This is a genomic window from uncultured Roseobacter sp. (assembly GCF_947496515.1).
In the GTDB taxonomy this organism is placed as follows: Bacteria; Pseudomonadota; Alphaproteobacteria; order Rhodobacterales; family Rhodobacteraceae; genus Roseobacter.
On the sequence record NZ_CANMDB010000002.1, the window covers coordinates 1 to 57,671 of the forward strand.

The window sequence follows — 57,671 nt, forward strand, 5'->3', positions numbered from 1 at the left end:
TTTGGTCGCTTGTTTGCCATGGTATTCCTCCGTTTTCCTAAACATAGCGGAGGACCACTCCAGTGGGGGAGGATCAACAGCGCAAGAATGGTCGCAGACCATCGCTGTGAACCTAACCGCCCAGTTACCGGCAGCAAGATGCACAAAGTCGCTGGCCTGATCAAACATGCGGTTTCCATTCTGTTTGAGGATATTCGCGATGCTCGGGGTGATGCGGTAAAGTCCACAGGTGCAAGAAACCTGTGTTGCTGGGAACCAACTATGTTGCACGAGAAGATTGTTACTCCGGACAAATTGAAAAGAAGTTGCCCTGCGAAACGGAGCTGTCGATTCAACCCGAAGAAGATCAGTCGCCTAAACATGACATCAACTATTGCGAGCTTTCCAAAGGAAACTCGGAATTGGCTACGCGAAAGCGAATTGGCGGCGCTATCATGCAAGCTGCAACTGAGAACTGCGTCGGCGCGGTCACCTTGGATCGCAATGAGCTACCGATGCTGGAATTGGGGAACCATTACCCGACTTACCTATCGCAGCTACAACTACTGCGCACATCGCGGCATGTGTCGATTTCATCGTCAGTCGATAGACGGCCCACAACGCCAACACTCACTGAATAGAATACTGAGCCGCTGCTACGGTGATTCAGCAAACGCACAAGCTCGATGTTCGCTTTGACGGGATGCGATGGAACAGGTCCGGGAGGACATGCATCACAAAGCGATGGATAGGTTCGAAGGCTGGCAGCCGCATCGCCTTCATCCCCTCTCGGGACGCAATGCCCTACCGGGCAGTGGATCCCTGCGCTTGGCCCTGTGATCCTTCCAACGGAACGCTATTGTGTCGGCAGCAGCTTGGACTAGGCGATGGTTGGAGACGGCGACGCGGTGGGTGCAGCGCGACAGGTAGATCAACAAGGCCGCTGGCCCGTTGAAGGGTGGCTTGGCATAGCCGCCCCGGTCCATCTTGCGTGGCGGGGCTGGTCATTCGGCGAAGGCGCTGGCGTCTGCCAATCCCGCAAGATCTTCGAAGAACCTCGGCGCCCCGGAACGGAGCAGGGCCAACGGCCCGTCCAGAAACAGTCGCCGGACCAACCGCGACAACACGCAGCCATTCGGAAAGCCCCCCGGTTTGCACGCAACCCACCTTGTGCCGTCCTCGGGCCGGCCGCCACCCGGAACAATAATATGGATGCGCCCCCTCTGAACCAGGGACGATCTAGTCGCGCCAGAACTCGAACAAACGCACCTCTGGTGTAACTTGTGGAGCAAACTGGTCATGCCGATGCCCGGGCGTCTCTCCACCGAAATGGGCTTACCGCTCTCTTGGCCAAGCATGGTTAAGGGATCGAAAGATCGCCCAACCAACAGATTGTACGGTGCGTGATAATGACACGCGCGCATCCAACTCCAGCCATTCCGATGACCGTGCTAAACCGGCGCTCGGTTGCGGTCGTCTTGCAGCAGCCAGAGCCGCTCATCAGCGTACCTCGGCCTGATATCCGCTTTGCGACAAGATGAACGTAATCGAAGCGGGTACTCAATTGCCGCTTGCCGCGAGAACCTCGACAATGTCTTGTGCAAGGCATCCAACACGCGGCACTGACTACCTTGCGCAAGGCAGTCTTTCGCCAAGGAGCCGGTCATACGGTCCGTTTCATCCAACAATGCGAGAGCGCAGATTGCCTTCGCGGTTCGCTTTTCTCTGGATGGAAACAGGCTCAACGCAAAGCGATGGTCTGTTATAACGTCCTCGGCTGCGTGACAATGCGGCCCCACATACGCCCGGAACCCGCGATGCGGCTCAGGCGGTGACATCCTCACTGACAACGTCAGCGAAGGACTTAAAGAACTTTGCCGCGAGTTTTTTGGCCGTGCTCTGGATCAGCCGACTGCCCAACTGCGCGAGCTTGCCACCGACATCCGCCTTTGCCTCATAGCGCAAAATCGTCGTGTCGGGGCCATCGGCTGTCAGTGTGACGTCCGCACCGCCCTTGGCGTGGCCCGCCGCACCGCCGTTGCCTTGACCAGTCAGGGAAAAGGCGTCCGGTGCCCCTTCGGTATCGAGTTGCACGTCGCCACTGAACCGGGCCTTCACAGGGCCGATTTTCAGGACCACCTTGGCTTCCAGTTCCGTATCCGAGTGCTTGATAAGGTCTTCGCAGCCGGGGATGCATTTCTGAAGCACGTCCGGGTCGTTCAGGGCCGCGTAAACCCGCTCCTTGGAGGCATTGATGGTGATTTCGTCGGCGAGTTCCATGTGATGTCCTTTTCAGCAACAGGAGAATTTGAGTGTGGCCAGATGATCGGCTTGGTCGGGCGTCAGGACCCATTTGCAACGTATGCTGGTGAAGAGCCTCCTTAGCGCTTTCATAGGACCTCCTTTAAATCTGCGGTGACGAAGGCGTTGTAGGCCTCCGGTGTGTCGACGTCCGCGTAAAATCCCGGCGAGGGCAGGCTGTGAAACTGGACCTGTTCTGGGTGGTCGCGGATGAAGGTCTTGCATCCGGGCGATACGGGATTTGCCAGCAGATGCGCGTGCAAGGCGCGGGTCACTACAATCGGATTACCCCTTTGGTTGCAGCGGACAGGGATCGAGATGCGCGCCGGGTCCGTATCGGTCTGCGCCGCCAACAAAAGGCGCAGGTCGTCGGGCGTGAGTGCGGGTTGATCGCCCAGCCCGATCAGCATCTGTTCGCAGCTCTCCGCTGCGCGCAATCCGCATGTCACAGACGTCTGCTGCCCATCGGCAAAGTCCGGGTTGTGGACGATCCGCGTATCGAGACCGTCAAGCGCCGCGGTGATCGCGGGTGCCTCGAAACCCGTCACGACCAGAACCCGGCCAGAGGTCACAGCGCGATAGGTTTTCACCACATGCCGGATCATCGGCATACCGCGGACCGGCAGGAGCAGCTTGTTCCGCTGTCCCATACGGCGGGACAGACCCGCCGCCAGAATGATCGCGCCAACCTTACGCACCGGTTTGCTTTGCTGCCGCGCGGCGTACCTGAACGAGCTGGGCCAGGATCGACAGCGCGATTTCTTCTGGGGTGACGGCCCCCAAATCGAGGCCCGCGGGCGCGTGAACGCCCTCTATCGCGGTGCTGTCGGTCCCACCGGCTGCCAGTTTTTCGGCGAGCGCTGCGTATTTCTTGCGACTGCCAACAAAGCCAACGTAACGGGTCGGACGCGCCAGTGCCGCCTTCAAGGCCTCATGATCTCCCTGGCCTTGCGTGGCAACGACGACGTAGAGCGGTTGCAAGGGCTTGGCGTCGGTCAGGCTGGCGCTGATCAACCAGTGAAATTCGGGCGCGAGGCTGCTCAGGGCCTGCGCGACGGGCGACGCCCCGATCACCGCAAGCTGCGGCAGTGGCAGGCAAGGCTCGATAAAGATATCGACGGTCCCGCGTGAGGGGCAGCCATTACGGGCAAAGCGGGTGCCGTCCACCTCATCCCCCACGCTCACACCTTTTTCGGCGAGCAGGTCCTCGGGTGCGACCGATACAAGCTGGGGCGTGCCATCCCGCAAGGCTTGCTGCGCCGCCCGCTTGACCGCGCCCCGCGTGCAGCCGCCGCCAAGCCAGCCCTGCAGGATCGTGCCATCCGCGCTCAACAATGCCTTGGCGCCGGGCTTGGCCGCGGTGGATCCCGCTGTGCGCACGATGGTGGCAAAGGCAAAGGGTTCGTCCCTGGCCCGCAAGGCCTGTGCCGCCTCGGCCAGATCGGTTGAGAGGATTTCGGCTGGGGTCATAGCGCCGTCAACTCCTGCTCCAAGGCGGCAAGGTCGCCGAGCGTATTGGCTGCTTTGAACAGATCGAGATGCGGCAGCGCCGCTGCCATTCCGGCGGCGACCGGGGCATAATCCACCCAGCCCTTCAGGGGGTTGAGCCAGATCACCTTGCAGCCGCGTTTGCGCAGCTTTGCCAGCGCTTCGCCGATCATTTGCGGTGCTTGCGTATCATAGCCGTCCGACAGGATCAGGACCACGCTGCGCCCATCGACGAAACGCTTGGCGTAGGTATCGGCAAAACGCATCAGGGACGGTCCGATCATCGAGCCGCCGCCAAAGCCATCGGCCATGAGCGACATCCGACCAATCGCGCGCATTGCATCCTTGTCGCGCAGCGCCTCGGTGATCCGCACGAGCCGGATGTGGAACAGGTAGGCATCCGCAGTATCATCCGACCGCATTAATCCGGCCAGAAAGGCCAGAAATATCCGCGCGTAGACTGACATCGACCCCGAGACATCGCATAATGCGACGATCTTGCGGGCGCGGTCGGGGCGTTTCCTGCGCAAGAGCCGCACAGGCTCTCCTCCCGTCGACAGGCTGCGCCGAATGGTTTTGCGAAAATGCAGCCTGTCTCCCTTGCGCGCCGCGATCCGGCGACGAGATCTGCGGTCACGCAAAGCAGCCCCCATCCGGCGCGCAACGACTTCCGCTTCGGCAATCTCTTCGGGACGCACCAGATCGCGCAGATCGCGGCGGTTCAGGTTGCGCTGAGCGGTGGCGATCAGCTTGCTGGTCGTATCGCTGTCGGCCTCTCCGCTCTCGGTCTCAGGCGCTGTGGCAGCACCCGCAGCGCCCGCGTCCTGACCTTGAGCGTCGCGCGAAGAATGGACGGTATCGCTGCCCGGTGCTGCGGTGGTCGGGGCGACCTTTTGCCGGACGCGGCCCATGTCCATCCAGTAGCTATCGAAGAGATCGTCGAAGCGCTCGGCCTCTTCCTGGCATCCGGTACAGACCGCCCGCAACGCGCGGCGACACGCATCGGGGTGAATGGCGCTCACGTGGGTAAGTGCGGCCATGGCGACATCAACCTCCGCCACACCCAGTCTCAGGCCGTTGGCACGCAGATGCGCGACAAAGCCTGCCACGCGGGCCGCCGGACCCGGATCGCGTGCCGCAAATTTCGTCACACGGCTCATGCCGCCCTGCCAGCAAGACGACCGGTTACCTCCGGCGTGATCTGGGCGTGATCGCTTTGCGTTTTTAAGAGCGTGCTCAGGGTTGATTGCAGCACCGCAGGGTCATCTGTCAGATCGGCAATGCCCAGCCCCATGAGGGCCGCCGCAAAATCCAGCGTCTCTGCGATGCCGGGCGTCTTTTCCAGCTCCTCCTCACGCAGTCTTTGCACAAAGCCTACGATCTGCGCCGCCAGCCGCGCCTCAACCTCGGGGCAGCGCGCCTTGAGGATCGCCAGTTCGGTCGCCTGATCGGGATAGGCCACATAGGTATAGAGGCAGCGCCGCCGCAAAGCGTCCGACAGGTCGCGCGTGCCATTGGAGGTCAGGATAACGATGGGCTGCGTCGTGGCCGCGATCGTGCCTAGCTCGGGGATGGAGACCTGATAGTCGGACAGAATTTCGAGCAGATAGGCCTCAAATTCCTGATCGGCGCGGTCGATCTCATCGATCAGCAGCACCGGTGCCACGTCCTGGGTGATCGCGGCCAGCAGAGGACGCTCCAACAGGAAATCGCGCGAAAAGATGCGATCCTCCACCGCTTTGCCCGTCTCGCCATCCTCGGCGGCCGCACGGATCGTGAGCAACTGGCGCTGGTAGTTCCATTCATAGATCGCTTGCGACGCGTCCAGACCTTCGTAGCACTGCAACCGGATAAGGCGCGTCCCCTGCACCTGCGCCAAGGTCCGGGCGATCTCTGTTTTGCCAACGCCGGCGGCCCCTTCCAGCAGCAGTGGTCGGCCCAGCGACAGGGACAGGTGCAGCGCGACGGCAAGGTCGTCGGATGCGACATAGCCCTCACCGGCCAGAGCTGTCTTGAGATCAGTCCAGGTCATCATACGCTCCGTTGGCGGGCTACCTCAGCCCGCCGGTCCTTCAACCGTGCAGGCCCAGTGCGTTGGCGGTCTTCCAGATCCGCCAGTGGTCGTGGGGCATGTTGGTGTGGGTGTTGCCAAACGGCCGGAAGGCATCCTGCACCGCGTTGGAAAAGCACGGCACCCCGCCCACATGGGGGCTTTCGCCCACACCCTTCGCGCCAATCGGGTGATGCGGGCTCGGCGTGACGGTGAAATCCGTCTCGTAGTTGGGCACTTCCCAGGCCGTGGGCAGGAAGAAATCCATCAGCGTGCCCGTCTTGCAGTTGCCCATGTCGTCATAGGCAATCTCCTGACCCAGAGCGACGGCCAGCGCCTCGGTGAGGCCACCATGTACCTGCCCTTCGATGATCATCGGATTGATCCGGGTGCCGCAGTCATCGAGCGCATAAAAGCGGCGGATCTCCGGCACGCCGGTATCCACGTCGATGTCCATCACGCAGACATAGGCACCAAAGGGATAGGTCATGTTGGGCGGGTCGTAGTAGCTGACCGCCTCCAGCCCCGGTTCAATCCCCGGGATTGCCTGATTATAGGCGGCAAAGGCAATGTCCTTCATGGTCTTGAACCGCTCAGGCGCACCCTTGACGACAAAACGGTCCACGTCGAACTCGACGTCGTCATCGTGGACCTCCAGCAGATAGGCCGCGATCATCTGTGCCTTGGCCCGGATCTTGCGGCCCGCCATTGCGGTCGCAGCCCCGGCCACGGGTGTGGAGCGTGATCCGTAGGTGCCCAGACCGTAGGGGGCGGTATCGGTATCACCTTCCTCGATCGTGATGCTGTCGGCGGGCAGGCCGATTTCACTGGCCAGGATCTGGGCAAAGGTGGTCGCATGCCCCTGTCCCTGACTGATAGTGCCCAGCCGAGCGATGGCCGATCCTGTGGGGTGAATGCGGATCTCGCAGCTGTCGAACATGCCAAGGCCGAGGATGTCACAGTTCTTGACTGGTCCGGCGCCCACGATCTCGGTGAAGAAACTCAGACCGATGCCCATCAGCTTGCGGGTTTTGCCCGCCTTGAAGTCCGCGACACGCTGGGCCTGTTCGGCCCGCAAGCCGTCGTAGTCAACGGCTTTCAGCGCCTTGTCCCAGGCGGTGTGATAATCGCCGCTGTCATACTCCCAGCCAAGCGCCGCAGTATAGGGGAACTGCTCCTTGCGGATGAAGTTGATCCGGCGCAGTTCTGCTGCGTCCATGTCAAGCTTGATCGCCAGCACCTCGATCATGCGTTCGATGAAATACACAGCTTCCGTCACCCGGAAGGAACAGCGATAGCTGACGCCGCCGGGGGCCTTGTTGGTATAGACGCCGTCGACCTCCAGATAGGCCGTCGGGATGTCGTAGGACCCGGTGCAGATGTTCATGAACCCGGCGGGGAATTTCGTGGGATCCGCGCAGGCATCGAACCCGCCGTGGTCCGCCGTCACGTGACACTGCAAACCGGTGATCTTGCCTTCCTTGGTGGCGGAGATCTTGCCGGTCATATGGTAGTCGCGCGCAAACGCGGTGGTCATCAGATTGTCCATCCGGTCTTCGATCCATTTGACGGGCTTGCCCGTGACGATGGAGGCCACGACCGAGCAGACGTACCCGGGATAGGCCCCCACCTTGTTGCCGAAGCCGCCGCCGATGTCGGGGCTGATGACGCGGATGTTGTGTTCCTCCAGACCGGAAATCAGCGACACGATCGTGCGGATCGCGTGCGGCGCCTGGAATGTGCCCCACAGCGTCAGCTTGCCGTTGACCTTGTCCATCGAGGCCACGCAGCCGCAGGTCTCCAGCGGGCAGGGGTGCGTGCGGTGGTAATACATGGATTCCTCGGCCACGACCTCTGCGTTGGCGATGACCTCTGCGGTGGGTGCCTTGTCACCGGCCTCCCATGTAAAGATATGGTTGGCATGTTTGCGGGGACCGTGGGCACCGTCCGGCAACGTGCCGTCTTCGGCCACCAGATCCTCCCGCAGGACCACATCTGATGTCAGCGCCTCGAACGGATCCACCAGCACCGGCAGATCTTCGTAGTCGACCTCAACCAGTTCGATCCCGTCCGCGGCGGCAAAGCGGTCCTCGGCCACGACAAAGGCAACCTCCTGCCCTTGAAACAAGACCTTGCCATCGGCCAGTACCATCTGTTTGTCGCCTGCCAGCGTCGGCATCCAGTGCAGGCCAAGCGGCTCAAGATCGGCGGCTGTCAGCACCGCCAGAACGCCGGGCACCTCAAGCGCTGCGGCGGTGTCGATGCTCTTGATCCGCGCATGTGCGTAGGGGGAGCGGACAAAGTCACCGAACAGCATGCCGTCCAGCTTCAGATCATCGACGTAGTTGCCCTTGCCCTGGGTAAAGCGCGCATCCTCGACACGCTTGCGCGAGCAGCCCATGCCCTTGAGGTTATCGACGCGCTCTTCGCGGGTGACTTCATCTTTCATTCTGCGGCCTCCTTGGCGGCGGACATTTCGGTGGCTGCGGCCTGAATGGATTTCACGATGTTCTGATACCCCGTGCAGCGGCAGATGTTGCCTGCCATGCCAAACCGGATTTCCTCTTCGGTGGGGGTGGGGTTCTCCTCAAGCAGCTTGGCCGCACGGGTGATCATGCCCGGCGTGCAATAGCCGCATTGCAGCCCGTGGTGCTCCTTGAACGCTGTTTGCAGCGGATGCAGATCGTCCGGGCCACCAATCCCTTCGATGGTCGTGATGTCCTTTCCATCCGCCTGGGCGACGAACATGGTGCAGGCCTTGACCGACTTGCCGTCGATGGTGACGGTGCAGGCCCCGCAGTGGGAGGTTTCGCAGCCGATGTGCGGGCCTGTGATGTTCAGCCGCTCGCGCAGGGTATAGATCAACAGTTCGCGGGGTTCGGCGAGGAACTCCTCCTGCTTGCCGTTCACCGTCAGGGCGTATTGCTGTTTCTTCGACACTTGAAATCCTCCTTATGCCCGGGACCAGGCACGCGTAACCGCGCGCCGCAGAATCACGCCAGCCACATGTTTTTTGAAAGCGACGGGTCCGCGGTTGTCCTCGCTCGGATCGATGTCGTTCAGCATGGCGGCGACCGCGGCATTCAAGGCGGCCTCATCCAGCGTCGACCCCACGAGCGCCGCGCCAGCGGCCTCGGAAAACACTGGCGTGTCGCTCAGGTTTGTCATCGCGATGGAGGCGCTTGCACAGGCCCCAGCCTCCTTGACGATCTGAACCGCTGCGGCCGCTGTCGCATAATCCCCGATCTTGCGCTTTTGCTTTTCATAGGCGTGACCGCCTTTCGGCGTCGGAAGCGTGACAGCGGTGAGCACCTCATCATCCTCGCGGGCGGTCATATAGGCCGCCTCGTAGAAATCACGGGCCGGAATGCTGCGCTCACCCTCCGGGCCGACGACGACAAAGGTTGCGTCGAGGCATTGCATCAGCCCCGGCATGTCATTGCCCGGATCACCGTTCGCCACATTGCCGCCGACAGTACCCATATACCGGACCTGCGGGTCCGCGATCTGCAGAGAAGCCTCGCGCAGGATGGGCGCGGCCACAGCCAGCGCTGCGTGATCGATGATAGCGGCCTGGGTCACCATGGCGCCGATGCGAATGGTGTCGGTTCCGACCTCGATGCCGGTCATCCCGCCAACATCCTGCAGGTCGATCAGGTGCGGCACCTCCGCCATGCGCAGCTTCATCATGGGGATCAGGCTGTGCCCGCCTGCCATGACACGCGCGTCATCGCCATGCTCTTCGAGCAGAGACAACACACCAGCCATGTCCTTGGGTCGGTAATACTCAAATGCCGCTGGAATCATCGGCTTTTCCTCCCTGAAAGCGATTATTCTTGCTTGGCCAAGAGATTGCCCTGAGCGGTGTCCGGTGGCTTCAGAAAATCAATGAAACACCGGTCTTTTGCACCAAATGCGCGCGATCACGCACGAATTGCGCCGACCTGCGCCGCCAACGCGTCCTGAATCATCTTCAGCTTTGAGCGGCTGACCGGCGCGGGCGGCAGTTGATCGCTTTCAAAGATGCACCGACCCTTGTCTTTGGTCCGCTCGAACCGCGTGACCCGCTTGGGATTGACCAGATAGCTTCGGTGCGTTTGCAGAAAGCCAAGCGGCAAAAGCCGTTTTGACGCCTCCGTTACAGGCCAGGCGCAGAACAGACGCTCCGCTGTGGTGTAGACTTGGGTGTAATGGCCGTCGGCGCGCACGAACGAGATCTCGTCTGATCGGATGAACACCTTGGCCCCGTCGCGTTCACACGGAATTTGCAGGCTCATGGCGCCCGGTTGTGTTTCGGCCTCCGGGTCGGGTCCATTGGCGTCCTGGGGTGCAAGATAGGTGATACTCACCCACAAACACGCCCCGAACATCACAAAGCTGAAGAAGATGACCCCAAGCGCAAGGGTCTCGTTGCTCATCATCGGACCAAAGTCAGATGTCACCGGCTCCGGCACGAAGTTTGTCCCGGCCATCGCCAAGAAATGGACCGAGCAAACGGCAACCGCAAAGCACAGCGTACCCAGCAGTATGTTGCGGTTGGTGCGCTGGCCGTAGGCGATACCAAAGGCGAGCATACACAGGCCAATGGCCGCAACCGACGACAGCAGCACCCCGATGGGTGAATAGACCGCGCGGCACAGCTCCAGCCCGGCCATCCCGATGTAATGCATCACCAAGATGCCGACGCCAACGATGCCACCGGCCAAGGCAATGATCCGGGGCGTTCGTTTGGTGAAATGCAGCAGGATCAGCGCCCCGCCCACAAGCAGGATCGCCGTCAACGCCGAGACGAGCGTGATCGCCGCATCATAGTAAAACAGGATCGGCAGTTCGAGGCCCAACATGGCCACAAAATGCATGGCCCAGATACCGCCGCCCAAGGCCACTGCTGCCAATGCGATGGACAGTTTCTTTTGAAACACCGGTTTTGCGGAGAGGTCGCGGGTCAGGGACAACCCGGTAAATCCGGCAACCATCGCAACGACGCAGGACATTATGATGAGGAAGCTGTTGTGGGTGACTGTCAAGAAGTCCATGACACGCAAAATGACCAAATCTGTGGCACTTTGCAAACATCGAAGGCCATCGGTCGCCCCGACGATTTGCGACCCCGGTCGGGCAAGTATCGGTCCGGAGCCAACCCGGAAGATAGGTTTTACCGCTCTCGCAAATGACCAGCGACCTTCGGTTTGCGCGACGGCGGTCGCTCGTGATTTTTCCCGGCTATCCCTGCACTTTCAGCGCGTCGATCACCGGTTGGCTTTCTTGCTGCATCTGACGCAACCGCGCTTAGGTGTCGGCACCGTTCAAAAAGGCAGGCACGTTACCACGCTCGCGCATCAGGTCGGCGAATTGCCGGGTCTCGGTGATCTCTTTCCATGCCGCTTCCATGCCGCTGACGATCTGCGGATCAGTCCCCTTGGGCGCGAAGAACACGATGGGGGACGAGACAGCAACGTAGTCAAAACCCAGATCTGCCAGCGTCGGGACGTCATCGCGGATCGGATCCCGCTCCGGTGCGGCCAAGGCCAGGACGCGCAACTCCGTCTCGAAACCGGCGGCCTGCTGGATGCCGACGAAGGCGAAATCGACCTGTTCGCCGATCACGGCGGCGCGTGTCGGACCGCCTCCCTTGAACGGCACGTCCTGCGCCTCCAGATCGTTGTGGTTGAGGAAGCTCTGGCCTGCCATCTGATGGAAGCCGCCGCGCCCGTTGTGCGCCCACCTGAGCGATCCGGGGTCGGCTTTTGCGGCGTCGACCAGATCCTGAACATTTTGAAACGGGCTGCTCGCCGGGACAATGACCGCCGGTGTCAGGTTGCCGATTTGTGCAATGATCTCAAAGCTGTCGAACGGGTTGACATCCGTCTCGCGGAGCATGGACGTCAGCAGGAACGACCCCGAGGATGTCACCATGACCGTATTGCCATCTGGCCGCGCAGCGGCTGCTTCGGTGGCGCCGGTGATACCCGACGAGCCCGGCTTGTTCACGATCACGAGCGGGACCGGAAGAATACCTTCGGCCGAGGCCGCCGCCGCCCGTGCCAGGGCATCGGTGCCGCCACCGGCGGAGTAGGGCAGAATTGCATTGATGGGGCGGCGCGGCGCCCATTCGGCCAGTGCTGGGCCTGCGGTCAGCAAGGCAGATGCTGACAGGCCTGTTTTGATGAAGTTCCGTCTGTTCATAATGTCCTCCCCTCGGACGTCGGCACTCCCTCTTTTCCGGGCGCCGTTCGAATTCTGACTGGAACTTAGCAAAGCAGGTAGCGTATAAAAAACGCAATTAACGCATCTATAAATCCAAAAAGTAGAACGATGAACCCGCGGTCCTTGCGCATTTTCGTGTATGTCATGGAGGAGGGCACGCTGGTGCGTGCCGCAGAACGCATGCACCTCAGCCAGTCTGCCGCAAGTCGGCAGCTTGCCTTGCTGGAGCAGGAGTTCGATGTCAGCCTGTTCAGCCGCGATCAAAAACGCCTGATCCCCACGCCACAAGCGGAGGCCTTTTATCCTGAAGCGCTGAGTTTGCTTGCCCAGATTGATGATCTGCCCGCGGTCTTCGCCCAGATGAAACGGGACGTTCGCAGCCCGCTTCGGATCCTGTCCCAAACGCGCATTGCAAATGGTCTTGTGCTGCCGGCCATCGCGGAGTTCGCGGTGGCCCACCCCGATCAGCCGGTCAAACTGGAGATCATGCTGCGAAGAGATCTTGGACGGCGGATCATGCACCGACGGTTTGATCTATGTGTGTCGGCCCTGCCGTTGCCGGTGGAAAAGCTTGACCCTGTCTCGCTTGGGGCGACCAGACTGTGCATCGCGCTGCCGCGCGAACACGCGCTCGCATCGCGCAGCATCCTGAGCCCCAAGGATTTGCGCGGTGTGCCCTACATCGCCCTTGATGAGACAACCGTGCTTCGCCGTCTCATTGACCGTGAGGTCGCAGGCCTGGGCAAACCGGCATATGAGGTGTCGGTGGGCACGGCAGCGTACCGACTGGTGCACCGCGGGCTTGGGTTTGCCTTCGCTGACCCGGTGTCTCTCGATCCCGAGCTTGCGGAAGGGATTGCCCTGGTCCCGTGGGAGCAACATTTGACAATCGAGTTCGGGTACTTCGTGGCGGGACGACAGGCGACAGAGAAATCGGCCCATGCCTTTGGGGCCATCCTCAAGCGGCAGTTTTTGGACAAGTCCCACGAAGCGACGGGACCGTAAACAGGGGTACCGATCGGGGCTCCGGTGGCTCGCCGCCTCCCGCAAAGCGGGCGTCGGCAGGCCTGTCCTGTGGTGCCGTCGGTGCGGCGGCGGTATCACGTCGGTACAGCGTCGGTATGACGTCGGTGTGCCGCGCGCGGTGCGCTTGGGCGGTGTTAAGAGGTTTGCGGCAGGATCAATGCCGAAAGGAGGCCCGCCATGGCACAGATGACGAAATCCGAAAGGCTCGCCCGGCGACGGCTGATGTATCACCTCTGGGTGCAGGACGAGGACAGTCCGCCACTGCAGGAGATGCGCGCGGAGCTGCCCGAGGCCTGGCATACGGTCGAAGCCGATATCGACTGTTACGAGCCCAAGGAAAAGATTACGCTCTACCTCGATCAGTCGGTGGCCAAGCTGTTTCGCGGCATGGGCAAGGGGTATCAGGCGCGGCTGAACCGGATCCTGCAGCTGTGGTTGCAGATGAAGATGGCCGGGCTGATGGAGGAGGACGCGGCCCTGAGCAAGCGCCGCAGCCAGCTGATGGCCGCGGAGCAGGAGACCGGGCGCTATCCCGGATGGGGGCCCGTGGTACGGGAGTGATCCTGCGTTATTTCTCCACGGTGACGTCGCAGCCGCTGTCGGTGCCGGTGAAGACATCGCTGGTGCCCTCTCGGGTCAGCACCACTTGGCTGAAGCCGCTACCGACCCAGTTCATGTTCACCTTCAGCGTATCCCCTGCTAGCGTTGCGGCGAGGCGGTTTTTCTGACCGAGGTTGTTTTCGTAGCGGCCGACGAATTCGTTCGGGCTGGTCTCTGTCACACGGGCAACGCCTGTGAGCGTGGTGTCGCCGAGCGGGCTCCGGGGGGAGCAGATGGCCTGAACGTTCCAGGTGCCGTCCGGATCGGGCTCCGGCAGGGGGGCGCAGGCAGCGATGAGAAGGGCTGCGGGCAAAAGCAAGGCAGAACGGGTCATAAAGCATATCCTTGTAAATACGGATTTTTTACGGGCTGCTCCGGGCCTTGTCCAGAAGGAAGCCTTAAAAGCGCACCGGCCCCACGGGGGACCGGTGTCTTGTGGGCCGGGGGCTGTTAGCTGTAACGGCGCAGCACGAGCAGACCGCCAAGCCCCGCGAGCAGCAAGGGCAGACCTGCGGGCAGGGGGATCGGGCTGACCGGGGCGAGGTTGCCGGTGATCGTTGCCGTACCTGCGGGAAACGCCCCGTCGAAGAGACCCGACAGCAGGGTGATGCCGCTGTTGGCCGCGATGGTGAATTCCAGCAGGACCTGGCTGCCGAAGTCGCCCGCGGCGCGGCCTCCGATCGTGTCAAAAAGAAACTCCAGCGTGGTGTCGGTAAAGCCGAAATCCACGAAATCACCTAGCACCAGGAAATCTCCGTTTGGGTCACCGCTGGCGTCGAGCGTACCGAAGTCGATGGCGAAGGGATCGCTCAGCCCGGTTGTCGCGGTGAAAAACAGAGATGGTGCGGTGCCGAGTGCGACACCGTCGCCGCCGGTGATCGGGGCGATCCCGATGAAGCTTCTTGTGTCGGAGGCCGCGTTCTCGAAGTAGTCAATGGAAATGGCGCCGATGCTCAGGCTGGGCCCGCTGCCCACGAGGTCGAGCGATTTGGCGGAGGCTGCGTGTGCGCCGATCAGCAGGGCGAGGCCTGCGAAAGCGGTTTTGAGGGATCTGTACATGGTGGTCCTTTCAGAATGTATTTGGATCAGGCGAGGGGGCTGTCTTCGACCAGGATGGTCAGGCTGTCCGCTGTCAGCCCGCTGCCCTGAAGGATGAGACTGTCGTTGTCGCCCTCGAAAATGATGCGCAGGCCAAAAGACAGCTCGCGGATGCTGGCAATCTCGGTGCCGTCGGTGAGGGTCAGGCTGTCCTCTGTGGCATCGAACCCGGTGATGAAGTCCTGTTCGCGCGCGCCGTTCTGTGTCTCTGCCCCGAAGACGAAGGTGTCTGCACCGGCCCCCCCGTCCGCGCGGTCGTACCGGCCCGCGCCGCTCTCGATGCGGTCGTCCCCGTCCGTGCCGATGAGACGGTCGCTGCCGGTGGTGCCTTCGACCAGGTTGACGGGGGCGTCGAACTGGAAGGAGACGATGACCGGGTCGTGGTCGGAGTTGCGCGCCGCCGTGTCGCCGTCAAAGATCGCCGGATCGCGGGTGCCGAAGGTCACGGTGCCCGCGTTGTTGCGGATCTCCAGCTGGTAGTCGACGGCATCGGCCTCGTCCGCGTTGATGTGCCATTCGGTGACGCCGGTGACATCCTCCAGGATGCCGCCCTTGCCGAGGATGTAGTCGAGCGTGCCGGTCTGACCGTCGAAGACGTAGGAATAGGCGTCCTCGCCCAGAGCATCGTAGGCGATATCGGTATAGCCCACGTCCTCCAGTGCGGTGATCGGATCCTCCTGGGCGTAGGCGTTCATGTCGCCGATGATCAGCACGTCGCCGTCGCCGACACCGGTGGGATCGGTCTCCAGATGGGCGGCAAGGACCTTGGCGGCCTCTTCGCGGGTGGCGTTGTTGTTGCCCTGGCCGTCGCCCTGATCCTCGTCCACCGCAAGGCCCGAGAGCGAGCCCTTGGATTTGAGGTGGTTGACGGAGACGGTGAGCACCTCGCCGCTGTCGATATGCTCGAAGCTTTGGGTGACCGCAGGGCGGTTGAGCCCGTCGCGCGGGCTGTTCAGCGGATCGACGAAGCTGTCGTCATCGAGGATGTCGAGGGTGCCCACGGGTTTCGCGGTCTCCAGCTTGTAGATGACCGCGTTGGTGATGGCATCCGTGCCGACCTGCCCGGTGTTGATGAAGCCGTAGACCTCGCTGCCCAGTGCTGCATTGACCGCCGCCACGAGGGAGGCCAGCGGCGCGGAGGAGACGTGGTTCTCGATCTCGATCAGACCCACCACATCGGCGTCCATCGCGGTGATGGTTTCGACCAGTTTTTCGGTCTGGCGGTCGAGTTCCGCCTGGGTATTGGCGCCGCGCGGGCCTGCGCCAATGCTGGTTGTGGTGGCGCCGTCATTCAGCGTGGTGAAGTAATTGAGCACGTTGAGGCTGGCGACCTTGAAGTTGCCGCCGGTATCCTCTGGCGTCTCGGGGCGCGGGTTGGTGGGGGTGTATTCCGCATCCGGCGCCTGCAGCCGGTATTCACCGAAATCGAAATCCACCACGCCGGTGATGTTGGAGAGCGTGTCTCCCATGCGGAAGTTGTCAGCGGATGTCAGCAGCCCGTCGTCACCGTCGGGGATGCGGATGTCGAAGTCGTTCTGGCTGAGGCGGCCATCGTCGATGGTGATGGAGCGCGCCTCGACCTCGGCGACATAGGCGGCGAAGGCTTCGGCATCGGGGGCGTTGTTCTGGGTGAACTGGGCAAAGCGTTCGTCCGCCACGGTCAGCGTGCCGAACCGGTCGAGATCGAAGAGCTCTGTCACGATCATCTCTTCGATCACCGCGATCATGCCTTCGACCGCTTCGAGGTTGGGCGACATATCGGGGCCGAAGTCCACCACGGTGGCGTCCGGCAGGGTCTGGCCGGAGGCTTCGATGGTCACAGTATCGGCGTTGATCTGGGTGCGCCCGCCGTCCTCTGCCACGGTGCCGGTGATGGTGACCAGATCGCCCACGGCGACGTTCAGCAGCGGGGTGGCACCGTCTGCAATGAAGATGCCTTCGGAGGTGAGGGAGGAGGCGTCATAGTCGATCATCTCCTCCTGCACGAAGAAACCACCCAGATCGCCCGTGGAAAAGCCGTTTGACTGGAAATCCGCTGTGACGATGGCCTGAATGGTGACGGTCTCGCCCACCAGTGCGCTGGCCGCGCCGTCGCCTTGGACTTCGCTGATCAGCGTGATGTCTTCGGCGACGCTGACGTCATAGAAGGTCAGCGTGCCCGAGACCTCGCTGGTCACGGCAAGCAGCGGGCCGCCCGTGGGGCTGTCGGCGGCGGAGATGAAGGCGAGGCCTTCGGGGCCGATGTCGCCTTCGGTGCGGACATAGGTGATGAAGTCCACATCCGACGGGTCGGAGATGTCGTAGACCATCACGCCGCCCGCGCGCTCCAGCCCGACGAAGGCAAAGCTGCGCCCGCCGATCTCACCGATTACCACCGATTCAGGTTCTGCGCCCTTGTCATCGGAGCGGCTGTCGAAGCTGTCCGCCGTGCCGTTGGAGTTGAAGACCTCGGGTGCCTCGCGTGCGATGATCTGGGCAAAGTCGTCGCCACTGTCGAAGACCACGTTGCCTGCGTCGTCGAAGATGGTGAAGGAGCGTGCGCCGAAACTGTGGAGCACGTCGATGTCGCCATCGCCGTCGGTGTCGCCGTCCACATTGGAGAACTTGAGCCGACCAAGCTGGGCATCGTCGGCGAGCTGCGCGCGCAGCTCGGCGGAGATATTCGCATCCACCTCGCCGTTCGTCAGATCCCCGTCCACCAGATCCGCACCGCGGCTTTCATCCACATCGCGGCCGTCGCCCTCGTTGGCGGTGACGAAATACTTGCGCCCGGCGACCGTGTAAGAGGCCATGCCGTCGGGCATGTAGAGGCCGCGGATGTCATAGGTGTCGATGTTGATGCCGTCGTCGCGGTTGGAGGCGTCGAGGCCGTTGCCGGAGGCGGAATGATCCTTGGTGCCGAGGCCAATCACCGTGTCGATGGTGAAACCGCCGGGGTTGGTGATGTCCTCGATCACCGCAACGGCGTTGTTCTCCTGCAACGCGATATAGGCGGTGGTGCCGTCGATGGTGATGTATTCCGGTTCGATATCCGCGGCGACGGACGGTGCCTGCCCGTTGATCCGCACGCTCGCGGCGGCGAGCGTCTCTGCCGTCAGCGAAGGGTGGTCGAAGCCCAGCGTGGTGACGGTGGAAGCCGCGGGATCGGCGGTGTTGACCGCGATGACCGAGACAGAGCCTGCGGGGTTCGGCAGCGCACCCGGTTCGTTTTCATCACCAGCCGACTGACCCTCATTCGCGACGAGCAGATAGCTGCCCGTGGCGTCAAAGGTCAGCATGTCGGGCAGCGCGCCCACGGTCACCGCCCCGAGAAAGTCGAGCGTGCCGGTGTCGTATAAGAACACCTGACCCGGTTGCAGCGGATCCGCGCCGGGGACGGCCGCGGCGAGGATGCCGTTTGCCACGCTGACGGAGGTGACCGCGTTATCACCCGCGCCATTGGAGACCGGCGTGAGCAGGATCTGGATCGCCAGGCTGGCAGGGTTTTCGGCGTTCAAAACCGTGATGCCGTCGCCCGACGTGACAAAGGCGCGGTCCGTTCCGCTGTCAAAGGCCACGATCTCCGCCCCGCCCGTGTGCTCGGTATCCAGCGCCGTGAGCTCCAGCCCGAAGGCATCGGGCAGCACCGGTGTGGGGATGAAATCGGTCGTGATCTCGATATTGTCGATATAGGCGCTTTCCGAGCCTGAATTGGTATCGACCGCCGCCACGAGCTGAACCGAGGTGGCATCGGCAGCGACCACGCCGCTGAGGTTGATCCAGCTGCCGGCCACGTCCTCCAGCGCGTCGCCCGAGGCGGAGAAGAGCACCACGTCGTCGCCTCCCTCGACCACGGCGCGGATCTCGACGGTGTCGTCGTCCTCGTATCCGTCGGACTGGATGAAGAGGTCGAGCGAGACCTGCACCTCGCCCGCCGCGGAGCTGTCCACCGCCTCGAAGGTGGTGATCATGCGCCCATCGGTGTCGTTGAACTGGTAGCCCTGGGTGCCGTCGGTATAGCTGCCGACGGTGCCGGTGAAGCTGGAGACGCCCACGAAATCGCCGTCTGTCAGGCCGGTGCCGTCGCGGGTATTCTCGTAGGTTGCGTCAAAGGCCAGCGTGCCGTTGAGCGCGATGCCGGAGGCGGTGGAATCCACCGCAGATTCGCCCGGGTTATTGACCAGATCGTGGTCGACCAGCGGGTCACCGGTGTCGGTGTAGCGCGCGCCGGTGGCCTCCGCCTCGAAGCTCTGGGTGTAGGTGAACTCGGACGGCGCGCCGGTGCTCGCGTCAATCACCGTGTCCTCGCGGAAGGCGAGGTTCTGCAGGCGCGCGTCCTGATCGCGGTCGGTATCGACGGCGTCAAAAGCGGTCTCGGGTGTGGCGAAATTCGCGGCGAGATATTCGGCCAGCGCATCCTGCTCGCTGCCGTCCGCGGCAAAGGTGGCGACGCCGGTGCGGTCCTCGGGTGCGGCGGTGTCATCGACCAACGAGACGGTGTTGACGCGGGCCTCGGCCAGATCGGGGAAGGGATAGCCGTCACCGCCACCGGCCAGAAAGCCCAGCGTGACCATGCGGATCTCGGCGGCACCGTCGCCCTGCAATGCGCCCTCGCGCACCAGCACGTCGATATCGGTGCCTTGCGCATCGGTGATGGCGGCGCTGACGATGCGCGCGCCCGGCGGCAGCGTCAGATCGAAGCTGAACTGCACGCCCGACACCTGCGGGAAGCGCCCTTGGGTATTGCCGTCGTCGGGGGAGGAGGCGGCCAGACCATGCTCCAGCAGGGCCACCAGCTCGGCGCGCGTCACCGTCACCAGCGTCAGCCCGTTGTTGAAGCTGAGCGCATTGGTGATGTCGGTCTGGGAGATGCCGCCCTGCGGTTTGATCACAGTGCCATCGGCGTCGGTGATCTCTTCGTTGGGCAGGCGCACGGGTTCGAACCCGCCCGTCGGCACGACGGTCTGGCCGATGTCGTTGCGGATGCCGCCGCCGTTCTTGAGCGAGACCAGCACGGTGCTGTCCACCGCCTTGGCCGCGGCGAGGTTGGCGTCTGCGGTGAGGTTGCCGAGGTTGGTTTCCTCGGTGCGGACGGATCCGCGGGTGCCGTTGAGAAAGACATCCGAGACGCCGAAGACGTTGCTTTCAGTGGCGAGGATCTCTGTTCGCAGATCGTCGACGATGGCCTGGATTTCGGGGTCGATCAGGCCTTCGGCGTTCAGCGCCGCGACGCCCGCGTCATCTGTGGCATAAGCGCCGGAGACCTCCGCATCGTAGCTTTGCGCGATCACATGGCCGTCGGCGTCGAAATCCACCACCAGGCGGCCCACGTAGGTGTAGTTGCCGTCGGTGTTGACCAGCGCGGTGGTGTTGCCGTCCGCGTCCTGCAGGAAGGTGGGGTACTGACCCTGGTCGCTGTCACCGGGGCGCGGCGTGTCGGTGTCGTCAAAGAGCCGGGTGTTGGAGCCGCCCGCGACCACGATATCAACGCCCGAAAGGCGGGGGATCAGCGCCGTTTCGATGCTGATCTGCTGCATGTGCGACAGCAGGATGACCTTGTCGAGGCCGGGGGTGGCGGCGAGAAGCGCATCGACCTCCGCCTGGATCTCGGCGGCCAGCGCGTCCAGCTGTGCTTCCGACGGCACGCCGTCGAAGCTGCCGGGCGCGATGGTCACACCGCCGGGGGAGGAGATGCTGGCGAGCAGGGGGGTGGTGGCACCGATGACGCCGATCTTCTCGGCCGTGGGGCCAGTGTCGATCACCACGGAGGAGGTGATGCTGTTGGCCAGCGGCGCAGCACCGCCTGCGACCTCCAGCGGGGCAAGATCGGCATCTGTGGAGACATCGAGGTTGGCCGACAGGTAGGGAAAGAGCGCACCGGCGTAGTCGCCGTCCGCCGCGATCAGATCCGCCAGGGCAGCCGTGCCCCGGTCGAATTCGTGGTTGCCCAGGGCGATGGCCTGCACGCCCAGTTCGTTCTGGATAAGGATGTCGCCCCGGCCCGCGCCGCCAAAGACGGGATCCGAGGCATCAAAGAACACGCCCGGGATGATCGCGTCGCCGGAAGAGAGCACCAGCGTGTTGTCCTCGATGCCGTCGTCGCCCAGATCCTGCGCCTTGAGCGCTGCCAGTACGGCGGAGAAGTTGGGCGTGTCCTCCAGCGCTGGGATGCCCGCCTCCTGATCGGCGAAGTGAAAGAGCTCCAGCGTGAAATCGGAGGTGGGGGGCGGCGTGATCGCGGCGCCGTTGCCGGGCGAGCCCACGGCGGGGGTGTCGCCCGCGCTGCCGCCTTCGGCGAGGGTGGTCACGGCGCCGCCGCTGCCGGGCTGGCTGAAGGCACCGGCGTCCACATCGTAGGAGGCCGCGTCATTGCCGGCGGTGTCCGGGTAGGCTTCGCTGTCGAGCAGCGCACCGCCCAGGTCGGGATCGCCCAGCCACAGGGTGACCGCATCGCCGTCGCCGCCGAGGCCTGCGCCGTCCACATATCCGACCTCGACGCCGCTGAGGTCGATGGCTTGCTGCCAGACCTCGGTGAACTCTGCCGCATCGGCAGCCACGCCCACGACCACAATGGCGCTTTGACCGGGCGCGAGGCTGGTCAGCCCCTGAATTTCATCTGCCACAGCCGCATCCGCGGAGGCGTCGTCGTAGAACAGCGGACCATTGTCGGCGCGCGTCCAGGTGGTGGTGCCGGTGTTGGTGATCTCGAACCAGTCTTCGGTGACATCCGTGCCACTTTGCCCGGGCCAGATCTCGGTGACCTGGAGAGTGGGGCTCGCATCCGCGGGCGTGACGGTGAAGGCGCTGACGGGCGCGGGCAGATCAGCGGTGACGTCGGCTCCCGCCCAGTTGGCGGGATCGCCGATGGCGGCGAGCAGCTCCGCCCGGGTCCCGCCCGTGGGTCCCTGATAGCGGATGTTGTCGAATTCCTGCGTGGCGGAGGCGCCGATGGCCACGGCGGTGGTGCCTTCGGTCAGACCCGGGGCAAGGGCGGTGGTGTTGGAACTGGTGGCATCGGCCTCGAAGACCGTGCTGTTGCCCTGAAGGCTGTACAGAAAGGTCGCAGCACCGGTGCCGTCGGTCTGGTAGGCGGTGATCTGATCGCCGCTGGCAGAAAGGGCAAAGCTGCCGCTCACCGCGGTGAACGCCTCCGCATTGCCCAGAAGCGAGACGACGGTGCCCGCGGCCAGATCGGCGGGCGCGGTCCAGCGCAGCACGCCTTCGTTGCTGCGGAAGCTGCCGTCCGCCTGCACGCCATTGTCGGTAAAGAGAATTTCCGTGCCCACCGCAACGGGCGACAGGAGGACGAAAGCAAAATCATCTGGATTGTCGGATGTCAGACCAATCAGGGCGATATCACCGGCTGCGAGCATGAAAAAAGTTCCTTCTAAAACCCCGGACATCCCCGTGGATCGTCCTGTGCCATTCTGGCTTATGGGCAGACGTTAACAGTTTCGTAACGATTCGCTCCCCCGACCACGGTCAGGCCTCCGTAACGTCATCCCGGGATGCGTAAGAAAACGGCAGCTATTGTCGGAGAGGTTCTCGCCCGGTCTCGTGCATCCGTTTCGCAAGACCAGTGCGATGGGGGGGTGATCGGTCAGGGGGCTTTGCATGTTGATCGCGACAGCGCTGGCGCAAGGAACCCGACAGAACGCCGTTGGCCCGGGGGTGCGGCTCGCCGTCATCACCCTAGACGTCAGGGGTCCGCTGAGCGCCGCCCGGTGCGAGAGATCAGGCGGATCGCGATAGCGCCGTCGAGCGAGAGGACATGGGACGGTCGCCACGTATGCGCCAGACTAGTCACCTCCGCGCAGTCAGAAAATGGTCTTTGCCGATAACAGCATCATTGGGCCTTCGGAGCTGCCCTTGGTTTAGACGTGGATGTGCCGGTATCGCTGCGCTGCAACCGACCACGTCAGAAAGTCTGCATAACAAGAAGGTCTGGCGGCAAGACAGGTACCATGGCCTGCCGCCGGGCAGCGTCAGCCCTTGCCCACGTTTTCCGCAAAGGCGGTCTTGAACGTGTCGCGCTGTTCGGGGGAGGCGTCTGTCTGGTAGTTGGCTTTCCAGTCCTCCATCGACATTCCGTAGAACAGGCGGCGCGCTTCGTCTTTGCTCATCTCGATGCCGCGGCTGGCGGCGGCTTCCTGATACCAGCGGCTGAGGCAGTTGCGACAAAACCCGGCCAGATTCATCAGGTCGATGTTCTGAACATCTGTCCGATCTTCCATGAGATGCTTTTGAAGACGCCGGAAAGCGGCTGCCTGTAGTTCGATCTCGGTCTGGCTGGGCATCATTGGCCTCCTTTTCTCACCTCCTCTTTAGATTGGGATCGAACCACGGGCTGTCAACAGCCCCGCTGATCGCTTCTTGGGCGGCTTGACGGTGATTGTGGGCCCAATCCGATTCGCCGCTGCAGCGTGTGGTTGCCCCGCCTGAAATCATGGGACATAAGGTGGGCAAAACCGTTAGCGGTAACTGCTCAAGGGGGCATACGGACGATGAGACGCTCGCGCAATGTGAAGATCGTGGCCACGCTTGGCCCTGCATCAGAGACCTATGAGATGATCCACGCGCTCCATCTCGCCGGTGCCGATGTGTTCCGGCTCAACATGAGCCACGGCAGCCACGAGGAGATCCGTGAGAAACACCGGATCATCAGGCAGATCGAGGAGGAGACCGGCGGCAGCATCTGTATTCTGGCCGATCTTCAGGGGCCGAAGCTGCGCGTGGGTGTCTTCGGCAATGACGAGGGCGAGATGCTCGACGAAGGTGCCGCGTTTCGCCTCGATCTCGATGAAGCCATCGGGGATGCCACCCGCGTATGCCTGCCGCATCCGGAGATTTTTGCGGCGCTGAAGCCGGAGGCCCATCTGCTCGTCAACGACGGCAAGATCCGGTTGAAGGTCGAGGCCTGCGGACCCGATTTCGCCGATTGCACGGTGATTGCGGGCGGCGTCATTTCGAACCGGAAGGGCGTCAACGTGCCGGACGTCGTGTTGCCGCTGGCGGCGTTGTCCGACAAGGACCGCGAGGATCTGGAGTTTGTCTGCGAGCTTGGGGTGGATTGGCTGGCGCTGAGTTTCGTGCAGCGGGCGGAAGACGTGCTGGAAGCCTCGGATCTGGCGAACGGTCGCGCCGCGATCCTCAGCAAGATCGAGAAGCCGGCGGCGGTGAACAACTTCGATGACATCCTGGCGGTCAGCGACGGCATCATGGTCGCGCGCGGAGACCTCGGGGTGGAGCTGCCGGTTCAGAACGTCCCGCCCATCCAGAAGCGGCTGGTGCGTCGCTGCCGTCGGGCCGCCAAGCCGGTGATTGTCGCGACCCAGATGATGGAAAGCATGATCGAAAGCCCGATGCCGACGCGGGCGGAGGTGTCGGATGTGGCGACAGCCATCTACGAGGGCGCTGATGCGGTGATGCTCTCGGCGGAATCGGCTGCGGGCGCCTACCCGGTGGAGGCAGTGACCACCATGAACAACGTGGCAACCGAGGTCGAGCTTGATCCCACGTACCGGCAGATCATCGAATCCTCGCGCGAGACCGCGGGCATCACCATCGCCGATGGCATCGTCTCCGCCGCAAGGGAGATTGCGGAGAAGACCGAGATCAAGGCGATCTGCTGCTTTTCGCAAAGTGGCACGACCGCGTCCCTGACCGCGCGTGAACGCCCGCGGGTTCCGATCCTGGCGATGACCCCGCTGCGCAGCACGGCGCGACGGCTCACCCTGAGTTGGGGGATCAATTGCGTGATGACCGAGAAGCTGGATCGTTTCAAGCTGGCGGTGGTGGCGTCGGCCCGGGCGGCGACGCGCCAGGGCTATGCGGAGACCAACGATCAGATCGTCGTCACGGCTGGCGTGCCGTTCAACGTGCCCGGCTCCACGAATATTCTGCGCGTGGCGCCCTGTGATGAGCGGCTGATCTTTAACACCGACCCGGAGTAGCGTTGCAGGCCTGCGTGCCCGGCAACAGGCGGTGATGCACCATCGGTATTGTGTGCCTGGCAGATCGCCGCTTCATTCTTTGGATGAGGGGTCGCGGCTTTAGAGGGCGATTGCCGCCGCGCCCGAGGGGTGGGGCACGTCATGGCGAGATCAGTTGTCTTTTTGGGCGTCTTGCGCGCCGGGTGAGCTGGTTTGCTGCATCAGAGTGTTCCTGATCAGGCGGCTTTGCGGGATCCTCCCTGCAGCAATTCGGCAGCCGCCAGAATTTCAGAGACAGAGGCTTCAATCCGCGCAAGGACCTTCGACAGGTCCTTTTCGATCGACAGCAGTTGGCTGGCGATATCATTCAGCCCTGCGGTGTCGCCTGACAGCTTGGATTGCTCGATGTTGCACATGATGCGTGTCATCTCCAACGCCGAAAGGGCGCGCCGAAATGTCTTGCAAAGGTTGGCGAGGTCAGAGGCGCGTTCCGCTGTGCGGAACACGGCGGCTTTGGCCTGCTCACTGTATTGCGTATATAATACAGCCAGCGCGTCTTGGTCAGCGGCACGTCTTTCCTTGTCGGTCGTGGTTTCCTGATCGAATTGCTGACGCACCTCTTCCATCAACAACATGGTGCCGGTGTAAAACCGGGTTTCCTGGATCGGGCCTGCACCAAGCTCCGCTGCGGTTCGCAGCTTTCTGACTTGTTCATCGAGGTTCTGGGTCATGGTCTGGTGATTGCCGGAAATCACGCTGATGGGTCCCTCACGCCCCTCGATCTTGACCGCCTGAAGCCGCATGTTGAAGGGGATCTGGCGGCTCCGTTCAAAAAGAGCACCGACCGTCTGCGCGTCCTGACCGACGGACTGGACGGCTGTCTGAATCTTTTTCAAGGCATCAAGGCTTGTAACACGCCCCCGCTCCAGCCCTTCGGCACGTGCCATCATCTCCCCGCTCAGGGCATCGGTCATGAAGTCATCGTAGTCTGTGTAGTCTGACCCGATGGTGGCATCCAGCAACCGGGCCTCGCTTTCCTCCACGGACATATCGCCACTGTCTTCGGCGGCGCGCAGATCGGTATAAAGCGCCTTGATCTGCTCCAACCGCGTCGAGACCGGCTTCAGGCGCAGCGACAGGTAGCCGTCATCAATCGGCATCACGACCGCGAAGACCCAGTAACAGGTGTCGTCCTTGGCCTTGTTGACGATGTAGGCACCGATGGGTTTGCCCGACTGCAGCGTCGACCACATCAGCCGGAAGACGGCGCGTGGCATCTGCGGATGCCGGACGACCTTGTGCGGCGCGCCCAAAAGCTCGTCCCACTCCATGAAAGACACATGGCGAAAGACCTCGTTGGCCGAGCGGATGACGCCGCGGGTGTCGGTGCGTGAGAAAAACAGCTCTTCTAGCTTGAAACGGTTGGTTTCTACCGCGTTGGTCAGATTCTGTTGCAAACGAATTCTCCTACATGCGCGCACATTGCACAGGGCAGCTTCACAAAGGATTAAGATGCAAAGCGGCCCCCGGGACGCGCTGTGACCAGGGCAGGGTGCGATGCGCCGGGATGTTGCGATACTGCACCGCATCGCCGGCATCTCCCCTTGTCACGGGCAGCGCTTTGTTCTAACAGGCGCGCTCTAGCTTGCGTGGCCGGCCAAAGTGGCATGCCGAGTCGCGCAGATACCGCCAACCAAGGAGACGGAAATGCCCAAGATGAAGACGAAATCGAGCGCCAAGAAGCGCTTTAAGGTGACGGCCACCGGCAAAGTCATGGCTGGTCAGGCAGGCAAGCGCCACGGGATGATCAAGCGCACGCGCAAGTTCATTCGTGATGCGCGCGGGACGACAACACTGTCCGCGCCCGATGCAAAGATCGTCAAGGGCTTCATGCCCTACGACCGCTGATCCAGGAGAACTGATATGTCCCGTACCAAAGGTGGAACCGTCACCCACGCCCGTCACCGCAAGGTCGTAAAAGCCGCCAAAGGCTACTACGGTCGGCGCAAGAATACCTTCAAGGTGGCGCGTCAGGCCGTTGACAAGGCCAACCAATACGCCACGCGCGACCGCAAGAACCGCAAGCGTAACTTCCGCGCGCTGTGGATCCAGCGGATCAACGCCGCCGTGCGCAGCCACGACGAGGCGCTGACCTACAGCCGCTTCATCAACGGTCTGACGCTTGCGGGGATCGAGGTTGACCGCAAGGTGCTCGCTGATCTCGCCGTGCACGAACCCGATGCCTTCGGCGCCATCGTCAAGCAGGCGCAGGACGCACTGGCGGCCTGAGCCGCGTTGCACATCGGTCCGGGCGAGCGCCGAATGGCTTTCGAAAGCCATTCCGCCCGGGCCAGCACGCAGCGCTCTTGAGCCGCGGCGTGCAGATGATAGAAGTCCGGTATCTCTAGCAAGGCATATGCGCCATGGCAGCGACCGGCAAAACATCCTCTTCCTCTGACGACACTGTACCCCTGCAGGATCGGCTCGTCAGCGCGATGATCATCGGGATCATCCGCATCCTGACATTGCTGCCTTACCACAAGCGGGTGCCCACCAGCGGCTGGGTCATCAGCCGGATCGTGGGCCCTGTGATTGGCTACCCGCGCCGGGTCCACGACAATCTCACGCTGATTTTCCCGCAGATGGCGGAGGCCGAGAAGGCGCGGCTCGCCCGTGCCGTGCCCGACCAGATCGGCCGCACCCTGGCGGAGCTCTTCTCGCCGAAGGATCTCGTCAAGGTTGCAGCCCGGACCCCGGTGCGGGGTGCCGGGATCGAGGCCGTCGACGCCGCGCGCGCGGCGGGCCGCCCCATCATCATCGTCTCGGGCCATTTCGGAAACTATGACATTGCCCGGTCGATCCTGATCCAGCGGGGGCACCGGGTGGGCGGGCTGTACCGCAGTATGAACTACCGCGGGTTCAACGATTTCTACGTCTCGCGGATCAGTCAGGTGGGCACGCCGCTTTTCCTGCGGGGTCGGCGCGGCATGGGCGAGATGCTCAAGTTCCTGAAGGCAGGTAATGCCATCGCCCTGCTGATCGACCAGCATATGAAATCCGGAGCACCGCTGACGTTCTTTGGCCAAACCGCCTACACGGCACTGTCCGCGGCAGAGCTTGCGCTGCGGTATGACGCGCTGCTGGTGCCATGCTACGGGGTGCGTCAGCCCGACGGTCTGAGCTTCGAGGTCGTGATCGAGGCGCCGGTGCCGCACACCACCCCCGAAGAGATGACCCAGGCCCTCAATGACAGTCTGGAGGCGCAGGTGCGCGCACATATGGATCAATGGCTCTGGGTGCATCGCCGCTGGAAACAGGGCAGGGCGCGCGACAGGGCCCTCTGACATACTGTCCTGATCCTGGCGCCGACCCGGCCCTCGGGCCGGGCAGCCCCCGATCCTCCTCGATGGAGGTGAGGGGGCTTGCCTGCCCTCGGCCTGGTCTGATCAATCGCCACCCGACACCGGGGCAGGGCCGGTTTTTTCAGCGCACCATGCACGGGCCGACGCCTGTGGGCACAAGGGGCTGGCCCCGCGCGAACAGGCGTGATCAGATACGGCGCAACACAGGACAAAACGGGGAGCTGTCATCATGTGGAAATATCTGTCATCGCAAGCGATCGCGGCGGTGCTGATCGCGGGCAGTGCTGCGGCGCAATGCGCCGCCGACAAGACCTTGACCGAAGGCAAACTGACCATCGCCACCGGAAACCCGGCCTACTACCCTTGGGTCATCGACGATGCGCCCGAAAGCGGGCAGGGGTTCGAGGCGGCCGTGGCCTACGCGCTGGCCGAGCGCATGGGGTTTGACGCGGGCGATGTGATCTGGACGCGCACGTCCTTCGATCAGGCAATCCAGCCCGGCGCCAAGGATTTCGACCTCAACCTCCAGCAGTTCTCCATCACCGAGGAACGCGACAAGGTCGTGGATTTCTCTACCCCCTATTACACGGCCCCCATGGCGGTGCTGGTGCGGGGCGGCGGTGATGTCAGCGCGGATCTGGACAGCCTGCGGCAGTTGCGTTGGGGGGTCATGGCAACGACCACCGCCTTGCCCGTCGTGATGCAGACCATTGCTCCTGCCACGGGGCCGCTCGTCTATGATGACAACGTCAACGTGGTCGAGGCCATGAAGGCGGGCCAGGTGGATGCGGCGCTCTTTGATCTGCCCACAGCGCTCTATCTCGCGGCAGCGGTGCTGGAGGGCGGGCAGGTACTTGGCCAGTTTTCCGCCGATCAGACCGAAAACCCCGACCGCTTCGGCATGCTGATGACCGAAGGTAACCCGCTCAAGGCCTGCGTGGATGAGGCGCTGGCCGCGCTCGCCGCGGATGGCGCACTGGCGGAGATCGAGGCCACCTGGCTGCAGGAAGCCACGGGCGTCCCGCTGATCAAATAAGGCGTGAACCGCAGGCAGGCATATGAGGCGGCGGAGCGGCGGCGATCTCTGATCGTCGCTGTGCTGAGCACCGCCGTCGTTGCAGCCGGGCTCATCCTGCTGGTGCCGCTTGCCCCCGGCTGGCCCGCGGTGCGGGCGAGCTTTTTCGATGGGGGTATCTTTGTGGATACCTTTCCCACGCTGCTGCGGGCTTTTGCGATTGATGTCATGATCTTCGCCTGGTCGGTGCCGCTGATTTGCGCGACGGGGCTGGCGATCGCTCTGGCGCGGGGGGCGCGGTCGCCCGCGCTTTTTCCGCTCCGGATCGCCGGGGCCGTCTATGTGGATGTTTTCCGCGGCGTGCCGGTGGTGCTGACCATCTATCTGATCGGGTTCGGGGTGCCGGGGCTGGGACTGCCGCGGCCCTGGAACTCGCCCTATATCTGGGGCACGGTCGCGCTGGTACTGACCTATTCCGCCTATATCGCGGAGGTTTTGCGGTCGGGCATCGAAAGCGTCCACGAAAGCCAGCGCAACGCCGCCATCTGCCTTGGCCTGAGCGAGCGCGACACCATGCGCTACGTGATCCTGCCGCAGGCGATCCGCCGCGTGGTGCCTGCCAATATGAACATGCTCGTGGCGCTGCAAAAGGACGTGGCGCTGCTGAGCTTTATCGGCCCGGTGGAGATTTTGCGTCAGGCGGGCATCTACAAGAGCCTGCTGGCGAATTTCACGCCTTACGTGGTTGCCGCGGTGATCTTTCTGGCGGTGACCGTGCCTGCCACGCGCTACGCGGATCATCTGCTGAACCGGGACCGCAATGCCCGGCGCTAAGCTCGTTCTGCGGGACGTGCGCAAGTCCTTTGGCGCTCAGGAGGTGCTGCGCGGCATCGACATGCAGATTGCCGCGGGCGAGATGGTCTGCCTGATCGGTGCGTCCGGCTCCGGCAAATCGACGCTGCTGCGCTGCATCAACCAGCTGGAGCCCATCGACGACGGCACTGTGCTGCTCGACGGCGAGGATATCTCGGAACCCGGGCGCGATCTGGCGGCCATACGGCAGCGTATTGGCATCGTCTTTCAGTCCTATAACCTCTTTCCGCATATGACCGCCCTTGAGAACGTTATGCTGGCGCCGCGCCGGGTGTTGGGGCAGACGGACACCGCTGCAGCCGAGCGCCTCTTTCAGCAGTTCGGGCTGGACGCCCATATGAGCAAATATCCCGATCAGCTGTCGGGCGGGCAGCAGCAGCGGGTGGCCATCGTCCGGGCGCTGGCCATGCAGCCCGAGATCATGCTGTTTGACGAGATCACCGCCGCGCTCGACCCGGAGCTGGTGGGCGAAGTGCTGGAGGTCCTGCGCCGTCTGCGGTCGGGTGGCATGACCATGGTGCTGGCGACCCATGAGATGGGATTTGCCCGTGAGCTGTCGGATCGCATCTGTTTCATGGATGGCGGCGTGATCGTCGAGGAAGGCGCGCCCAAGCAGATCTTTACCGCGCCACAGGTCCCGCGCACGCAGGCCTTTCTGCGGTCCGTGCTTCGGTAGGCCTTTCTGCGCTGCAGCGCTTGCATTCCGCGCCCGCGGCCATAGTCTTTGAGGTGATGGAGATGAAATCCCCCGAGATCGACCTGCTGAGCGATCTGTGCGCCGCCAGATTGGCTGAGCCCCGTTCGGTCCTCGGGCCGCATGTGTCGGATGGTGTCCGCACGGTGACCGTCTTTGTGCCGGATGCGGCGCGGGTGGCAGCGCTGACGGATGCGGCGCGGGTCGAACTGGTGCCGGTTGACGGGACCGACGGCGTGTTCCGCGGCCCTGTCGACGGGACCTACCACCTTGAAGCGACCAGTCCCGATGGCTCTGTCTGGCAGTTTGAGGATCCTTACCGATTTCCGCCGGTGCTGAGCGATTTTGACCGCCATCTCATCGGCGAGGGCACACATCAGCAGCTTTGGCGCGTGTTGGGCGCGCACCCGGTGACCCACGCGGGCACGGCAGGGGTGCACTTCGCTGTCTGGGCGCCGCAGGCGCAGCGCGTCTCCGTCGTGGGGCCGTTCAACGGGTGGGACGGGCGGCGCCACCCGATGCAGCGGGTCGGTGCGCTATGGGAGATCTTTCTGCCCGGTCTGAGCGCAGGCACGGTTTACAAATATGAGATCATCGGCGCCGACGGCACCCTGTTGCCGCCCAAGGCCGATCCCGTGGGCTTCGGGTCCGAGCATCCGCCGGGCAATGCCTCTGTCGTGCGCGCGCTGCCAGCTTATGACTGGGCCGACGCGGCGTGGATGGATGCGCGGGCCCGGCGGGATCTGCGGTCCGAGCCTGTGTCCATCTACGAAGTGCACCTGGGATCCTGGCGGCGCAGCGCACAGGGGCGCGCGATCAGCTACAGTGAGGCGGCCGAGACGCTCGTCCAATACGCGGCGGACATGGGCTTTACCCATATCGAGTTGATGCCCCTGCACGAACACCCCTTTGACGGCTCCTGGGGCTATCAGCCGGTGGGGCTGTATGCGCCCACCGTGCGGCATGGCCCGCCCGAGGGGTTGCGCGCGCTGGTGGATGCGGCGCATGGGGCGGGGCTGGGGGTGATCCTCGACTGGGTGCCGGGACATTTCCCCACGGACGATCACGGGCTGGGCCGGTTCGATGGCACACCGCTCTATGAGCATGCGGACCCGCGCGAGGGGTTCCACCCGGACTGGAACACCTACATCTACAACTACGGTCAGCGCGAGGTGGCGGGCCATCTGGCCGCCAATGCGCGCTACTGGCTTCAGGAGTATCACTTCGACGGTCTGCGCGTGGATGCGGTCGCCTCCATGCTCTACCGCGACTACAGCCGGGCGGAGGGCGAATGGATCCCCAATCGAGACGGTGGGCGCGAGAATTACGAGGCAATGGCGTTTCTGCGCGCGGTGACGGACATGGCGCAGACGACCTATCCGGGCAGCATCACGGTGGCGGAGGAAAGCACCGCTTTTCCGGGCGTGACGGCGCCGGTGGATCAGGGGGGGCTTGGGTTCGGGTTCAAGTGGAACATGGGCTGGATGCACGACACGCTGAGCTATCTGTCCCTGCCGCCGGAGCACCGGGCAGAGCATCACCACCGCATGACCTTTGGGCTGACTTATGCGTTTTCAGAGGCTTTCGTGCTGCCGATCAGCCATGACGAGGTGGTGCACGGCAAGGGCTCGATGCTCGCGCGCGTGCCGGGCGAGGGGGCGGCGCGCTTTGCCGGGCTGCGGGCCTACTACGGGTTCATGTGGGGCCATCCGGGCAAGAAGCTTTTGTTCATGGGGCAGGAATTTGCCCAGGCCGCAGAGTGGGACCATGAAGCCGAGCTGGACTGGGGCGCGCTGGAGCGACCGTTGCACGAGGGTGTGCAGCGGCTGGTGCGCGATCTCAACGGGATCTACCGCGACCTGCCCGCGCTGCATGCGCAGGACTGTGACGCGGCCGGGTTCCAGTGGATCGAAGCCGATGACACGGCGCGGTCTGTCTATGCGTGGATCCGCCGGGGCGGGGGTGGGGAGGCCGTGGTGGTCTGTAACTTCTCGGATCGGGCGCATGGCGCCTACCGGCTTGGCCTGCCGCAGCCCGGGCGCTGGCGCGTCGCACTGAGCACCGATGCGGTGGCCTACGGTGGCGAGGGACGCGATACAGGCGGCACTATCGAGGCGACGGACGCGCCGCATCAGGGCCAGCCCGCAAGCGCATTGCTAGACTTACCGCCCTCTGCCACTCTGATCCTTGTGCCCCCGGGCACAGACTAAGTGGTGTGCCCGGGGGCGCAGAATAATCTCCGTGCCGGACGGCACGGTGGCCCGAAGACCTAGAGAAAGAGACCGATGACACTCAAGAACGACATCATCTTTGTGGAGACCGCAGCGCAAGCGGAGGCCGATGCCGCACAGGATGCGCTGACCATGGCCGAAACAAGCTTTGACGCCGAGCGCCGGATTGCGGCGCGGTTGGGCGGTCGTGTCGAAGGAGATCTGGCGATTTTCGGCTACTGGACGCCGGAGCTTCTGGATGCGCGGGTGCCGTCGGGCGACATCTTTCTGGAAATCCTGCGCCCGACAGAGCCGCTCGATCTGACCCGCGCCCATCAGACCGTGAGTTTTGAGCGGGCCTGGGTCCCGGTGATCCGGCAGGAGGCGCATTGCTTCACAGCCGTTTCGGGCATGCGGGTGGGCACGCGGGAGAGCATCGGTGATTTCTACGCGCTGGCCTGGCGTGACGCGGAGGATCAATGGCACCGCATATTTGACCCGCTCGCCATGTCGCTGCCCTTTGGTGCGATGGCCCCGGCGGAGCTCTACGATGTGGCCGCGATGCAGGCCGCGCGAGGCGATGCTGCCTACTTCGAGGCGCTCAAATCCGATGTGCCGCACAAGGTCGGCCCGCCCGTCAACATCCTGCAGATTCATGTGCCGACAGCCACGGCAGGCGGGACGCTCGCGAGCCTCACCCGGCACTACCAGCGGCTCGCCGAACGGGTCTCGCGCGATCTGCCGCTGGAGCCTGCAGATCAGCTCTTTCTGGGCTATGACGCGGTGCAGCTTTTGCCAGTGGAGCCCACGACCGTCTACGAGGCCGGGCCTGATTTCTGGGAGGAGGCCGATGGCGACAGCGAGGCGGTCATTGTCTCGCTCTTGCGGCCCGATACCACCAATTGGGGCTATGACATCGTCATTTCCGGGATGGCGACCGTGAACCCGGTGCTGCTGGAAAGCGGCAGACCGGATGAACTGGTGGATCTGGCGGCGGTGTTGCACGGGTTTCCCAGCAAGCCCAAGCAGCTGATCTTTGACGTGGTGTTCGGGCATTCGGACAATCAGGGTCTGCGGGCGCTCAACGGTCACTTCTTTGGTGGGCCCAATATGTACGGGCAGAACCTCGATTATCAGAACCCGGCGGTGCGCGCGATCCTGCTGGAGATGCAGCGGCGCAAGGTGAACTTCGGTGCCGATGCGGTGCGGGTGGACGGTGCTCAGGATTTCAAATGGTGGGACGGCGCGGCACAGGAGCTGCGCCACGACGATGACTACCTGCAATCCATGGCCGATATCGTGCAGGAGGTCGCGGGCACCGAGTACCGCCCCTGGTTCATCTTCGAGGACGGTCGGCCCTGGCCCGATGAGGACTGGGAGCTGTCCTCCACCTACCGCGCGGTGATCGAGGGGCAGCGCGATGACGACGTGTTTCAGTGGGGGCCGCTGACCTTTGCCCATAACACGCCGTTTCTCTATACGTTCTGGCTGTCGAAATTCTGGCGTATCCGCGAGATGGTGGAGGTCGGTGCCAACTGGATTTCCGGGACGTCGAACCACGACACGCTGCGCCGCGGCACGCAGGTGAGCCCCAAGCTCAACGTCAACACACGGCTGGGGCGCAGCCGGATGGAGATCCTCGACAAAGCCTATGACAACCCCGCGGTCCACGTGCTGACCTATGTGGCGCTGCCCGGTGTGCCGATGGATTTCCTCAACGCCATGGCGCGGGCCAGCTGGGGCTTCATCCGCAATCAGGACGACCGCTACGGGGTCAAGGTCGTCTCAGAAGAGGCGATCAGCCTCAAGTGGCAGGTGGATGAGTACAGCTACTCCGTGCCCGGCAATTTCCGGCGGCTCAAGGAGCTGGGGTTCGAGACGCGCGAGGAGCTGTCGCGTTTCATGGATTTCCTGCCTGCGCTGGTGGAGGTCACCGAATACGATCTGGACGAGATCGTGCGGCTGCTGCGCACCTCCGAGCCACCCTTGGCGGGGCCGGAGTTCACGGTACCTGCCCTGAAGCAGATCGCGCGCGCGTGGATGGATGACATGCACGAATATTGCAACGTGTCCAATTCGCTGCCCGCGCTAGATGCTGCTCAGGCCGAATTCTGTCTGCAGACCCGGAATTTTCGGCGGGCGCGACCCTGGTTGCAGAAAAACTATGGGGCCAAGGACCGGTTTGATTATCTCCATCCCATAGAGGGACGCACGGTGTTCACGGCGCTGCGGCACGGGCCGGAGGGGGAGCAGATCTTTGCCGTCGCGCATATGGAAGGCAAACCGACGGCGGAGATGGACCCGTTGACCCTGCCGGTGCCTGGGATCGAGGGGGAGGGATGGAAACTTGCCTTGCGCACGCCCTCCATCGGGTCTGACTACACAGGCGGGCCGCTGACGCTGAGCGATTCCATGGCGCTGGTCTTTTCGCGGCAAATCTAGCAGGGCACACGCGTTCCGGGCGTTTAGAGGGTGCAAAGGAGTGCGCCTTCGGGCCAAAAGGGGGAAAGCCCCCTCCCCTCCATCGAGGAGGGTCGGGGGCTGCCCGGCCCGTGGGCCGGGCCGGACGGGTGTCCAACGGCGCCTCACAGGCCCGATGCCGGTCCCCGTCCCTTTGAACCTGCCCGGTCTGGTGACCCCGCGGCTTGCAATCAGCGGCCAGTCTGCTAGCACCTGCGCACCTTTGGACGTGGAGCGGCAGGGATGGACGATCTCAAGCAGAAATACCTGGCCCAGGTGGCCGATGCGGGTGATGAGGCCGCGCTGGAGGCCATCCGTCTCGCCGCCGTTGGCAAGAAGGGCGAAGTGGCGCTGAAGATGCGCGAGCTGGGCCGTATGACCCCGGAGGAGCGGCAGGTCGCAGGCCCCGCGCTCAATGCGTTGAAAGATGAGATCAACGCGGCGCTGGCAGCCAAGAAAGCAGCGCTCGCGGATGCGGCGCTCGATGCGCGGCTGCGCGAGGAGTGGCTGGATGTGACACTGCCTGCCCGGGACCGGCGGCAGGGCACGATCCACCCCATCAGCCAGGTGACCGAAGAACTGACGGCCATCTTTGCCGAAATGGGGTTTTCCGTCGCCGAAGGACCACGGATCGACACCGACTGGTACAACTTCGACGCGCTCAACATCCCCGGTCATCACCCCGCACGGGCCGAGATGGATACATTTTACATGCACCGGGCGGAAGGCGATAATCGCCCGCCCCATGTGCTGCGCACCCATACCAGCCCCGTGCAGATCCGTTCCATGGAGAAGATGGGCGCACCCCTGCGCATCATCTGCCCGGGTGGCGTCTACCGCGCGGATTACGACCAGACCCACACACCCATGTTCCACCAGGTCGAAGGGCTGGCCATCGACCGCGACATCTCCATGGCGCATCTGAAATGGGTGCTGGAAGAATTCGTGAAGGCCTATTTCGAGGTGGACGGTGTGGATCTGCGCTTTCGCGCGTCGCACTTTCCCTTCACCGAACCCTCGGCGGAAGTGGACATCCGCTGTTCCTGGGAAGGCGGTACGCTCAAAGTGGGCGAGGGGGATGACTGGCTGGAGATCCTCGGCTCCGGCATGGTGCACCCCAATGTCCTCAAGGCCGGTGGCATCGATCCCGATCAATGGCAGGGGTTTGCCTTTGGCATGGGGATCGACCGGATCGCGATGCTGAAATACGGCATTCCCGATCTGCGCGCCTTTTTCGACAGTGATCTGCGGTGGCTGCGCCACTACGGGTTTGCGAGCCTTGATCAGCCGACGCTGCACGGCGGTTTGAGCCGTTAGGCCACGCTGGCTGAGGCAGTTTTCGAAGGCCGGGGCGCTTTTGAGTCTGTGCCGAGGATCACCCCGTCAGCCCGATGGCATCTTCACCGGGCAGGTTTTGCACCAGCTCTCGACAGGCGTGTGTTGCCGTGTTAAGATTCTCGTCATGATAGAAGATGATGCGCCCGACAAGGGCTTTCGGATCCTGCTTGTGACCGTCATGTTGTGCCTCATTTTCGTGGCACATGTCTTCATGTGGCTGTCGGACATGCCGCGCGATCTGAAGATCGTCTTTACCGTGCTGAACGTGCTGGGGTGGACCATCGTGCTGGCCCCGATCCTGCTGGTGGACCGCTGGCTGGCAAGCCTGCGACGGCGTAACGCCGAAGATCCCGAGGAAGAGCTGTCGCCGGAGTAAACCCCGCGCTGGCCTGCACGGCCCCCTTCGTCTCAGCTATCACTTTCCCCCCGGGGGGCTTTCCGCTATCAGGGCGCGAAACCGATATGACCCTGGTGCGATCCGATGAAATTCACGCTCTCCTGGTTGAAAGACCATCTCGAAACCTCTGCCACGCTCGAGGAGATCACCGAGGCGCTGACCGACCTTGGCCTGGAGGTCGAAGGTGTCGAGGATCGCGCAGCACGACTGCGGGATTTCACCATCGGCTACGTCAAATCGGCAGAGCAGCACCCCGACGCCGACCGGTTGCGGGTCTGTCAGGTGGAGACCGACGACGGGCTGACCCAGATCATCTGCGGTGCGCCCAACGCGCGGGAGGGCATCACGGTTGTGGTCGCAAAACCGGGTACTTATGTGCCGGGCATCGACACCACCATCGGTGTGGGCAAGATCCGCGGGATCGAGAGTTTCGGCATGATGGCCTCGGAACGCGAGATGGAGCTCAGTGACGAGCATGATGGCATCATCGAACTGCCCAGTGGCACGGTTGGCCAGCGCTTCACCGACTGGCTGGCCGAGAATGATCCGGCCAAGGTGGACCCGGTCATCGAGATCGCGATTACGCCCAACCGGCCCGATGCGCTTGGCGTGCGGGGCATTGCCCGTGATCTGGCGGCGCGGGGGCTCGGACGGTTGAAAAAACGCGATGCGGAGCCTGTGGAGAGCCGGTTCCCCTGTCCTGTGTCAGTCACCATTGACGGCGATACGCTGGCGCAGTGCCCGGTGTTTTACGGTCGGGTCATTCGCGGGGTGAAGAATGGCCCTTCGCCCGACTGGCTGCAGGACCGGCTGCGGGCGATCGGCCTGCGCCCGATTTCGTTTTTGGTCGATGTGACGAACTTTTTCACCTACGATCGCAACCGCCCGCTGCACGTGTTCGATGCGGACAAGATCGCGGGGAACACCCTGCGCGTCCATCGCGCCGAAGGGGGTGAGACGCTCGTGGGGCTCGATGAAAAGGAGTATACCTTCGAGCAGGGCATGACCCTGATCTCTGACGACGCGGGCGTGGAGAGCATCGGGGGTGTCATGGGGGGGCTTGCGTCCGGCTGCACCGACGAGACGCGCGATGTGTTCATCGAGGCGGCCTATTTCAACCCGGTGCGCACGGCCTACACCGGGCGCGCGCTCAAGATCAATTCCGACGCGCGTTACCGGTTCGAGCGGGGGATCGACCCTGCCTGGACGCCCTACGGGATCGAGCACGCCACCCGGATGATCCTCGATCACGCGGGCGGCGAGGCCTCCGAGGTGATCGTAGCGGGAAGGGTGCCCTCGACGGAGCGGTCCTACCGGCTTGATGCCGCGCGCGTCCGGTCGCTGGTCGGCATGGACATCCCGGAAAGTGTGCAACGCCAGACACTGACGTCGCTGGGGTTCGTGCTCGAAGGCAATATGGCACAGGTGCCCAGCTGGCGGCCGGACGTGCAGGGCGAGGCGGATCTGGTGGAGGAGGTGGCGCGGATTGCGTCGCTCACCAAGCTGCAGGGCAAACCTCTGCCCCGGCTCACGGACGGTGTGCCCAAACCGATCCTGTCGCCCATGCAACGCCGTGAGGCGGCGGCACGGCGGACCTGTGCGGCCCTCGGGTACAACGAATGCGTCAGCTACAGCTTTATCGATCACAAGGCCGCAACCCTCTTTGGTGGCGGCGAGGATGCAACGCAGCTCGACAACCCGATCAGCAGTGACATGAGCCACATGCGCCCCGCGTTGCTGCCCGCGCTGCTGCGCGCGGCGGCCCGCAATCAGGCGCGTGGCTTTGCGGATCAGGCGCTGTTCGAGGTGGGACCCGCGTTTCACGGTGGGGAGCCGGGGGAGCAGCATCTTCTGGTGAGCGGTCTGCTGGTGGGCCGCACCGGCCCGCGGGATGTGCACGGCACGGCGCGGCCTGTCGATGTTTTCGACGTGAAGGCCGATGCCGAGGCTGTTCTGGCCGCCATGGGTGCCCCCGCCAAGGTCCAGATCCTGCGCGGCGCACGGGAGTGGTGGCATCCGGGTCGGCACGGGATGATCTGTCTGGGACCGAAAAAGGTGCTGGGCGTCTTTGGTGAACTGCACCCCCGGGTGCTGGCGGAGATGGATGTGAAAGGCCCTGCGATGGCCTTCACCCTCTGGCCCGAAGAGGTGCCACAGCCGCGCAAATCAGGGGCCACGCGCGGTGCGCTCAAGATCAGCGATCTTCAGGCGGTGGAGCGTGACTTTGCCTTTGTCGTGGATGCCGAGGTGGAGGCGCTGACGCTCGTCAATGCGGCAATGGGGGCGGACAAGGCGCTGATCGAGGACGTGCGGATTTTTGACGAGTTTATCGGCGGCAGCCTCGGCGACGGCAAGAAATCCATCGCCCTGACCGTGCGCTTGCAGCCGCAGACTGAAACGCTGAAGGACAAGGACATCGAGGCCATCGGTGAAAGGGTGGTTGCCAAGGTCACTAAGGCCACCGGTGCCGTGCTGCGCGGATAGGACGCGACGGGCGTGTCCCGCGCGCTATCTGAGTGCTGCACGTAAGCAAGGAGAATACCATGACGCTGAAGGTTTATCTGTCAGGCGAAATTCACACTGACTGGCGCGAGCAGATCCAGACGGGGGCCAAAGGGCTCGACGTGCAGTTTGACAGCCCCGTGACCGATCATGCGGCCAGTGATGACTGCGGTGTGGCGATTCTGGGTGGGGAAGAGAACAAATACTGGCACGATCACAAGGGTGCCATGGTGAACGCGATCCGAACCCGCAAGGGGCTGGCGGAGGCAGATGTGGTCGTGGTGCGCTTTGGCGATCAGTACAAGCAATGGAATGCGGCCTTTGATGCGGGATACGCCGCGGCCCTGGGAAAGTCGCTGATCATCCTGCACGGCCCGGATCACGCGCATGCGCTGAAAGAGGTGGATGCCGCGGCCCTCGCCGTCGCACAGGAGCCTTCGCAGGTGGTCGACATCCTGCGCTATGTTCTGACAGGCAGCCTGCCGGGCTAGAGCGGGTCACGCGCGCCCTTTACCTATCCCTCCGCGACGGCCCGCACCTGGGGCAACACCGACATTGGTCGGCGGAAATCCCCGGCAAAACGGGCTCGCCATCTTCAGAAGTTGTGTTAACACTTTTGAGCCGGCCCAGACCAAAGAGGCCGGAAACGACAGGATGAGGGACAAATGATCCAGGAATTTAAAGACTTTATCGCCAAGGGCAATGTCATGGACATGGCCGTTGGGATCATTATCGGGGCGGCGTTTACGGCTATTGTCACGTCTCTGGTGGGCGATTTGATCAACCCGATCATCGCGCTCTTTACCGGGGGGATCGACTTCTCCGGCTGGTTCTATGTGCTGGGCGAGGAGAGCTTCGCCTCCATCGAGGCCGCCACGGAATCGGGCGTGCCCGTCTTTGCGGTGGGCAAGTTTGTCATGGCGGTGATCAATTTCCTGATCGTGGCCTTCGTGGTGTTTCTCCTCGTCAAGATGGTCAACCGGATCAAGGACGCCGCCACCGCCGAAGAAGAGGCAGCGCCCGAAGCCCCCAAAGGCCCGACCGAACTCGACGTGCTGCTGGAGATCCGCGATCAGCTGAAACGGTCTGCCTGACACAGGCGGCAACGCAGGCATCAATTAGGTCGTGACGGCATCGCCCATGGCGGTGCCGTTTTCATTTGAGGGCCGTGGCTTGCTTATTCATCTATTAAATAGAATGATACTGATCAAAACATATATTTTATTTCCATAAGCGCTTGCATCATATGTCCCCGGTACCGGATGAAAAGGGGATCGTGATGGACAGCCTGATAGAGATTGCCAGCACAATGCTGGCACAGATGCAAAAACCGACACTGGCGTTTCTGTTGGGCGGCATGATGCTGGCCGCGCTCGGCAGCAAGCTGGAGGTCCCGGACCCGGTCTATAAGTTCATCGTGATGCTACTCCTGCTCAAGGTCGGGCTGGGCGCGGGGATCTCCGTCCGCGAAGCGGATCTGATCGCTCTGGCGGTGCCTGCCGTCTGTGCGGCACTCGTCGGGATTGGCATCGTCCTTCTGGGGCAGGGGACGCTCGCCCGGTGGCGGGGGGTGTCACAGATGGACGGGATGGCCACGGCGGGGCTCTTTGGTGCGGTATCGGCCTCCACGCTGGCGGCTGGCATGGCGATGCTGGACGCCGACGGGATCTTTTACGAGGGCTTCATCGGTGCGCTCTATCCCTTCATGGACATTGCCGCGCTGGTCACGGCCATCGTGCTGGCGCGGATGAGTGCGGCGCGGAAGGCCGCCGGATCCGTACAGGCGGGCGGTACCATGACCGTGGGCAGCGGTGGCGGTGGTCAAGGCGCGGGATTTGACGGCGATCTGGTGCGCGGCATCCTTGTCGATACCTTCCGCAGCGCTGCTATCTCTGCGCTGTTGCTGGGCATCGCCATCGGTCTTCTGGCGCGGCCCGAAGCAGTCTACGCCAGCTTTTACGAGCCGCTGTTCCGGGGCTTGCTGTCGATCCTGATGCTGGTGATGGGGATGGAGGCATGGTCGCGGCTGTCCGAGCTGCGCAAGGTGGCCCATGCCTATGTGCTCTATGGGCTGACCGCGCCGATCGTCCACGGTCTGCTGGGCTTTGGCCTGGGGATGGTCGCGCATCACCTCACGGGGTTCTCCGCAGGCGGTGTGGTGCTGCTGTCGATCATGGCGGCGTCCAGTTCGGACATCTCCGGCCCCCCCACCATGCGCGGCGCCTTGCCCGAGGCGAACCCGTCTGCCTATGTGGGGGCGTCCACCGGGTTGGGCACGCCGGTGGCAATCCTCAGCATCCCGCTCTTCATGGCCTTGGCGGATAGGTTCATCGGCTTTTAACGCCCACCCGCCCGGCGCCAGCGCGCCGGAGGTTTGCGCCCGGGTCAGTGCTTTAGCGCTGCCTCGGGCGTGATCACGTCAATGCCCAGTGCTTCGCCCACCGCAGCATAGGTCAGCTGCCCTGCATGGACGTTGAGGCCCGCGCACAGATGGGGATCGTCCGAGCAGGCCTGCCGCCACCCCTTGTCCGCCAGCGCCAGCATGAAGGGCATGGTTGCATTGCCCAGAGCGATTGTGGCGGTGCGCGCCACAGCCCCCGGCATATTGGCCACGCAGTAGTGCATGATGCCGTCCACGTCGTAGACGGGATCCCGATGGGTGGTCGCGCGCGACGTCTCAAAGCAGCCGCCCTGATCAATGGCCACATCCACCAGGGCCGCGCCCGGCTTTAGATCTGCCAGTTGCGCGCGGGAAATCAGCTTGGGCGCGGCAGCGCCGGGGATCAGCACGGCCCCGATGATCATATCGGCGGCGTGCGCAAGCTCCATGGTGTTTCCGGCCGAGGCATAGGAGGTCTTGAACGCGCCACCAAAAACATCGTCGAGATAGCGCAGGCGGAGCAGTGACCGGTCGAGCACGGTAACATCCGCCCCCATGCCTGCGGCGATGCGCGCGGCGTGGGTGCCGACGACACCGCCGCCGATCACCACCACGCGGGCAGGTCCGACACCGGGGACACCGCCCATCAGCACGCCGCGCCCGCCGTTGGCCTTTTGCAGGGTCCAGGCACCGACCTGCGGTGCCAGACGTCCTGCCACCTCCGACATCGGTGCCAGCAGGGGCAACCCGCCGCGGTCGTCGGTCACGGTCTCATAGGCGATGCAGGTCGCACCGGAGGCCAGCAGGTCATGCGTCTGATCGGGGTCGGGGGCCAGATGCAGATAGGTAAAGAGCAGCTGACCGTCCCGCAGCATCCTGCGCTCGACCGCCTGCGGCTCCTTCACCTTCACGATCATCTCTGCGGCGGCAAAGACCTCCTCGGCGGTCGGAACGATCCGCGCGCCCACTTGCGTGTAGTCGGCGTCGGTAAAGCCAGCGCCCGTGCCAGCACCGATCTCGACCAGAACCTCATGGCCGTGGTTCACCGCCTCCCGCGCGGCATTGGGCGTGAGGCCAACGCGGAATTCCTGGGGTTTGATTTCTGTGGGGCAGCCGATGATCATGGGGTGTGTCCTCTGTGCTGGGTGCTGATTCAAGCCTAGGGCAGGCAATCCGCAAAAGGGCATCGAAGGTCGCTCGTCTTTCCCGGTATCTTGCGAATATATTTATCCCGATCGGGGAACTGGCAGGAGATTCTTGCAAGAATGGCACTTGATACGATTGATCGGCGGATTCTGAGCGCGCTGCAACGCAAGGGGCGTATGGCCAACGCGGAGCTGAGCGAGGCGGTGAACCTGTCGCCTTCGGCCTGCCACAGGCGGGTGCAGCGGCTGGAGAAGGACGGCTACATCCGTGATTACGTCGCATTGCTGGATGCGCGCAAGATGAAGGTGCCGACGACCGTGTTCGTGGAGATTACGCTGCAGGGCCAGACCGACGAGGTGCTGGACGCTTTCGAAAAAGCGGTCGCGCGGATCCCGGATGTGCTGGAATGCCACCTGATGGCGGGCTCGGCTGACTACCTGTTGAAAGTGGTGGCGCAGGACACGGAGGATTTCGCACGCATCCATCGCCAGTCGCTCGCCCGTTTGCCCGGTGTCGGACAGATGCAATCGAGCTTTGCGCTCCGGACGGTGTTCAAGACCACAGCGCTGCCCGTCTGACGCGACACGCCGGTCAGTTCAGATAGCCGCCGTCGCTGTCATCGCCCGCCTCCAGCAAGAGCCGGTCCATATCAGGGACGGTGATCTGCCGTGAGCCAGTGATCTCGATCACCCGTTCCCGTTTGAGCGCGGACATCTGGCGGCTGACCGTCTCCAGCGTCAGCCCGATATAGTCGGCCATCGCCTCGCGGGTCAGCGGCAGCTCAAAAACCAGACCACGGCCCTGGGCGGCATTGGCAAGGGCGGCATCGCGCCGGGCGATGATGGCCAGCAGGCTCGCGATCTTTTCGCGCGCGGTCTTGCGGCCCAGCACCAGCATCCATTCCCGCGCGGCGTCCAGCTCATCCAGTGTCATTTCCAGCAGGCGATGCGCGATATGCGGCGTGGTATCAATCATCCGCTCAAAGGGCCCGCGGTGAAAGCAGCACATGGTCAGCGCGGTGGTAGCGGTCACGGTATAGGCCGCCGTCGAGCGACCCGGGCGGCCCACGAAATCAGATGGCAGGAGCAGCCCCACCATCTGCGTGCGCCCGTCCTCCATGGTCTGAGTGAGTGCTGCCACGCCCGCGACAACGGAGGCCACGAAATCCATGTGATCGCCCGCCCACATCACCGTCTCGCCCGCACTGTATCGCCGGTAGTATTTGATCTTTTCCAGCAGCGCGAGTTCTGTAGGTTCGCATCTGGCGCAGACCGCCCTGTGACGGATCGGACAATCCGAACAATTCCTGAGGTCGGGGACCACGGCCTGCGACATGTAACGCTTCCTCTCTTTGATCTGTGTCAAGGTTAACTGACAGTTTTTACCCTATGCTACCAGTATGCATATGACATCCAAATTGGCAAAGCTGGGGCTTTTTGACGCGATGGTACCTCGGTACACGAGCTACCCGACCGCCCCTCAGTTCAAACCCTCGATTGGTCCCGCCCAGATGCGGAAATGGGTGGAGGCGATCGCGCCGGGCAGTCGTATTTCGCTCTATCTGCACATCCCGTTTTGCAGGCGCCTGTGCTGGTTCTGTGCCTGCCGGACGCAAGGCACGCGGACGCTGTCACCGGTGGCGGGCTATCTGGATACGCTGATGCGGGAAATCGCGATGCTGGGCCAGCACCTGCCCGAAGGTGTCACACTCAGCCGGATGCACTGGGGCGGGGGGACGCCAACGCTCTTGTCGCCTGAGATGATCACGGCGCTGGCGGGTGCGGTGGCGGAGGTGGCCCCCCTGGCACCGGGGGCGGAGTTCTCGGTGGAGGTGGACCCCAACGAAATTGACGTGGCCCGGGTCGAGGCGCTGGCCCAGGCTGGCATGACGCGGGCCTCCATCGGGGTGCAGGACTTTGATGCGGAGGTGCAAAAGGTCATCGGGCGCGACCAGAGTTTCGAGGTGACAAGGTCAGCCACCGAGATGCTGCGTGGCGCGCAGATTACCTCGCTGAATGCCGATATCCTATTTGGCCTGCCGCATCAGAACGCCGAGCGGATCGCCGCCTCGGTGCAGAAGCTGCTGACGCTGAACCCCGACCGGGTCGCGCTTTATGGTTACGCGCATGTGCCGTGGATGGCGCGGCGGCAGTCGATGATCCCGAGCGGTGCGCTGCCCTCCCCCGAAGAGCGGCTGGCGCTGTTCGAGACGGCGCAACGGCTTTTTGACTGGGACGGGTATGAGATGATCGGGATCGACCATTTCGCAGCCCCGCACGATGGTCTGGCGATTGCGGCGCGCACGGGCCGTCTGCGGCGGAACTTCCAGGGCTATACGGATGATCCGGCAGAGGTGCTGATCGGCCTTGGGGCGTCCGCCATCTCAAAGCTGCCGCAGGGCTATGCGCAGAACGCGTCCGCGACCTCCGCCTATGTCAAGGCGATCGAGGCGGGGCAGTTCGCGGCTGCGCGTGGACACGTCTTTGCGGGTGACGATCTGTGGCGCGCGCGGATCATCGAGGCGTTGATGTGCGATTTCGAGGTATGCCGAGCGGAGATTGACGCACAGTTTCCGCAGTTTCGCACGCGGCTGCCGGGGCTGATGCGATCCGCTGCGGCGCATTTCGGTGACATGGTGGAGGTGAGCGCCACCGGGCTCCGTATTCCGGAGGAGGCGCGACCGCTGACCCGGATCATCGCGCGGTTCTTCGATGCCTACGACATGTCCAAGGCCGGGCACGCCAGCGCCATCTGACAGACTCAGGTCGCGGCTTGCAGCAAGGTGCGGGTGTAATCGTGCTGCGGTGCGTCAAAGACCGCGTCCACATTGCCCACCTCGACCACATCGCCGCGCTTCATCACCATCACCTGATGCGACATGGCGCGCACGACCTTCAGATCGTGGCTGATAAAGATATAGGCCAGCCCGTATTTCCGTTGCAGATCGCGCAGCAGGTCCACGATCTGCACCTGCACGGTCATATCGAGTGCGGAAGTCGGTTCGTCCAGCACCAGCAGGCGCGGGCGCAGGACCATGGCGCGGGCGATCGCGATGCGCTGGCGCTGACCTCCTGAGAACTCATGGGGGTAGCGGTCCATCGTGGCGGGGTCCAGCCCGACCTCCTCCATCACCTCATGCACCAGCTCGCGGGTGTCGCGCCCGGCATCGACCTTGTGAATGCCCAGCCCTTCGGAGATGATCTGGGCGCAGGTCATCCGGGGGCTGAGCGAGCCGTATGGATCCTGAAACACGATCTGCATATCCTTGCGCAGGCTGCGCAGCTGGCGGGTGGACCAGCGCCGCACGTCATCGCCCATGAAGACGATCTGCCCTTCGGAGGCGATCAGGCGCATCATGGCCAGCGCCAGCGTGGTCTTGCCGGAGCCACTCTCGCCCACGATGCCGATGGTTTCGCCCGCGCGGACGCTGAGCGTCGCGTCGTTCACGGCCTTCACGTGACCGATGGTGCGCCGCAGCAGCCCGGCCTGAATGGGGAACCAGATCTTGAGGTTCTGCGCCTCGGCGATGACCTGCGATTGCGACGGCACCGGCGCGGGCGCACCCGAGGGTTCCGCACCGAGCAGCTTGATTGTGTAGGGGTGTTGCGGGGCGGCAAAGAGGCGCTCGGAAGAGTCGCTTTCTACGATCTTGCCGTGCTGCATGACGCAGACGCGGTCGGCGATGCGCCGCACGATGCCCAGATCATGGGTGATGAACAACAGGCCCATCCCCAGCCGGTCCTTGAGATCCTTCAGCAGATCGAGGATCTGCGCCTGGATCGTGACGTCAAGGGCCGTGGTCGGCTCATCGGCGATCAGCACGTCCGGTTCGTTGGCCAGCGCCATGGCGATCATCACCCGCTGACGTTGGCCGCCCGAGAGTTGGTGCGGATAGCTGGTAAGCCGGGTTTCCGCGTCCTGAATGCCCACCTGCTCCAGCAACTCCAGAATGCGGGCGCGGGCAGCCGCCCCGGCGAGCCCCTGATGCAGCGCGATGCTTTCTGCCAGCTGTTTCTCGATCGTGTGCAGCGGGTTGAGCGAGGTCATCGGCTCCTGAAAGATGAAGCTGATGTCATTGCCGCGGATCTTGCGAAGCTGCGTTTCCTTGGCCCCGATCATCTGCTGACCGTCATAGGTGACGGAGCCCGAGACCTCTGCGCTCTCTCCCAGCAGTGCGAGGGTGGAGAGGACCGAGACCGATTTACCCGAACCGCTCTCGCCCACCAGTGCGACCGTTTCGCCGCGCGCCACGGAAAAGCTGACGCCCTTGACCGCTTCGGTCAGCGCACCGTCCTGCCGAAAGCTGACGCGCAGGTCTTTGACCTCCAACAGTGCTGTCATGAAAAGGTCTTTCGCGGATCGAAGGCGTCGCGGATCCCCTCGAAGATGAACACCAGCAGCGATAGCATGATCGCGAAGGTAAAAAAGGCGGTAAAGGCCAGCCAGGGCGCCTGCAGGTTCTGCTTGGCCTGGAGCGTCAGCTCCCCCAGCGATGGCGCGGAGGAGGGCAGGCCGAAGCCCAGGAAATCGAGGATCGCGAGAGTGGAGATGGTGCCAGTGATGATGAAAGGCAGCATGGTCAGCATGGCCACCATCGCGTTGGGCAACATGTGGCGGAACATGATGGTTACGTTACTGACGCCCAGTGCCCGGGCCGCGCGCACGTATTCAAGATTGCGGGCCCGCAGGAATTCGGCCCGCACCACGCCCACCAGCGATGTCCACGAAAAGAGCACCAGCAGGATGACCAGCAGCCAGAAACTTCGCCCCAGAATGGCGAACATGATGATGATCACGTAAAGCGACGGGGTGGAGGACCAGATCTCGATCACGCGCTGAAAGATCAGATCCGTCTTGCCACCGAAGAACCCCTGAACGGCGCCGGCAAAAATACCGATGAGGCTGGCGGCTCCGGTGACGATCAGCGTGAAGAGAACGGACAGCCGGAAACCGTGGATGACCCGCGCCAGCACATCGCGTTTGGTGCCGTCCGTGCCCAGCAGGTTCTGACCGTTGGGCGGTAGGGGCGCTGCGCCGGGACGGTCCACGGCGGTGTTGAAGGAGTAGGGGATCAGGGGCCAGATGGCCCAGCCCCGCTCGATCGCGTTGCCATCCACGATGCCATCTTCGGCATCGACGATGTAGCCTTCGGGGTCGTCAAAACATAAGTCCAGCCCGCCCGTGGCGATCAGGCACTTAACCTCGGGGTCGCGGTAGACTGCTTCGGTCTGGAAGTCGCCGCCAAAGGCTGTCTCGGGGTAGAAGTTCCAGATCGGGGTGTAGTAATCGCCCCGGTACTGAATGAGGATCGGTTTGTCGTAGGCCACGAACTCCGCCATCAGCGAAATGCCGAAGAGGATGGCGAAGATCCACAAGGACCAATAGGCCCGCCGGTTGCGTTTGAAGTTGCGCCAGCGGCGCTGGTTGAGCGGCGACAGCCAGCCCTTGCGCGGTTTTTTCATCACCGGTGGCGGCGCGCTCTGGCCCGGGGCGGGCTCTGGTAATGGGTCGGTGAGGGCCATGGCGCTATCCCTCCCGCCGCTCGAAGTCGATCCGAGGATCAACCAGCACATACATCAGATCCGACAGCAGCCCGACCACCAGACCGATCAGCCCGAAAATAAAAAGCGTGCCGAAAACGATGGGGTAGTCGCGCGCAACCGCCGCCTCGAAACCGAGCCTGCCCAGCCCATCGAGGCTGAAGATCGTCTCGATAATCAGCGAGCCGCCAAAGAACACCCCGATGAAGACCGCCGGGAAGCCCGCAATCACGATCAGCATGGCGTTGCGGAACACATGGCCATAAAGCACGCGGTTCTGCGGCAGGCCTTTGGCGCGAGCGGTGATGACGTATTGTTTCTTGATCTCGTCCAGAAAGCTGTTCTTGGTCAGCAGCGTGAGCGTGGCAAAGGCCGAGATGGTCGAGGCCAGCACCGGCAGGGTGATGTGCCAGAAGTAGTCCGCGACCTTGCCGAGCGGGCTCAGCTGATCGAAGTTGTCGGAGGTCAGCCCCCGCAGCGGGAAGATCTGGAAATAGGACCCACCCGCGAAAAGCACCAATAGCAGGATGGCAAAGAGAAACCCCGGGATCGCATAGGCCGCGATGATGGCCGCCGAGGTCCAGGTATCGAAGCGCGTGCCGTCGCGCACGGCCTTCTGTATGCCCAGCGGAATAGACACCAGATAGGCAATCAGCGTGGACCATAGCCCCAGGGTAATCGACACCGGCAGCTTTTCAATGATCAGATCAATGACCGAGATCGAGCGGAAGTAGCTCTCGCCGAAGTCAAACCGCATGTAGTTCCAGATCATGTTGAGAAAACGCTCGACGGGTGGTTTGTCGAACCCGAACTCGCGCTCCAACTCTGCGATGAACTCGGGCGGCAGGCCTCGCGCACCGACGTATTGGCTGTCGTTGCCGGTGCTGGTGAGATCCTCTGCGCCCGCATCATTCCCCGCCCCGGCAAAGCCGCCGAATACGTCACCGCCGCCCTGGGCGCGGGCAATAGCCTGCTCCACCGGCCCGCCGGGCACGAACTGCACCAGGGCGAAGTTGATCAGCATGATCCCCAGCAGCGTGGGGACGATCAGCAGCAGTCGGCGGACAATATAAGCGCCCATAAAGCGGTTACCTCAGCGCCCCGGCAGCGCGCAAGGCGTCCGCCTTGTCCTGAATGTACCACCAGAAATCATACTGGCCGAGCGTGTAGGGCGGGATCTCTTCGGGATGCTCGTATTTGTCGTAATAGGCCACCCAGAAGCTGTCGTTATACCACACCGGGATCATGAAGAATTCGTGGCGCAATGCGCGGTCCAGCGCGATCAGCGTGACGTCGGTTTCCTCTTTCGTCTCCATCCGCTGGGAGGCTTCGATGATCTCATCCACAAGCGGGCTCGCCAGCCCCGCAGGATTGAAAACGGAGAACTCCGCCGCTTCGGACCCAAAGAACTGCTGCAACCCGCCGCCCGTGCTCAGAAAGGGGATGTACTGGTCGTAGACCAGATCATAATCCCTGTCCCGCTCGCGGCTGGTGTACTGCGAGGCATCGACCGCCTCCAGCACCGTCTCGATGCCCATGGCGTCGAGGTTTGACAGAAAGTTCTCCACCACCGCGCGCAACGTCGAGGAACCCGCGGAGTTCAGCAGGAATGTCAGCCGCAGCGGCGTGCCATCCGCATTGATCCGGCGGCCTTCGCTGTTGACGGTCCAGCCTGCATCATCCAGCAACGCCATCGCCTTGCGCAGGTTGCGCCGGTCCAGCAGCCGTTCGGCACTCGACACATGCGGCACGCGCGCCGCTTCCGTCAGCATCTCGCGCGGCACCAGATCGCCAAGGCTTTGCAGGAATTCCAGCTCGGCACCCTCCGGCGCGCCATCGGCCATCAGCGGCGTGTCTTGGTTGAAGGACGCCCGCGGCTGGAAAAGGCCGAATTGCAGCGATTCGTTGGTCCATTCAAAGTTGAACCCCAGGGCAATCGCCTCTCGCACGCGGCGATCCTGCAGAACCTCGCGGCCGAGGTTGAAAACAAAGCCCGTGGGTGTGGGCGGTGAGCCGTCGGGCAGCTCTTTTTTGATGATGGAACCGTTGTTCACCTTGGGAAAGTCGTAAGCCGAGGCCCACTGACGCGAGTTGCCTTCTGTGCGGAAGGTATACTCGCCCGCCTTGAAGGCCTCAAACGCTGCGTTTTCATCGCCGAAATATTCCACCCGGATGCGGTCGAAGTTGGCGCGGCCCTTGTTGAACGGCAGATCCGCCCCCCAGTAGTCGGGGTTGCGCTTGTAAACGAGGCGTCGGTTCACGTCGATGCTTTCGACCATGTAGGGTCCGGATCCGGGCGAGATCTCCAACCGGCTTTCGTCCAGCCGCGCGCCGGTTTCCTCGTACCATTTGCTCGAAAATACGGTCATGCCACCGACGACCTCGATAAGGCTGCGGCGCGAGATGCCGGGCGTGAACTCGTATTTGATGGTGTGGTCGTCGATGACCTCGATGTTCTGGATGCGCTGGCTGACCGCCTCGGCGTAGGAGCGCAGCCCCTGCTCCAGAATGAGTTCCTGGCTGAATTTGACGTCATGGGCGGTGACCGGCGTGCCGTCGGAAAACCGGGCTTCGGGCCGCATGTAGAAAATCACCCAGTTCCGGCCCTTGTCGTATTCCAGCCGTTCGCACAGCAGGCAGTAGTATTCCGCGTAGACATCCGCCGGGGCGGTCGTGCCGCCCACACCTTCGCCCAACAGGCTTTCGTACATGATCGTGCTGAGCGCGCCGCCGCGGCCTTTGCGCGAAAAGGGGTTCATGGAATCAAACGTGCCCAGAGCGGAGAACGAAATCTCGCCCCCCTTGGGGGCGTCCGGATTGACGTAGTTGAAATGCGGATAATCCGCCGGGTAGCTCAAAGCACCATAGAAATTATAGCCATGGGTGACGATGGTCTCTTCATCTTCGGCGCTTGCCACGCTCGACCAACTCAGCGCCGCACCCAGCACGGCGGCGATGGTCCTGCGGCTCATCCGGCCAAGCCCGGCCCAGGGCAGGAGCAGTGTTCGAGGCGGGGTCATCGGCATATCCTCCGGTCGGGCGTCAGTCGCGCTGAGGCTTCTTTGTTATTAACCATGTATGCTAATGGGACCCCGCGCCAAGTTACAAGTTGCGAAAATGTGATCAGAGCCGCAAAAGCGATACCCGTATGCCTTGCCCAGCAAAAAAGCCGCCTGCGTTTCAGCAAGCGGCCTTTTTGGTTAATTCGAGGTTAAGATCAGTCGTCGAGACTGTCGAGATAGGCGATAACATTCGCCCGGTCCTCAACCTTGTTCAGACCCGCAAAGCCCATCGAGGTGCCGGGCGCATAGTCCGACGGCTTTTCCAGAAAGCCGTTCAGGTTCTCGGCAGACCAGTCACCTTCCATCGAGGCCAGCATGTCGGAGTAGTTGAAGGCATCAATCGCGCCTTTTTCCCGACCCACAACGCCATAGAGGTGGGGCCCAACGCCGTTGGCGCCTTCTTCAAGCTTGTGGCAGGCCGAACATTTGCGGAAAACACGTGCACCGGCATCAACGCTCGCGGACGCCAGAACGGTTTCAAAATCAACTTCTTCAACCTCGGCAACTTCTTCGCCGCCCTCGACCTCGATCACGTAGGAGGCTTCTCCATGTGCTTCGACGTGGTACAGTTCTTCGGCAGCCCATTTGCCCAGCAGAAAGACCAGCAGGGTGCCGCAGACGCCGCCGGCCGCTTTCGTGAAGGTCATCGTGTCGAACATACTCAGCTATCCAATTCTCTGGCTATCATCGTTGGCTTGCGGGGCTATGTATTGCTTCACCTTGCTGCTGGCAAGGTATAGTTACCGCGACCAATCGACCTCGATTATCCCAAATTGACCAAGGATCCCTTAATGACAACCGCCCCGCCGCTTCGCATCGCCTTTCAGGGAGATCTGGGCGCCTATAGCCATGAGGCCTGTCTGAACGCGCGCCCCGACGCCGATCCCGTGCCCTGCCGAACCTTCGAGGATGTGATTGACGCGATGCACCGCGGTGCGGCGGATCTGGCAATGCTGCCGGTGGAGAACACCACCTACGGTCGCGTGGCGGATATTCACCGGTTGCTGCCGCAAAGCGGTCTGCACATTATCGATGAGGCCTTCGTGCGGGTTCGGATCAACCTGATGGCACCGCGGGGGACGACGTTGGCGGATGTCAAACACGTGCGCGCGCATCTGGTGCTCTTGCCGCAGGCGCGCAGTTTTCTGGATGCCCATGGCATCACCAGCGAGGCCGCCGCCGACAGTGCCGGTGCTGCCGCGGAACTGGCCCGCGGCGACGAACCCGGCGTGGGGGCGCTGGCCAGTGCAGTTGCTGCGGACATCCACGGCCTCGACATTCTGGCGCGGGACATCGAAGACCTGCAGCACAACACCACGCGGTTCTTGCTGATGGCGCATAAGCCCGACACCAGCCGCCGGGCGGAGGAGATGATCACCACCTTCGTCTTTGAGGTGCGCAACATTCCCGCCGCGCTCTACAAGGCGATGGGCGGTTTTGCGACGAATGGCGTCAACATGACCAAGCTGGAAAGCTACATGGTGGGCGGCTCCTTTACTGCCACACAATTCTACGCCGATATCGAAGGCCACCCCGATGACCCCGCCGTCAGACGCGCGCTGGAGGAACTGGAGTACTTTACGAATATGGTTGAAGTGCTGGGTGTCTATCCTGCGGATCCCGACAGGCACGCGACCCACCGCTGACCGCCTAGCCCGTGTCGTGGTAGCGCGCCTCGATCTCGCGAATGTAACCGGCCACACGATCCTGCAGGCGCTGATCCAGCTGGGTCTTGGCGAGTTTCAGCGATTTCATCAGGATGCGTGCGGCAATGGTCCGGGGGCGCAGTTCGATCTCCAGCGTCAGCTGCGTTTGTGCTTCTGTGATCGCGGCCAGCCGCAGATCCGCCTCACCTTCCAGCCCGTCGGAGGCCAGGTCGAAACGCATCTGTTTTGTCGGATCGAAGATCGACAGCGTGACATCAACGGCCCGCTGCCGACCGTGGAGCGCAAATTCAGCGCACCATGTCATACCGCGGCAGGGGCCGGTCAGATCGTCCGTGCGCGCGATATGTGCCCCGCGCCGTTGAAGACGTTCCTCCACGTCGGAAAAGTCCGACAGCAACGCAAAGGCAGCCTCAATGGGCATCTCCATGGTCTCGCGGGAGGAGAATTTCATGCGCCACGCCGCCTTGATGCGGTTTCAATCCAGTCGATCAGCAAGCCAGTTCTCCAGCAGGAAATGCGCAATGGCCCCCTTGCGCGCGGGCAGGATCGCGGGATCGCCCCCGGCAAAGACGGTCATCATCCGTTCGCGGCTGATCCACAGTGCGTCCTCGATCTCCACCGGGTCGATGGTGATCTCTTCGGTGATGGCCTCGCCGATACAGCCGAACATCAGCGAGGCAGGGAAGGGCCAGGGCTGGCTCGCCAGATACCCGACCGGGCCAACGCGCACGCCGGTTTCCTCGTATACTTCCCGCCTGACGGCCGCTTCCAGTGTCTCTCCGGGCTCAACGAACCCCGCCAGCAGTGAATACATCCCCTCCGGCCAGCCCGGAGAGCGCCCCATCAACACGTCATTGCCCCGGGTAATGAGCATGATCACCACAGGGTCGGTGCGCGGAAAGTGGCTACCGCCGCAGCTGGGGCAGATCCGCTGCCATCCTGCCTGGGCGATCTCCGAGGCCGCACCGCAACGGGCGCAGAAACCGTGGGTCTGATGCCAGCCGAGGATCGCCTTGCCCGTCGCCGCAAGCTCTGCATCCCGGGGGGTGAGCCACGTCATAATGCGCCGAAGCTCCAGAAACGCGGTTCCGTCGGGCAGGTCAGGGTGGCGCTGCTCGCTCGGGTCCAGAAAGCCGCCCAGCGTCGCGGGATCAAGATCGGCAGGCTCCCAGAACGACAGGTCACAGGCAAACCGGCAGGCGCCGTCCTCGCGCCCCAGAAAGACCGGCGGCTCGACAACGTCACCGACAACCGGATGATTCATCGGCAGGCGCACCAGTTCACAAGGCCGCTCTGGGGCGACCAATGGTTTGCCGCGCCAAAACAGCACGGCACGGCTGTCGGGATGGGATTTCGCCACCTCAAGTGCAGCATGATCGGTCCGCAGTTCCGCTGCCCGATCGAGGCCTGATCCCCCGAAGGTCACCGTTTCCGCGTGTTTCATGTCTGGCACTGCCCTTTTTCGAAACGACTGGCATGCGGCCGGTCTTCTTGCAAGGCCAAAGCTTTTTGCGTGTGCAGCGAAGCCTTGCCAACCACGGCGCGATCTGATGGTTATGAACTCGTGCGCAAGTTGATCAATGACTGAGCAGGGAGGCACCGGAGATACAATCTGCATCCACGTCTGGTGCGCCGACCGGGCCGATCCGGATCCGGCTGCTTGCGACCAGCGATCTTCATATGCAGTTGATTGGCTATGATTACGCAAGGGATCGACCGACGGGTGGCGACAGCCTTGCACGGCTGGCACCTGTCATTCGGCATGCGCGACAGGAAGCTACCGGCCAGGGGGCTCTGTGTCTGCTGTTGGACAACGGCGATACCTTGCAGGGCAATCCGCTCGGCCTCTATCTGGCGCGCCATGCAATAGACCCGCATCCGATGATCGCGGCCATGAATGCGCTTGGCTATGATGCGGTGGGGCTCGGCAATCACGATTTCGATCACGGGATCGCGCCTCTGGCCCAGATGCTGGCCCAGAACGCGGCACCCGTGGTCTGCTCAAACCTCACGACCGATCATTTGCCCGGTCTTGCGCAGCATTGCGTGCTGGAAAGGGCCTGCCCGTCGGGTGGGCCGCCGCTGCGGATCGGCATCGTGTCCGCGGTGCCCGAGCAGACGGCGATCTGGAACCGGCATCAGCTTGACGGGCTTGTGCATGTCGCCCCGGCGCTCAAGGCGTTGGAGGCGGCAGCCGCCCGCGCACGCGACGCAGGCGCAGTTGTGGTGATCGCCCTGGCCCATATGGGCATCGCACAATGGGACGAAGGCACAGATCCGCAGAATCAGGTGGCAGAGGTGGCCGCGTTGCCCGGGGTGGATGCGGTCATCGCCGGGCACACGCATCTGCGCTTTCCGGGCGATGACCATGCCGATACTCCCGGCGCTGATCACACGCGCGGATTGATCGATGGTAAACCGGTGGTGATGCCCGGCAACGGCGGCTCCGATCTGGGGGTGATTGACCTTGATCTGATCTGGTCGGAGGATACGGCCCGCTGGCGTGTCGGGGCGGCGAAAAGCGCGCTGCGCCATCCGCCGAAGGATGCCGATGAAGACGATGCCTTGGTCGGGCTCGCCGAGCCCGCGCATGAGGCCACGCGCCGTGAGCTATCGGGATCGGTGGCTCGGTTGAACACGCCGGTTCACAGCTATTTCACCTTGGCCAAACCCAGCTCTGTCACGGCCCTGCTGGCCGCGGCCAAACGTGCGGCGATCAAGCAGATCGTGGCGGGCACGGAGCTTGCCCATTTGCCGCTTCTGGCTGCGGCGGCCAGCCCCGCAACCGGAGGGTTTGACGGGCCGGAGAACTACATCTCGCTGCCCGCCGGACAGTTACAGCGACGTCATCTGGCGGGGCTTATTCCCTACGCAAACCATGTCTGGGCGGTCAGAGCGACGGGCGCCCGCATCGCTGGCTGGCTGGAACGGTCAGCGTTGCTTTTCAATCAGTTGCAGCCCGGAGCCCCGGATCAGATGCTGATCAACCCGCATGTGCCCGGTTTTCGATACGACACGATCTACGGTCTGAGTTACATCATCGACCTCACGCAACCTGCGCGCTTTGATAACAACGGACACCCGGTTGAGGGCGCAACCGGTCGGATCTCGTCCTTGATGTACAACAGCGCGCCGGTTGCGCCGGAGCAGGAATTTCTGGTCGCTGTCACGGATCACCGCGCGGGCGGTGGCGGGACTTTCCGTCCGTTTGATGATGTCGATATTGTCGTGCGGGGCGATGCACCGCTGGATCAGGCTTTGATCGCCTATCTGCACACAGCTGACACGGCCGCGGGGCTGGCCGAGAGACCATGGCGCTTTGCGCCCGCGCCCGGGGTCAGCGCGCTGTTGCAAACGGCGCCAGACGCGCTCGATCACCTGGAGGACATCGCGGAGTTTCGCGCGGAGCCCTGTGGTCGGACGGCGGATGGGTTTTCGCTGCTGCGCCTGCATTTCTGAGCACGCGGCTTGTGTCTGCCAAGGCACCCGACTATATAGCTGCTTGAGAGGTTGGCGCGGGCGAGCGCCTCGCCAACCCGGTCAGATCCGGAAGGAAGCAGCCGTAACGAGCCCCGCTTGGGTCGTTGTCCAGCCTCTCACCTCTACCCCCTTTATTGCTGCTCTTCAGACCCGCGCTTGCCGGATGGTGTTTCCGCATCAGGTTACCGGCATGACCCAGAAGAACGAGATGGCCCAGGACCGCACGGACTGGGCGGAGGACAGGACGGTTCTCGCCAACGAAAGAACCTTTGCAGGCTGGATGCGGACAGGCATGGCCTGCGTCGCGCTGGCCTTGGGGCTGCGTGCGGTTTTTGACAGTTTCGAGCCCACGTGGCTGCCCAAGGTGATCGCGTCCATTTTCATCCTGGTCGCGGTTTTCGTATTTTGGGCCGCGCGTCGGCAGGCCTGCCGCACGGTGGAGCGTCTCAACGAGCATGAGGCGGAGGCGCAGCCAACCGCCGTAATGACAGTTTTAAGCCTGACACTGTCCGGGGCGGCGCTGGCCACCGGTGGGGTGCTTTGGTGGCTCTAGCCAAACCGCGCCATGGGGGAGACTGCGGAGGGCTGGTGAAAAACGCCTCGGGGACGGGCGGGCTTCTGGACGCTCGCGTCCGCAGCCTCTAGGCTGGGACGATCCCGCAGGGCAGAAGGGCTACCATGCAAGAGACCGCTTCCGAGTATCAGGTGCTGGCGCGCAAGTACCGGCCCGAAACTTTCGCCGATCTGGTGGGGCAGGACGCCATGGTGCGCACGCTGCGCAACGCGTTTGAGGCCGACCGCATCGCGCAGGCCTTTATGATGACCGGTATCCGGGGGACCGGCAAGACGACCACGGCCCGGATCATCGCCAAAGGCATGAATTGC

47 protein-coding genes, 1 other RNA gene and 1 pseudogene (1 of these 49 running past the window's edge) are annotated in these 57,671 nt (G+C 63.1%); 24 read left to right on the forward strand and 25 right to left on the reverse strand.

The features are described 5' to 3' along the window. Positions 1–857 precede the first annotated feature (857 nt). The 11 genes and pseudogenes from Q1A53_RS03650 to Q1A53_RS03700 form a co-directional block, all read right to left on the reverse strand. A pseudogene (locus Q1A53_RS03650) lies at positions 858–950 on the reverse strand (transposase); the annotation flags it as partial. A gap of 853 nt (positions 951–1,803) precedes the next feature. After that, positions 1,804–2,259 (reverse strand): CoxG family protein, encoded by a 456-nt coding sequence (locus Q1A53_RS03655; RefSeq protein ID WP_299963087.1) that lies wholly within the window; start codon positions 2,257–2,259, stop codon positions 1,804–1,806. A gap of 110 nt (positions 2,260–2,369) precedes the next feature. Beyond that, positions 2,370–2,978, reverse strand: coding sequence for a nucleotidyltransferase family protein (locus Q1A53_RS03660; protein ID WP_299963089.1), 609 nt, complete (start codon positions 2,976–2,978; stop codon positions 2,370–2,372). Next, entirely contained in the window at positions 2,971–3,750 is a 780-nt protein-coding gene (locus Q1A53_RS03665; RefSeq protein WP_299963091.1) for an XdhC family protein, read from the reverse strand. The genes Q1A53_RS03660 and Q1A53_RS03665 overlap by 8 nt, the downstream gene beginning before the upstream one ends. Beyond that, positions 3,747–4,928 carry a VWA domain-containing protein gene (locus tag Q1A53_RS03670; protein ID WP_299963094.1) on the reverse strand — a complete coding sequence of 394 codons (1,182 nt, stop codon included), beginning with the start codon at positions 4,926–4,928 and terminating at the stop codon, positions 3,747–3,749. Before Q1A53_RS03670 ends, Q1A53_RS03665 begins: the two co-directional genes overlap by 4 nt. Next, on the reverse strand, positions 4,925–5,800 hold the full coding sequence (locus tag Q1A53_RS03675; RefSeq protein WP_299963096.1) for a MoxR family ATPase: 876 nt from the start codon (positions 5,798–5,800) through the stop codon (positions 4,925–4,927). The genes Q1A53_RS03670 and Q1A53_RS03675 overlap by 4 nt, the downstream gene beginning before the upstream one ends. A 40-nt stretch (positions 5,801–5,840) precedes the next feature. After that, complete coding sequence (locus Q1A53_RS03680) at positions 5,841–8,267, reverse strand: aerobic carbon-monoxide dehydrogenase large subunit (RefSeq protein ID WP_299963098.1); 2,427 nt, start codon at positions 8,265–8,267, stop codon at positions 5,841–5,843. Then, positions 8,264–8,758 carry a (2Fe-2S)-binding protein gene (locus Q1A53_RS03685; RefSeq protein WP_299963099.1) on the reverse strand — a complete coding sequence of 165 codons (495 nt, stop codon included), beginning with the start codon at positions 8,756–8,758 and terminating at the stop codon, positions 8,264–8,266. The genes Q1A53_RS03680 and Q1A53_RS03685 overlap by 4 nt, the downstream gene beginning before the upstream one ends. A gap of 12 nt (positions 8,759–8,770) precedes the next feature. Beyond that, positions 8,771–9,625 (reverse strand): xanthine dehydrogenase family protein subunit M, encoded by an 855-nt coding sequence (locus Q1A53_RS03690; protein WP_299963101.1) that lies wholly within the window; start codon positions 9,623–9,625, stop codon positions 8,771–8,773. Positions 9,626–9,741: 116 nt separating this feature from the next. Then, a complete protein-coding gene (locus tag Q1A53_RS03695; protein WP_299963103.1) occupies positions 9,742–10,854 on the reverse strand; it encodes an MHYT domain-containing protein in 1,113 nt (370 codons plus the stop codon). Positions 10,855–11,107: 253 nt separating this feature from the next. After that, entirely contained in the window at positions 11,108–12,004 is an 897-nt protein-coding gene (locus Q1A53_RS03700; RefSeq protein ID WP_299963105.1) for a tripartite tricarboxylate transporter substrate binding protein, read from the reverse strand. A 129-nt stretch (positions 12,005–12,133) separates the two neighbouring features. On the opposite strand from Q1A53_RS03700, the gene Q1A53_RS03705 reads away from it, so the two are divergent. Together Q1A53_RS03705 and Q1A53_RS03710 are read left to right on the forward strand one after the other, a co-directional pair. Continuing rightward, the gene (locus Q1A53_RS03705; RefSeq protein WP_299963108.1) at positions 12,134–13,030 is read left to right on the forward strand and encodes a LysR family transcriptional regulator; all 897 of its coding nucleotides are present in this window, start codon (positions 12,134–12,136) and stop codon (positions 13,028–13,030) included. A 198-nt stretch (positions 13,031–13,228) separates the two neighbouring features. Next, a complete protein-coding gene (locus Q1A53_RS03710) occupies positions 13,229–13,612 on the forward strand; it encodes a BrnA antitoxin family protein (RefSeq protein WP_299963110.1) in 384 nt (127 codons plus the stop codon). Positions 13,613–13,619: 7 nt separating this feature from the next. On the opposite strand, the gene Q1A53_RS03715 is transcribed toward Q1A53_RS03710, so the two are convergent. The 4 genes from Q1A53_RS03715 to Q1A53_RS03730 form a co-directional block, all read right to left on the reverse strand. Next, positions 13,620–13,985, reverse strand: coding sequence for a hypothetical protein (locus Q1A53_RS03715; RefSeq protein WP_299963112.1), 366 nt, complete (start codon positions 13,983–13,985; stop codon positions 13,620–13,622). A gap of 116 nt (positions 13,986–14,101) precedes the next feature. Further along, positions 14,102–14,710 (reverse strand): VPLPA-CTERM sorting domain-containing protein, encoded by a 609-nt coding sequence (locus Q1A53_RS03720; protein ID WP_299963114.1) that lies wholly within the window; start codon positions 14,708–14,710, stop codon positions 14,102–14,104. A gap of 26 nt (positions 14,711–14,736) precedes the next feature. After that, positions 14,737–22,101 (reverse strand): ExeM/NucH family extracellular endonuclease, encoded by a 7,365-nt coding sequence (locus tag Q1A53_RS03725; protein ID WP_299963116.1) that lies wholly within the window; start codon positions 22,099–22,101, stop codon positions 14,737–14,739. Positions 22,102–22,713: 612 nt separating this feature from the next. Next, positions 22,714–23,025, reverse strand: a complete 312-nt coding sequence (locus tag Q1A53_RS03730; protein ID WP_299963118.1) for a DUF1244 domain-containing protein — start codon at positions 23,023–23,025, stop codon at positions 22,714–22,716. 207 nt (positions 23,026–23,232) lie between these two features. On the opposite strand from Q1A53_RS03730, the gene pyk reads away from it, so the two are divergent. Further along, positions 23,233–24,681 carry a pyruvate kinase gene (gene pyk, locus Q1A53_RS03735; RefSeq protein WP_299963121.1) on the forward strand — a complete coding sequence of 483 codons (1,449 nt, stop codon included), beginning with the start codon at positions 23,233–23,235 and terminating at the stop codon, positions 24,679–24,681. A gap of 215 nt (positions 24,682–24,896) precedes the next feature. Here the strand turns inward: pyk and Q1A53_RS03740 are convergent, their stop codons facing one another. Further along, complete coding sequence (locus Q1A53_RS03740) at positions 24,897–26,117, reverse strand: hypothetical protein (protein WP_299963123.1); 1,221 nt, start codon at positions 26,115–26,117, stop codon at positions 24,897–24,899. 250 nt (positions 26,118–26,367) lie between these two features. On the opposite strand from Q1A53_RS03740, the gene rpmI reads away from it, so the two are divergent. The 14 genes from rpmI to Q1A53_RS03810 all read left to right on the forward strand — a co-directional run bounded on the left by rpmI (position 26,368) and on the right by Q1A53_RS03810 (position 41,852). After that, positions 26,368–26,568, forward strand: a complete 201-nt coding sequence (rpmI, locus tag Q1A53_RS03745; RefSeq protein WP_027263382.1) for a 50S ribosomal protein L35 — start codon at positions 26,368–26,370, stop codon at positions 26,566–26,568. A gap of 15 nt (positions 26,569–26,583) precedes the next feature. Continuing rightward, positions 26,584–26,949, forward strand: coding sequence for a 50S ribosomal protein L20 (gene rplT / locus Q1A53_RS03750; protein WP_299963125.1), 366 nt, complete (start codon positions 26,584–26,586; stop codon positions 26,947–26,949). 134 nt (positions 26,950–27,083) lie between these two features. Beyond that, complete coding sequence (locus tag Q1A53_RS03755; RefSeq protein WP_299963127.1) at positions 27,084–28,004, forward strand: lysophospholipid acyltransferase family protein; 921 nt, start codon at positions 27,084–27,086, stop codon at positions 28,002–28,004. Between the two features lie 247 nt (positions 28,005–28,251). After that, entirely contained in the window at positions 28,252–29,058 is an 807-nt protein-coding gene (locus Q1A53_RS03760) for an ABC transporter substrate-binding protein (protein ID WP_299963128.1), read from the forward strand. A gap of 3 nt (positions 29,059–29,061) precedes the next feature. Continuing rightward, positions 29,062–29,871: an amino acid ABC transporter permease gene (locus tag Q1A53_RS03765; RefSeq protein WP_299963130.1), complete on the forward strand. Its 810-nt coding sequence runs from the start codon at positions 29,062–29,064 to the stop codon at positions 29,869–29,871. Beyond that, a complete protein-coding gene (locus Q1A53_RS03770) occupies positions 29,858–30,586 on the forward strand; it encodes an amino acid ABC transporter ATP-binding protein (RefSeq protein WP_299963132.1) in 729 nt (242 codons plus the stop codon). Before Q1A53_RS03765 ends, Q1A53_RS03770 begins: the two co-directional genes overlap by 14 nt. 62 nt (positions 30,587–30,648) lie before the next feature. After that, on the forward strand, positions 30,649–32,814 hold the full coding sequence (gene glgB, locus Q1A53_RS03775) for a 1,4-alpha-glucan branching protein GlgB (protein ID WP_299963134.1): 2,166 nt from the start codon (positions 30,649–30,651) through the stop codon (positions 32,812–32,814). 75 nt (positions 32,815–32,889) lie between these two features. Beyond that, positions 32,890–35,256 carry a glucosylglycerol hydrolase gene (gene gghA, locus Q1A53_RS03780; protein WP_299963136.1) on the forward strand — a complete coding sequence of 789 codons (2,367 nt, stop codon included), beginning with the start codon at positions 32,890–32,892 and terminating at the stop codon, positions 35,254–35,256. 261 nt (positions 35,257–35,517) lie between these two features. Beyond that, on the forward strand, positions 35,518–36,591 hold the full coding sequence (gene pheS / locus Q1A53_RS03785; protein WP_299963138.1) for a phenylalanine--tRNA ligase subunit alpha: 1,074 nt from the start codon (positions 35,518–35,520) through the stop codon (positions 36,589–36,591). Between the two features lie 145 nt (positions 36,592–36,736). Further along, positions 36,737–36,988, forward strand: a complete 252-nt coding sequence (locus Q1A53_RS03790) for a hypothetical protein (protein ID WP_299963140.1) — start codon at positions 36,737–36,739, stop codon at positions 36,986–36,988. Between the two features lie 105 nt (positions 36,989–37,093). Continuing rightward, the gene (gene pheT / locus Q1A53_RS03795; protein ID WP_299963141.1) at positions 37,094–39,493 is read left to right on the forward strand and encodes a phenylalanine--tRNA ligase subunit beta; all 2,400 of its coding nucleotides are present in this window, start codon (positions 37,094–37,096) and stop codon (positions 39,491–39,493) included. Positions 39,494–39,552: 59 nt separating this feature from the next. Next, a complete protein-coding gene (locus Q1A53_RS03800; protein WP_299963142.1) occupies positions 39,553–40,002 on the forward strand; it encodes a YtoQ family protein in 450 nt (149 codons plus the stop codon). Between the two features lie 174 nt (positions 40,003–40,176). Continuing rightward, the gene (gene mscL / locus Q1A53_RS03805; RefSeq protein WP_299963143.1) at positions 40,177–40,605 is read left to right on the forward strand and encodes a large conductance mechanosensitive channel protein MscL; all 429 of its coding nucleotides are present in this window, start codon (positions 40,177–40,179) and stop codon (positions 40,603–40,605) included. Positions 40,606–40,757: 152 nt separating this feature from the next. Further along, positions 40,758–41,852, forward strand: a complete 1,095-nt coding sequence (locus Q1A53_RS03810) for a sodium-dependent bicarbonate transport family permease (RefSeq protein ID WP_299963144.1) — start codon at positions 40,758–40,760, stop codon at positions 41,850–41,852. 44 nt (positions 41,853–41,896) lie between these two features. Here the strand turns inward: Q1A53_RS03810 and ald are convergent, their stop codons facing one another. After that, positions 41,897–43,015, reverse strand: a complete 1,119-nt coding sequence (ald, locus tag Q1A53_RS03815) for an alanine dehydrogenase (RefSeq protein WP_299963145.1) — start codon at positions 43,013–43,015, stop codon at positions 41,897–41,899. A 141-nt stretch (positions 43,016–43,156) separates the two neighbouring features. Here ald and Q1A53_RS03820 point away from each other — a divergent pair, with 141 nt between their 5' ends. Then, the gene (locus tag Q1A53_RS03820; protein ID WP_299963146.1) at positions 43,157–43,615 is read left to right on the forward strand and encodes an Lrp/AsnC family transcriptional regulator; all 459 of its coding nucleotides are present in this window, start codon (positions 43,157–43,159) and stop codon (positions 43,613–43,615) included. Positions 43,616–43,628: 13 nt separating this feature from the next. Here the strand turns inward: Q1A53_RS03820 and fnrL are convergent, their stop codons facing one another. Then, positions 43,629–44,372 carry a transcriptional regulator FnrL gene (gene fnrL, locus Q1A53_RS03825; protein WP_299963147.1) on the reverse strand — a complete coding sequence of 248 codons (744 nt, stop codon included), beginning with the start codon at positions 44,370–44,372 and terminating at the stop codon, positions 43,629–43,631. Between the two features lie 64 nt (positions 44,373–44,436). Between fnrL and hemN the strand changes: the two genes are divergently transcribed. Beyond that, positions 44,437–45,792, forward strand: coding sequence for an oxygen-independent coproporphyrinogen III oxidase (hemN, locus tag Q1A53_RS03830; protein ID WP_299963148.1), 1,356 nt, complete (start codon positions 44,437–44,439; stop codon positions 45,790–45,792). 5 nt (positions 45,793–45,797) lie between these two features. On the opposite strand, the gene Q1A53_RS03835 is transcribed toward hemN, so the two are convergent. The 5 genes from Q1A53_RS03835 to Q1A53_RS03855 all read right to left on the reverse strand — a co-directional run bounded on the left by Q1A53_RS03835 (position 45,798) and on the right by Q1A53_RS03855 (position 52,298). Beyond that, positions 45,798–47,378: an ABC transporter ATP-binding protein gene (locus Q1A53_RS03835; protein ID WP_299963149.1), complete on the reverse strand. Its 1,581-nt coding sequence runs from the start codon at positions 47,376–47,378 to the stop codon at positions 45,798–45,800. After that, the gene (locus Q1A53_RS03840) at positions 47,375–48,499 is read right to left on the reverse strand and encodes an ABC transporter permease (protein WP_299964419.1); all 1,125 of its coding nucleotides are present in this window, start codon (positions 48,497–48,499) and stop codon (positions 47,375–47,377) included. The genes Q1A53_RS03835 and Q1A53_RS03840 overlap by 4 nt, the downstream gene beginning before the upstream one ends. A 64-nt stretch (positions 48,500–48,563) precedes the next feature. Continuing rightward, positions 48,564–49,658 carry a microcin C ABC transporter permease YejB gene (locus Q1A53_RS03845; protein WP_299963150.1) on the reverse strand — a complete coding sequence of 365 codons (1,095 nt, stop codon included), beginning with the start codon at positions 49,656–49,658 and terminating at the stop codon, positions 48,564–48,566. 7 nt (positions 49,659–49,665) lie between these two features. Then, entirely contained in the window at positions 49,666–51,549 is a 1,884-nt protein-coding gene (locus Q1A53_RS03850; RefSeq protein ID WP_299964422.1) for an extracellular solute-binding protein, read from the reverse strand. Between the two features lie 245 nt (positions 51,550–51,794). Then, positions 51,795–52,298 carry a cytochrome c family protein gene (locus Q1A53_RS03855; protein ID WP_299963151.1) on the reverse strand — a complete coding sequence of 168 codons (504 nt, stop codon included), beginning with the start codon at positions 52,296–52,298 and terminating at the stop codon, positions 51,795–51,797. A 132-nt stretch (positions 52,299–52,430) separates the two neighbouring features. Between Q1A53_RS03855 and Q1A53_RS03860 the strand changes: the two genes are divergently transcribed. Beyond that, positions 52,431–53,285 (forward strand): prephenate dehydratase, encoded by an 855-nt coding sequence (locus tag Q1A53_RS03860; protein WP_299963152.1) that lies wholly within the window; start codon positions 52,431–52,433, stop codon positions 53,283–53,285. Between the two features lie 4 nt (positions 53,286–53,289). On the opposite strand, the gene Q1A53_RS03865 is transcribed toward Q1A53_RS03860, so the two are convergent. Further along, positions 53,290–53,757: an SRPBCC family protein gene (locus tag Q1A53_RS03865; RefSeq protein ID WP_299963153.1), complete on the reverse strand. Its 468-nt coding sequence runs from the start codon at positions 53,755–53,757 to the stop codon at positions 53,290–53,292. Between the two features lie 24 nt (positions 53,758–53,781). After that, entirely contained in the window at positions 53,782–54,750 is a 969-nt protein-coding gene (gene nudC / locus Q1A53_RS03870) for an NAD(+) diphosphatase (RefSeq protein WP_299963154.1), read from the reverse strand. Between the two features lie 212 nt (positions 54,751–54,962). Between nudC and Q1A53_RS03875 the strand changes: the two genes are divergently transcribed. The 4 genes from Q1A53_RS03875 to Q1A53_RS03890 form a co-directional block, all read left to right on the forward strand. Beyond that, a complete protein-coding gene (locus Q1A53_RS03875; protein WP_299964424.1) occupies positions 54,963–56,765 on the forward strand; it encodes a 5'-nucleotidase C-terminal domain-containing protein in 1,803 nt (600 codons plus the stop codon). 44 nt (positions 56,766–56,809) lie between these two features. Next, an RNA gene (gene ffs, locus Q1A53_RS03880) (signal recognition particle sRNA small type) lies at positions 56,810–56,908 on the forward strand. 68 nt (positions 56,909–56,976) lie between these two features. Next, on the forward strand, positions 56,977–57,339 hold the full coding sequence (locus Q1A53_RS03885) for a DUF202 domain-containing protein (RefSeq protein ID WP_299963155.1): 363 nt from the start codon (positions 56,977–56,979) through the stop codon (positions 57,337–57,339). 125 nt (positions 57,340–57,464) lie between these two features. Then, positions 57,465–57,671: the 5' portion of a DNA polymerase III subunit gamma/tau gene (locus Q1A53_RS03890; protein ID WP_299963156.1), read on the forward strand. The gene runs 1,563 nt beyond the window's last position; only the first 207 of its 1,770 coding nucleotides appear in the window; the start codon lies at positions 57,465–57,467; the stop codon falls past the right edge of the window.

Bases quoted from the DNA above. Each gene is read 5' to 3' on its own strand.
- Q1A53_RS03655 (WP_299963087.1), bottom strand. From the start codon at position 2,259: ATGGAACTCGCCGACGAAATCACCATCAATGCCTCCAAGGAGCGGGTT.
- Q1A53_RS03665 (WP_299963091.1), bottom strand. From the start codon at position 3,750: ATGACCCCAGCCGAAATCCTCTCAACCGATCTGGCCGAGGCGGCACAG.
- Q1A53_RS03670 (WP_299963094.1), bottom strand. From the start codon at position 4,928: ATGAGCCGTGTGACGAAATTTGCGGCACGCGATCCGGGTCCGGCGGCC.
- Q1A53_RS03675 (WP_299963096.1), bottom strand. From the start codon at position 5,800: ATGACCTGGACTGATCTCAAGACAGCTCTGGCCGGTGAGGGCTATGTC.
- Q1A53_RS03680 (WP_299963098.1), bottom strand. From the start codon at position 8,267: ATGAAAGATGAAGTCACCCGCGAAGAGCGCGTCGATAACCTCAAGGGC.
- Q1A53_RS03690 (WP_299963101.1), bottom strand. From the start codon at position 9,625: ATGATTCCAGCGGCATTTGAGTATTACCGACCCAAGGACATGGCTGGT.
- Q1A53_RS03695 (WP_299963103.1), bottom strand. From the start codon at position 10,854: ATGGACTTCTTGACAGTCACCCACAACAGCTTCCTCATCATAATGTCC.
- Q1A53_RS03700 (WP_299963105.1), bottom strand. From the start codon at position 12,004: ATGAACAGACGGAACTTCATCAAAACAGGCCTGTCAGCATCTGCCTTG.
- Q1A53_RS03705 (WP_299963108.1), top strand. From the start codon at position 12,134: ATGAACCCGCGGTCCTTGCGCATTTTCGTGTATGTCATGGAGGAGGGC.
- Q1A53_RS03710 (WP_299963110.1), top strand. From the start codon at position 13,229: ATGGCACAGATGACGAAATCCGAAAGGCTCGCCCGGCGACGGCTGATG.
- Q1A53_RS03715 (WP_299963112.1), bottom strand. From the start codon at position 13,985: ATGACCCGTTCTGCCTTGCTTTTGCCCGCAGCCCTTCTCATCGCTGCC.
- Q1A53_RS03720 (WP_299963114.1), bottom strand. From the start codon at position 14,710: ATGTACAGATCCCTCAAAACCGCTTTCGCAGGCCTCGCCCTGCTGATC.
- Q1A53_RS03725 (WP_299963116.1), bottom strand. From the start codon at position 22,101: ATGCTCGCAGCCGGTGATATCGCCCTGATTGGTCTGACATCCGACAAT.
- Q1A53_RS03730 (WP_299963118.1), bottom strand. From the start codon at position 23,025: ATGCCCAGCCAGACCGAGATCGAACTACAGGCAGCCGCTTTCCGGCGT.
- pyk (WP_299963121.1), top strand. From the start codon at position 23,233: ATGAGACGCTCGCGCAATGTGAAGATCGTGGCCACGCTTGGCCCTGCA.
- rpmI (WP_027263382.1), top strand. From the start codon at position 26,368: ATGCCCAAGATGAAGACGAAATCGAGCGCCAAGAAGCGCTTTAAGGTG.
- rplT (WP_299963125.1), top strand. From the start codon at position 26,584: ATGTCCCGTACCAAAGGTGGAACCGTCACCCACGCCCGTCACCGCAAG.
- Q1A53_RS03755 (WP_299963127.1), top strand. From the start codon at position 27,084: ATGGCAGCGACCGGCAAAACATCCTCTTCCTCTGACGACACTGTACCC.
- Q1A53_RS03760 (WP_299963128.1), top strand. From the start codon at position 28,252: ATGTGGAAATATCTGTCATCGCAAGCGATCGCGGCGGTGCTGATCGCG.
- Q1A53_RS03770 (WP_299963132.1), top strand. From the start codon at position 29,858: ATGCCCGGCGCTAAGCTCGTTCTGCGGGACGTGCGCAAGTCCTTTGGC.
- glgB (WP_299963134.1), top strand. From the start codon at position 30,649: ATGAAATCCCCCGAGATCGACCTGCTGAGCGATCTGTGCGCCGCCAGA.
- gghA (WP_299963136.1), top strand. From the start codon at position 32,890: ATGACACTCAAGAACGACATCATCTTTGTGGAGACCGCAGCGCAAGCG.
- pheS (WP_299963138.1), top strand. From the start codon at position 35,518: ATGGACGATCTCAAGCAGAAATACCTGGCCCAGGTGGCCGATGCGGGT.
- Q1A53_RS03790 (WP_299963140.1), top strand. From the start codon at position 36,737: ATGATAGAAGATGATGCGCCCGACAAGGGCTTTCGGATCCTGCTTGTG.
- pheT (WP_299963141.1), top strand. From the start codon at position 37,094: ATGAAATTCACGCTCTCCTGGTTGAAAGACCATCTCGAAACCTCTGCC.
- Q1A53_RS03800 (WP_299963142.1), top strand. From the start codon at position 39,553: ATGACGCTGAAGGTTTATCTGTCAGGCGAAATTCACACTGACTGGCGC.
- mscL (WP_299963143.1), top strand. From the start codon at position 40,177: ATGATCCAGGAATTTAAAGACTTTATCGCCAAGGGCAATGTCATGGAC.
- Q1A53_RS03810 (WP_299963144.1), top strand. From the start codon at position 40,758: ATGTCCCCGGTACCGGATGAAAAGGGGATCGTGATGGACAGCCTGATA.
- ald (WP_299963145.1), bottom strand. From the start codon at position 43,015: ATGATCATCGGCTGCCCCACAGAAATCAAACCCCAGGAATTCCGCGTT.
- Q1A53_RS03820 (WP_299963146.1), top strand. From the start codon at position 43,157: ATGGCACTTGATACGATTGATCGGCGGATTCTGAGCGCGCTGCAACGC.
- fnrL (WP_299963147.1), bottom strand. From the start codon at position 44,372: ATGTCGCAGGCCGTGGTCCCCGACCTCAGGAATTGTTCGGATTGTCCG.
- hemN (WP_299963148.1), top strand. From the start codon at position 44,437: ATGCATATGACATCCAAATTGGCAAAGCTGGGGCTTTTTGACGCGATG.
- Q1A53_RS03835 (WP_299963149.1), bottom strand. From the start codon at position 47,378: ATGACAGCACTGTTGGAGGTCAAAGACCTGCGCGTCAGCTTTCGGCAG.
- Q1A53_RS03840 (WP_299964419.1), bottom strand. From the start codon at position 48,499: ATGAAAAAACCGCGCAAGGGCTGGCTGTCGCCGCTCAACCAGCGCCGC.
- Q1A53_RS03845 (WP_299963150.1), bottom strand. From the start codon at position 49,658: ATGGGCGCTTATATTGTCCGCCGACTGCTGCTGATCGTCCCCACGCTG.
- Q1A53_RS03850 (WP_299964422.1), bottom strand. From the start codon at position 51,549: ATGAGCCGCAGGACCATCGCCGCCGTGCTGGGTGCGGCGCTGAGTTGG.
- Q1A53_RS03855 (WP_299963151.1), bottom strand. From the start codon at position 52,298: ATGTTCGACACGATGACCTTCACGAAAGCGGCCGGCGGCGTCTGCGGC.
- Q1A53_RS03860 (WP_299963152.1), top strand. From the start codon at position 52,431: ATGACAACCGCCCCGCCGCTTCGCATCGCCTTTCAGGGAGATCTGGGC.
- Q1A53_RS03865 (WP_299963153.1), bottom strand. From the start codon at position 53,757: ATGAAATTCTCCTCCCGCGAGACCATGGAGATGCCCATTGAGGCTGCC.
- nudC (WP_299963154.1), bottom strand. From the start codon at position 54,750: ATGAAACACGCGGAAACGGTGACCTTCGGGGGATCAGGCCTCGATCGG.
- Q1A53_RS03885 (WP_299963155.1), top strand. From the start codon at position 56,977: ATGACCCAGAAGAACGAGATGGCCCAGGACCGCACGGACTGGGCGGAG.